Origin of the sequence: Catenulispora rubra (assembly GCF_015356825.1) — a bacterium.
GTDB lineage: Bacteria > Actinomycetota > Actinomycetes > Streptomycetales > Catenulisporaceae > Catenulispora > Catenulispora rubra.
In genome coordinates, this window is sequence record NZ_JAACYW010000054.1 from 1 (window position 1) to 51,284 (window position 51,284).

A 51,284-nucleotide genomic window follows, 5' to 3' on the forward strand; every position below is an offset into this window, starting at 1 on the left:
TCGCGGGGGCGGCAGGACGGGGCGCGGCGACGAGATCCGCGCCGGAACCTGCGAGCGAATCAGGCGAAGCTGCGCCGCCGACATCAGACCTGGAGCCGACTTGCCTGTCGCCAAGACTGCCAGCGATGCCAGGACCTGCCACGCCATCGGCTATACCACCGCCAGCGGCAAAACTGGAACCGGAAACAGCATCGGCACCAAGATCGGCAGCCATGTCCGGCGTAGCTGCCGCGTCATCAACTCCGGCGTCATCAGCGTCATCATCCGCGTGCCCGCCAGCGGTACTTGAAGCCGCGCCACCCCCCACCGCAAAGTGCCGATCCCCGGCCTCGCTCCCCAGTGCCTCCCAAGCGCGCCAGGCCCAGACCGCAAGCGCGATGGCCTCCTTCGTGTCGCGGGCGTCGCTGCGGGCGTAGGCCAGGTCGTGGGGGACCAGGAAGCGGACTGAGCAGTTCGGGAGTTCGACTCGGGGGACCTGTTCGGTGGCGGTTGCGGGGTGGACGCGGGCCAGGTAGCCGGTGGCGTGGCGGCGGCGGGCGGTGGCGAAGTTGCGTTTGCCGAGGAGGGTTTCGAGGTGGTCGTCGGTGAATTCTGATGGCGACCATTGTTCGAACTCTTCTGTGCCGTCCGAGGCTGTGGCCTGGTAGGCCAGTACCACCGCCACCACGTGGCGGCAGGCGCCGGAGGCTCCGCAGGTGCAGGCCGCTGCTTCCAGGCCGCCGGGTGGGAGGGCGCAGATGACGCCGTCGGGGAAGGTGCCGCGGATGGCGTCGGCGTCCTCGGTGATGGTGGGGCCGGTGTCGGCTGCGGCTTCCTTCGCGGCGCGCTTGTACAGGCCGCGGTTGGTCAGGGAGACCAGGGCGTCCTCGGTGAGGGCCAGGAGGTCCGCGCGGGTGGTCATGAGTTCACCGCCTCGGCGACGAAGGCCGCGAGTTCGCCGGGGGTCATGGCGCCGACGAAGGCGCCGAGGTCGGCCAGGCGTTCGCCCATCTCGCGGTTGAAGGCGGGGTTGGCGTCCTCGTCGAGGGCGCACAGGGCGAGGAAGCGGCAGCCCTGCTCGATCAGGGAGCGGGCGCCGCGCAGCAGGCCCGCGTCGCTGCCGCCTTCGTAGAGGTCTGATATCAGGGCCACGATGGTGCGGCGGGGGTTGGCGACCAGCTCGCCGGCGTAGCTCACCGCGCGGGAGATGTCCGTGCCGCCGCCGAGCTGCACCTTCATCAGCAGGTCCACGGGGTCCGTGACGTCGCTGGTCAGATCGACCACCGACGTGTCGAACGCGACCAGGTGCGTGCGCACGCCGGGCAGCCCCCACAGGCAGGCCGCCGTCACCGCGGAGTGGATCACCGACGACACCATCGACCCCGACTGGTCCACCAGCAGGATCACCTGCCAGTTGTCGACGTGCCGGCGGGAGCGCGTGAAGAAGTGCGCGTCCTCGATGTAGAGCTTGCGCTCCTCCGGCTGGTAGTGCCCGAGGTTGCCGCGCAGGGTGCGCTTCACGTCGAAGTTGCGCGCCAGCCGCACCTGCGACGGCCGCCGCAGCCGGGTCCCGGAGAACGCCACGCGCACCTCGGTGGCCAGCTTGCGCATCATCTCCGCGACCACCGCCGCGACCAGCTTGCGCGCCAGCTCCAGCACCTTCGGGTCCATCAGGTGCTTCGTCCGCAGCACCGCTTTCAGCAGCGCCGGGCTCGGCTCGACGCGCTCCAGCACCTTCGGGTCGGTGACGATGTCATGGATCTGATACCGGTCCACCGCGTCCCGGGTCAGCCGCTCGACCGTCTCCTTGGGGAACAGCCGCGTGATCCCGTCCAGCCAGTCGACGGTCGTGAGCACCGAGTCCTCGCTGCCGCCGGGACCCTTCGGGCCGCCCGAACCGGCGCCACCTTTGCGGACGCCACGCTGCGCGAGGTCGTCGTCGCGGCCGTACAGCCAGTCCAGAGCCGCGTCGCGCGAGGCGTTGTCAGGGCTCAGCGATGTGCCGGCCGACGCCGGGGCGCCGAGGATCATCCGCCACCGCTCCAACGCGGCAGCCGAATCAGCAGCCTTCTCGACATCGACATCGGCACCGGCACCGGCACCGGCACCGGCATCAGCCCCGACGCCGGGACCAGGCACCGCGCCAACAACATCAGGCCCCTGCGGAACAACGTTCACCAGACCAGCCCCTCCCGCTCCAGCACCGCCTGCACATGGCTGTCCAGCTCCCGTCCTCGCGCCAGGGCCAACGGATCGTCCAGCTTCCCGCGCACCAACGACCGCGCCGAATCCTCGACCCCGTACAACCGCAGCACCTGCCCGGCGATCGTCTCCCGCTCCCGCGGCGGGAAGTACGCGAACGCCTGCCGCAGCGCCGGCAACGCCACCAGCAAGTCCCGATCCGTCATCGCCGTGACCAGATCGTCCAGCACCGTCAGCACCGACGCCTCCTCCAGGCACTGCTCCCGCGCCAGCGCGAACAGCCCGCCGAGCCAGTCCCCGAGGCTCGCAGGATTCCCGGCGGCCCGGATCGTGCGCTCGGCGTCCGACGGCGGCGTGCCCAGCGACCAGCCGAACCCGAACGCCGCGCCCCGCAAATCCGGCCCGGCCTCCGTGTTGTCCGCGATCCGCGCCATCACCTCCAGCGCACGCACCGCGTCCAGACCGAGCCGGGCCGCCGCGTGCCGCACCGCGTCCCGCACCGACCGAACAGCGGCGATCCGCCGCGGCGCGGCAGGCGCCCCCGGTGAGCCCGGCGCCGATTCCACCAGCCACAACAGCCGGTCCACAGCAGCGCCGATGACGATCCCCAACGTCTCAGACTGCTGAGCATCCAGGAGCTGGTCGTGCCGCCACAGGCCCAGCACGGCGGCCAGCACCTCGCCCAACGGCTCGGGATCGCTGCCGGCGCCCACGGACAGCGCCAGCGAGCCCAGCACCTCCCGCGACCAGTCCTCGATCCCGCACAGCACCGCGTCGAACAGCGCCTTCGCAGCGGCGTCCAGGTTCCCGCCGCCCTGCACGCGCTCCCCCAGCCGCGCCGTCGCCGCCAGCTCGACCGTCGGGCCGTAGCCGCCGGCCTCGATCAGTGCGGCCAGCCGGTCCTGCTCGGCGGTGATCCGCCACTCCTCAGTGAAAGTGCTGTCCTCGGCAGCCGGATCCGGTCCGGAGACCCGCCGGTAGCCCGGAATACCGAGAACCCTGAGTCGGTGCAGCAACCGCGAGGTATCCCGCTCCGCGACGACCGTCAGATCAAGCGTCACAGAGTTCTTATCCGTCAGCCCGTGCCGTTCCAGCTCCGCCTCGGCGTCGTGCACCAGCGGCGGCAGCGGCGTGTCCTTGTGCAGCCGCCCGACCCGGTCCCCGGACAGCGCCGCGACCATCTCCACGACCGCCGGATGCGTCCCCGGCGCCAGCAGCCGGCGCCCAGTCCAGGGCAGCGGCTGGTCCAGCGCCTCCCCGACCAGCGCCGACACCAGACCGTCGAGCAGATCGGCGCGGGCCGGATGCCGGTGGCCGCGCACGGCCGCCAGGCCCTCGCCGTTGACCCGCGCCGCGATGAGGTCGGCGGTCGAGACCCGCTGGCTGCGGCCGCGCAGCCGGTGCACGACCTCCTCGGTCAGCGCCGCGGCTGCCGCGCGCGGTCCCAGCTCCCACAGCCGCTGGTAGTAGCCCGGGGACGGCATGCCGGACTGGTAGCCGTCGAAGGCGTCGAGGCGCTTGAAGGAGTAGGGGACCAGGTAGCTGACGGCGGAATCGACCGGTATCGGGTCAAGCTTGGGCCATCCGGCGTCCTCGCACTCACCCGCGAGCCGCAACAGCGCGGGCCGGTGGAACCCGCCGCACACCACCAGCACCGGCCGATCAGGACTCTTACGCAGCGCGGCCGCGATCCACCGCGCCATGTACTGCTCGCGGATCTCGTCGGACGTCGGCTCGCCCTGGTCGCCCGGGTCCCGGTCAGCCTGGTCGCCCGGCTCCCGATCGGCGTCGGACGCCGAGCGGACCAGATCAAAGTACGTGTTCAGCCGCTCCCCGAGTTCCGCCGACGGCACCTCGGAAGCCTCGATCTCCGCCATGTGGTCCCACAGCGTGTCGATGTTGTCCATCCCGAACTGCCGGCACAGCTCGTCCACAACCTGTGTGTAACGCAGCTCGGCGTCGGCGTACCGGTTGGTCAGCACCGAGAACGCCGGATGCCAGGCCGGCAGGTCGATGAACCGCACCTCGGCCCCGGCCTGCGTGCCCTCGGTCAGCGCGACCCACTCCGGTGAGTACTCACAGAACGGCGACCACGAGCCTCGCGCCAGCGAGCCGTCCCGCACCGAGGTGAACACCGCGACCGGCAGCTCGTGGCCGAGCAGGAACTCCCCGATCCGGTCGTTCATGTCCGACGGGCCCTCGATGAGCACGTGCGCCGGCCGCAGCCGCTCGATCGCCTCGCGGACCAGGCCCGCGCACGCCGGGCTGTGGTGCCGGACGCCGACGATGGTGAGGTTCCCGATGACGTCCACGCTCGCCGTCGAGGCCGGCGGCGGAGCCACCTTCTCAGAGGACGTCATCAGCCGGGCAGCCGGTGCCGCGCGTCGTACAGCTCCTGCCACTGGTCGCCCTTGCGCCGCTGCGCGTGCTGCTCCAGATACGTGCGCAGCTTCGCCAGGTCGTCGGCGTTGTCCTTGGCCGCGGTCCCGGCCAGGCACTCGACGATGTCCGTGGCCGTCCCGGCGTCCCCGCGCAGGAACCAGCCGCGCAGGCCCACGGCGTGCGCCACCGAGACCGCCTCGGCGGTGCTCATCACCGACGACAGCCGCTCCATCCCGTCGCCCCGGTCGGTTTTGCCCTCGCGCAGCTCGCGGAACGCGGTGACCAGCACCTCCAGCACATCGCGGCGCGGCGGCACCGTGACGCCGGAGCCCTGCAACAGATGCGTCGCCTCCTGCTCGACCAGCGCGAGTTCGGTGGCGAAGTCGGTGATCGCGAACACGGTCTCGAAGTTGAAGCGCCGCTTGAGCGCCGCGCTCATCTCGTTCACGCCGCGGTCCCGGGTGTTCGCCGTCGCTATGACGTTGAACCCCTCGCGCGCGAAGACCAGCGCGTCCTCACCGGTCAGCTCCGGCACCGCCATCACCCGGTCCGACAGCGGCGAGAGCAGGCAGTCCTGCACTTCCAGCGGACAGCGCGTGATCTCCTCGAACCGCACCACCCGGCCCTCGGTCATGCCGCGGTACAGCGGCGCCGGGACCAGCGACTTCGTCGAAGGGCCCTCGGCGACCAGCAAGGCGTAGTTCCACGAGTACTTGATCTGGTCCTCGGTGGTGGCCGCGCCGCCCTGCACGGTGAGCGTCGAGTCGCCGCTGACCGCCGCCGCCAGCAGCTCCGACAGCAGCGACTTGGCGGTGCCGGGCTCACCGACCAGCATCAGGCCTCTGCTGGTGGCCAGCGAGACCAGTGCGCGATCGATCAGCGAGGGGTCGCCGACGAACTTGCGGCTGATGCCGACCCGCTCGTCGCCGAGGATGAAGCGCCGCGCGGCGCGCAGGCTCAGCGCCCAGCCCGGCGGCCGCTCGCCGGAGTCGCCGGCGCGCAGCCGCGCCAGCTCGTCGGCGTAGCGGACCTCGGCGGCCGGGCGCTGGACGCGCTTGCCGCCGGCGCCCGAACCGGGACCCGGGCCGGCGCCCGAACCCGAGCCGGAGCCTGATTCGGGGCCCGGGTCCCCGGCCGGGGCCGGCTCTCCGGAGGACTGTGCCGCGGCCGTCCCGGCGGTGTTCTTGGCGGTCACTGTGCGGTCACCTCAGTCAGATCGCGAAGTATTTCGGATGCGGTCACAGGGTCGAGTGTGCCGAACGGGTCCGACCGTTCGGGCACCGGGAGGCAGTAGCCGGACCCGTCGCGGGATATCCACACGCCTTCGAAGGTCTGGTCCTCCGATTCCGCGATATTGCCGACGGCGATCCCGGGGTCGAGGGTGGCGAACAGAACCCTGCCATCGGGCAGCGGCCGGGCGATGTAGACCTCGATGCCGCTGTCCCAGGGCTCGCCGCGCACCCAGCCGCGCCGGGTCAGCCCGGCCACCTTGCCGGCCGGCATCCCGATGTCGTCGAACCGGTTCAGGACCAGCGACGCGCGCTCGGCGTCGGTCAGGACGTGCGGCTGCCGACCGAGCTGCGCGAACGGCTGCAGGATCTGGTAGTCGGCCAGCACATCGGACCAGCGTCCGACCAGGTCGCCGAGGTCCAGCGGATGCGCGACGCCGATCACGGCATCGTCGGGCACCGTGAACAGCTCGTCGTCGAGGTCTGCGAACGTCAGGTCCTCGGCGACGCGGAAGGTCGCGACCAGCACGCCCCGCGCGTCGAACGTCCCCCACACCACCTGCCGCGCGATATGGCGCACCAGCGGATGCCGCACAAAGAAGGCGGAGAACTCCGCCGCGTCCCAGCGCCGCCGCAGGACCATCGCCCGCTCCAGCCGCGCCACCTGGTCCGCGACCACGGTGCGGGCCCGCTTCTTCAGCGCCGAGAAGTCCCGGACGGCCGCCTCGGCCAGCTCGGAGTCGTCGTTCGCGCCGGGCTTCGGCAGGGCCTTGAGATGCTTGCCGGACTCCTCGCGCACGCACGGCTTCAGCTCGGCGTCGAACCCGACGGCGAACCGCCGCGGCCCGAAGTCCAGCGTCATCGCCCCGTTCGCGTCCAGGCCGAGGTCCGGGACCACGCGGTCGGCGAGCTGTTCGGCGGTCAGGCCCAAGCCCTCGGCGATCTCCGCGATCTTCTCCCCGGCCCGGTCCTTCAGGGCCTTGAACTTCAGGCGCTGGGAGATGCCGGACAACGTGGTCAGCGCGAGATCCGTGCCGATCGCGGCGAAGACGTCCAGCGCCTTGACCGCGCGAGCGTGGCCGTTCTCCCCCGGCCAGGCGCGGATCAGCGGATCCAGCCGACGCACGATCTCGTCGTCGCCGAACCAGCACAGCGCGAGCAGGACCCACGCGCACTCGCTCGGATATCCGGCCATCCGCCAGTTCTCCATCAGGGCCCAGGCGTACTCACGCAACGACACGGCGTCGCAGAGTTCTTTGACGGTTGCGATGCCGTCGTACGGATCGCTCGGCTTGGACAGAGCGAGCATCTGTCCGAGGTGGCGGACCGCTTCCGAAGGCAGGCCGGAGGCGCCGTCGGCGAGCGCGATCTGAGGCAGCGAAAAGGATTCCGCCCACCTGGGTGCCTCAGGCAGGGTCTTCGGCAGCTCCTCGCCGCCGTCGGATTCCATCAGGATTCTGATGGCTGCTGCCGCCTCGTCGCCGTAGGTCTCGGCCGCGATCGCGATCACGTGGACACCCGCCTTGTCGCCGAGCCAGCGCACTGTCCGGGCCGCTGCCTGCCGGTCCTTGCCCGGCTTGCCCACGGCCGCCGGGATCAGCTGTTCGGCGGCGTAGTCCGCGTGGCGGGTGAGCCACCGGACGGCGTCGGCGCGGCCGGTCGTGCGCTGCGTGAGGGCCACGGCGAAAGCGGCGGCGATCTCGGGGCTGCGGAACGGCTGGATCAGTCCCAGGCGGTGCGATGCGGCGGCCTTCAGGGCCATGGGCAGTCCCAGGACCTCGAACCGGGCCAGGTACACCCGAGCCCAGCCGTCCCGCTCACGAGCGCGAGGCTGCCCTCCGGCCTCCAGCAGCGGACGGACCAGCTCGTCGGCCGCGCGGCAGAAGAAGCGTGCGTAGTTGATCTGTCGCCAGACGCCGTCGATCTGCCGCCAGTCGCTGCGGTAATCGCCCTGGTCGGCGAGAAAGGCCGCGATGACGGCGTCGTCCGGCTCGGTCGGGTGACGCTGGTCGCGGAACCACGTCGCCAGCCATTCCTCACGCTCGCCGTCGGCCCACGCCGCGAACGCCCCGGCCGGTGCTGTCAGGCCTTTGACGACCACCGGCGCAGCCGCCGTGTCGCGGTTGACCCACGGCGGTGCGACGAGCACCTTCGGCAGCGTCGCCGATGGAGCGTCGGGAAGGGCACGCGGGGGATCGAGCGCCGCCTCGACCCGGGCTCGCGCGTCCGGGCTGAGCGTCGGCAGCTCCTCCCGGGCCAGCTCGGGATAGGCGTTCGCGTGGAGAGCCAGCGCATGTGTCACATGCTTGGCCCAGACGACCTCGCCCGGGCCGAGATCGGTCTCGGCCAGGACGCGGAGAGTGCGGCGCGGGAACAGCTTGCCGCCGGCGAGCAGGGAACCCTGTACCCCCTTCGCTCCGAGGCGAGTTATCAAGGCCCGAATTGACTCCTCACTTCCCAGCTCCGAGAACAAGGCAAGCAGCTCACCATCGACAAGCCACTCCTCGTCGAGCCACGGAACGAGCAACGGTGCCACCGCCGGGCCGACCGACGCCAGCACCGTCGGCAGCGTCTCCTCCGGCTTGGGCCAGTACAGCCACGGCTGACGCGCCACGTACTCCCGGGCCTGATCGCTCGTGGTGAGCGCGGCGGCCAGCAGGCAGCAGGCCAGGTCCACGTCCCTGCGGCCGTCGAGCACCTCGGCGGCCCGGAGGTCGGCGTCGACCCACTCGGTGCGCTCCCGGAACAGGAACGAGGTCAGCGCCCGCTGGTCGCGGCTGCCGTCGCGGTACTCAGTCGCCGCGGCCGCCGCATCGGCGTATTCGGCATCAGTGGCATCGGCCAGCAGCGCGAGCAGACGTGCGGCGACCCTCCAGCGGAAGTCACGTTCATGGGGCTCCGGACCGCGGAGAAACTGCGGGTTCTGAGGTCTACCGTGTAGATAGTCGGGCGATATGGCACACACCCCATGCAACTCGGCCACCGCACAGACCGCGAAGGCGTGGCCGCGGCCCAGGACCCAGCTGTCCACGAAGCGGCGCGGCACCACGGACTTCGCGGCGCCGAAAATGAGCGCCACACGCAGCCCGGCCTGGAGTGGCGAGGCAGTCGTCAGCGTGTCGAAGCCGGGCTGCGTCGCCGCCTCGACCAGATCCCGCTCCGACCCCGGATCGGCGATGGCGTGCTGATAAAACCTGTCGGCCTCTTGGCGGAGACTGTCCATCCATTCGACCAGCGAGCTCAGCGGCTCGTCGATCGGCGTCGGAACGCCCCCGTCGCCCCGGCGCCGAAGCACCTTCGCGCGAAAGCGTTCCGGCAGGACGAACTCCTCGTCCACGGTGACCGTCATCGGTCCTTCCATATCTCTTCCAGGTCGCGCAGGACCACCGACGCGGACAGCGCGTCGAGCCCGGCCAGCGGCAGCGCGTGCCGCTCGATGTCGGGGTCATTGCCGGTCGCGCTCAGCCAGACCGCTGTGATGGCTTGGAGCGGCGACAATGCCACGGCGCCGGCCTCCAGGCCCGGTACCAGGTCCATCACCACCCACTTCCCGTCGCCGACCGGCCGGAGCAGCCGGGCCCACCGCCGGTCGGCGATCGGGCCGCGGTGCCAGCCCCGGGTCGCCAGCAGTTCGAACTTCGTCGGGCCGAAGCGGACCTCGTACCCGGCGGGGGCGCTGGCGACGACGTCGGGCGAGATGTACTGCCGCACAAGGCGATTGCGGGCCCTGTCCTCGGCGTCCAGCACCAAGGGCAGTCGGCCGAGCTGGTTGAACGGCTGTAGGACTTCGTAGTCGCCGAACACCTCGGACCAGCGTCCCAAGGTGAGTCCGAGGTCGACGGGATGCGCGACGCCGATCAAAGCGCCTTCGGGGACCTCGTAGTGCGCGTCGTCGACGTCTGCGAAGCTCAGGTCCTCGGCGATCCGGAACGAGCCGAGCAGCACGCCGTCCTCGCTGTACACGCCCCACACCAGACGCCGCGCGATACGGCCGAGCACGAGGTGGCGCACCACGTACTCGGCGAACTCCGCCGGGATCCAGCGGCGGCGCTGGAATATCGCCCTCTCCATCCGGGCCGCCTGCTCCTGCGCCCCGTCCTGGACCTGCTTCTTGAGCGTGGTGAACCGCTTGTAGGACGCGGCGGCCGGCTCGGCGTCGTCCCGCTTGCCGGGCTTGGGCATTGTCCGCAGCACGGTGCCGGCCTCGTCGGTGACGACGGGTCGCAGGTAGTCGTCGAAGGAGACGTCGAAACAGCGCCTGCCGTAGTCCAGCCGGACGGTGCCCTCGGCGGTCAGCCCCGAGGTCGGGACCAGCCGGTCGGCGAGCCGGTCCGGAGACAGGTCCAGGGATTCGGCGACGTCCTCGAAGGTCGTCCGCGCCTTGCGTTTCAGCTTCATGGTCCACGAGCGGCCGGCGAAGCCGTGCAAGGCCGTCAGCGCGCGGTCGCCGCCGATCATGGCGAGCGCGTCCAGGCCGTCGCACACGTTCTCCGGCTTGGACCGGCGGTGCCAGGCCCGGATCAGCTCCTCCAGCCGCGCGACCGTGGTCTGATCGCCGAAGACGCCGAGCGCGCCGACGACCCAGCGGTCCTCCTCGTCGCCGCCCGCCAGGTCCCAGGTCTGAGCCAGGGACCAGACGAACTCCGCGAGCGAGGTCGCGTCGCAGAGCTCTTTGACGATCTCCAGGCCCCCGTAGGGCGCGTCGGGCTTGGAGAACATCAGCATCTCCAGGACCGCCTGCGCGGCGCTGCGCGGAAGCGGGGTCTTGCCGTCCTTCAAGCGGATCTCGGCCAGCAGCGCCGCGCGGGCCCACATCGGCGACGGCGGAACGGTGCGGGGGCAGGCCTCGATGCCCCGGTCCGCCATGACCTCCTTGGCCGCGGTGGCGGCCTCTTCGCCATAGGTCTGCTGCGTGATGGTCACGACGTCGACCCCGTCGGCTTCGAGCCACCGGAGCGCGGCGACGGTGTTCTGCCGGAGCTTGCCGGGCTTGCCCAGCGCGGTCGGCACGAGGCCCCGCACCGCGTCCTCGGGATGCCGGCGCAGCCAGGAGATGGCGTACGTCCGCACGGAGCGCAGCCGCACCAGTCCGTCGGCCATGATCGCGGCGATCTCCGCGCTCGCGAACGGCTGGAGCAACTGCGCCCGCACCGCCGGGAACCGCGTCAGGGACAGCACCGTCGGCAGCGCCAGGAGTTCGTACTTCGCGACGAACGTCCGGGCCCGGTCCGTGACCTGGCGCATCGGCGGCTGCCAGGCCAGGAGCTGCGGACGTACCAGTTCGTCGGGGGCATACGCGGCGAAGTAAGTGGCGAGGTGTTCGTTGGCGGTGCCGTCCAGGATCTCCGGCAGGACGGCCTTCCAGCCCTGCTCCGGCGTCCAGCCGGCGCCGTGCAAGGTGAGCCGGGTTTCGCGCTCGCCGCGCAGCCAGTCGACGGTGACCTCGGCCGGCGCGGTCAGGCCCTCGATCACGACCGGCTTCGCGCGCTTGCGCTTCTTGTCCCGCCACGGCGGAGCGGCCAGGATCTCGGGCAGATCGAGCGCCTCGACGTCGGGGGTGTCGTCGTCGAGCAGCGCCTCGATCCTTTCCCACGCCTCAGGGCTCACCCGCGCGGCCTCGGCCCTGGCCCGGTCGGGATCGTCGAGCACGACCATGGTCAGCAGGCGGGTGATCTCCTCGGTCGGCGCGGCCTCGGCCAGGATTCGCAGCGCCCGGCGGGGGAACCGCTTGACCGCGGCTTGCAGGCGCTCGCCCACCCCGTCCCGGTCGATCCACTGGACGAGCACGGACATCGCCGCGTCGCCCGGCGTCCGGGCGATCAGGCCGAGCGAGCGCCGGTGGATCGGGCACGGTTGCGGACGTCCCTTGCGCGGGGACGGACACCGGTGGCCGGAATCGCACCACGCGGTGAGCACCGGCAGTGCCTCGGCTCCGGCAACCGTGAGGAAGGTCAGCTCGACATGCGATTCGCCGTCCCACTGCCAGTCCGTCAGCCCCCTGAAACGCTTGGCGAGCGCGGACGCCTGAGCCGCGGTCGACACCGACGGCAGCAGCGCGACGAACGACGGCGCTCCGCGGTCCGCCGCGTCGAGATCGGCCCAGAACCACTCGGGCCGCTCGGGGAACAGGAACGAGGTCAGGGACCGGGTCGCCGGACCGGGCTCGTCCCGGCGCATGTGCTCGGCCGTGGCCAGGAGTTCGGCACGGTCCACCGCCGAGGCCCCGCGCACGCGCTCCAGCAACCGCAGGACCGCCCACCGCGGACGGAAGTGATTGTTTCCCGGCACGTGGGCGAAGAAGTCCCCGTTGACCAGGCCCATGATGGCGCTGTACTCGGCGAAGGCCTCCATCGCGAAGGCCAGGCTTCTGCCCTTCGTCCACAGATCGATCACGGACGCGCTGTAAACGGATTCCGGAAGCAGTATGGAATCGACCAGGGCGGCCTGGAGCGGGGTCTGGGCGTCCAGGTCGGCGACATCGACACCGGCCAGCACCGCCGCCGGGTCCGGGACGTGCCCGAAATGAGTCGCGAACGTGGGTGCCGACGAGGACAGGGCGGCGGCGACCGCCGCCTCGTAGTCCGCCGGGTTCTGGCGGCGCAGGCTCAGGACGTGCTCGGCCTGTACATGGAACTCCAGCGGCTCGTCCAGCGGCTGCCACGTACGGTCCAGCGGTGAGGTGCCGCCATAGAAGCCCGCCAGCTCGAAGACGTCCTCAGGATCCTGCGACACAGTCTCGCCATCGACCGTGACGATGCTCATCGTCCCGTCACCTCCGCCAGGTCCCGCAGGATCTCCGAGGCCCGCACGGGGTCGAGTTCGGACAGCGGCACCGAGTGCTGGTCGATCGAGGCGTGCTGGCCGGCCACGCTGAGCCAGACCCGGTCGATGGTCTGGTAGCCGGAGCCCTCCGCCACGGCGCCCTTCAGCCCCGGCGAGATGTCCACGATCATGTACCGGTCGTCCTCGCCGAGCGGCCGCAGGAACCGCGACCACATCGGCGGATCGCCCATCGGGCCGCTGGACCAGCCGCGGGGCTCCAGGGCGACGATCACGCTCGGGTCCAGAACGATCCCCTGGAAGCGCTTCAGCGTCCGGCCGGCCCGCTCGGCGGCGGTCAGTTCCAACGCCGGGCGGCCCAGCTGGTCCAGCGACTGCAGGATCTCGTAGTCGGCGAACAGATCGCTCCACTCCGCCACGGCCGAGCCGAGCTCCACCGGGTGCGCGACGCCGATGACGGCGCCTTCGGGAATCTCGTAGTGCGCGTCGTGGACGTCGGCGTAGCTGAGGTCTTCGGCGATCCGGAAGGAGCCGATGGTCGCGCCGTCGGAGCCGTAGACGCCCCACACCACACGCCGCGTGATGTGGCGCAGCAGCGGATGCGCGACCATGTGCGCGGCGAAGCCCTCCGGCTCCCAGCGCCGGCGGGTGAACATGCCCTTCTCCAGCCGCTTGATCTGGTCCACGGCAATGATCTGCGCGGCCTTCTTGACCTCCGTGAACTGCAGGTACGCCGCCTTCGCCAGCTCCTGGTCGTCGTTCTTGACCGGCCGCGGCATCCGCGGGAGCACCTTGCCCGCCTCGTCGGTCACCCGGGGCCGCAACAGCTCGTCGAAGCCGACGTGGAAGAAGCGCGGGCCGTAGTCCAGCCGGAGCGTGCCCGAGGGGCCCAGGCCGAGGGTCGGGACGACGCGGTCGGCGAGTTCGTCGGCGTCGAGGTCGAGCGAGGCGGCGACGTCCTGGAACCGCTGCTCGGCCCGGCGCCGGACCGGCTTGCGCCGCCCTTTCTGGACCACGGAGTGCAGGGCCGCCAGGGCCCGGTCGCCGCCGATCATGCCCAGCACGGTCAGCGCGTCGCCGACGAGCCCGTAGTCGCGCTCCGTGGTCCAGGGCCCGATCAGCGGCTCCAGCCGGTCCACGGTGCCGTCGTCGCCGAGCTGTCCCAGGGCGTCGAAGGCCCAGCGCTCGGACGAATCGGAACCGCACTCGTGCCAGTTGTGGAACAGCGCGAAGGCGAACTCGCCGAGCGAGGACTCGTCGCAGAGCTCTTTGACGACTTCCAGGCCGGGATACGGGGCCTCGGGCTTGGAGATCTGAAGCATCTCCACCACGCTCTGGGCCGCGCGCGCCGGGAGCACTCCCGTCCCGTCCTTGAGCCGGATCTCCGGCAACACCGAGGATCTGGCCCACATCGGTGTGTCGGGCATGCTGCGCGGATAGGTGCCGAGTCCGCCGTCGCTGAGCAGTTCCTTGAGAGCCACGCCGACGGCTTCGCCGTACGCACCGGAGGCGACGCCCACGACGTCGGTGCCGTCGGCGGCGAGCCACCGCAGCGCCGCGTCGGCGTTGCGCCGCAGCTGGCCCGCCTTGCCGAGCCCGACCGGCAGCAGGCAGCGGGTGGCGGCTTCGGGATGCCGGCGCAGCCAGCCCAGCGCCGTGCCCCGGGCCACGCTGCGACGCCGTGTCATTCCCGCGACCATGGTGGCGGCGATGTCCGCGCTGACGAACGGCTGGAGCAGCCGGCCCCGGACGGCCGGCAGCCCGCGGATCGCCAGCACCGCGGGCAGCGCCAGCAGTTCGTAGCGGGCGACGAACGACTGCGCCCGATCGTCGACGCGGCGCAACGGCGGCTGCCAGCCGTCCTCAAGCATCGGCCGCACCAGCTCCGGCGGCGCGTAGGCGGCGAAGTAGAGCGCGACGGGCGTCATCGGGTCGTCGGGCTGCGCCGGCTGGGTACGCCACGCCGCGACCTGCTCGGCGATCGCCGGCCAGCCCTGGCTCGGCTCCCAGCCGGCCCCGCGCCCGAGCCAGCGCTCGCGTTCCCCGGGCAGCCAGGCGGCCTCGACGTCGGCCGGCGGCGTCAGGCCCGCGACCTGGACCGGCTTCGGCCGCTTGGTCTTCGGGTCCGACCATGGAGGCTGGGACAGGATGTCAGGAATCTGCGTCTCGGACGCGGCGGTCGGAGCCATTCGGGTGAGAACGGCGATGACGTGGGTCGTGGCCGGGGTCGGTTCCATCGCGGACAGCACCCGCAGTGCGGTGTCCGGGAAACGCAACGCAGCGGCGTGCAGGTAGGCAAGCGACTCGGACCGTCCGTTATACCGCTCGACGAGCGCCTGCATCGCGGCATCGCCCGGGATCCGGGAGATCAGTTCCAAGGCCTGATGCCTGCTCTCGTTCAAGCCCTTGCCCTGGCCCGGCTGGCCGTCGTACCAGGCGAGCAGGAAGGGCAGAGCCTCGGCACCGGCGACCGACAGGAATGTCAGCTCGACGGCGGCGTCGCCGTTCCACGCCCACTTCTCGCCGGCCCGCAGCAGCTCGCCGATCGTGCGCGCCTGCTCGGCGGTGGCGACCGACGGCAGCAGCGAGGCGGCCGGGATCTCGCCGCTGCGCGCCGCCGCCAAGTCCGCCTCAAGCCAGTCCGTGCGTTCGGGGAACAGGAAGGTGGTCAGGGCCCGGGCAAGACCCCGGCCCTGGCGCTCCATCGCGCGCGAGTGCTCGGCGACGGCCATGGCCTCGGCGTGGACGTCGTCCGGCGCCGACCGCACCAGGTCCAGCAGTTGCCGCACCGGGGTCATGAGGTCCAGGAGGGTGGAACGCTCGCGGGGTCCCAGCCGGCAGAAATCGATGAACGCCTCCAGCGCGAAGGGCACGCCCCGCACGTGGCTCCAGACACCGACGACGAAATCGACGCCGAAGTCCTCCAGACGTTCAAGGGTGCCCTCGGCCAGCGCGGCCTGGCGCGGCGTCATCGCCGTCAGGTCGCCGAAGTCCACGCCCCGCATCGCCTCGACGCTGTGCTTGTCGCTGCCGGGATGGTTCAGCGCGGCTTCGATGGTCGACTTGGAGGCCTCGACCACTCCCTGCCGCCGCTCGTACATCCGCTGCACGTCCTCGCGGTCGATCGGCGGCACCTGATCGGGACGGCACCGGCCGCGCGCGATCGCCTTGACCCGCTGGTAGTCCTTCGGCAGTTCCAGGTCGCCGGTCATTGTGCGGTCACCTCGCTCAGGTCGTTCAGGATCTCCGAGGCGGTCACCGGGTCCAGGGACGAGAGCGGATCCGTGTTCCCGTCCTGGCGCCAGTATCTGTAGCGGTCGTGGTCCTTCCCGCCGATCCACACCTTCTTCAGCTCCTGGTCGTCGGCGTCGCCGGCCCAGCCCGCGCCGAACCCGGGCTCCAGCTCGACCACCGCGGTGCGGCCGTCGGGCAGCGCGCGCAGCAGGTAGCCCTGCCAGCCGCCGTCGCCCGGAGCGCTGCGCTGCCAGCCCCGCCGCTCCAGGCCGAGGACCTTGCCGGCGGGCGTCCGGATCCCGGCGAAGCGAGTCAGCAGGCTGTTTTGTTCCTCCTCGGCGGTGAGGGTCAGGACCGGCCGGCCGAGCTGCCGGAACGGTTGCAGGATCTCGTAGTCGGTAAACAGCTCCGACCAGCGTGGAAGATCGTCGCCGAGGTCCACGGGGTGCGCGACGCCGATCAGGGCGTCGTCGGCGACCGTGATGGGGTCGTCGTCGACGTCGGCGTAGGAGTCGTCCTCGGCGACGCGGAACGTGCCGCGCACCCCGGTGCCGTCCGGCCGGAAGTCCGACCACACCAGCCGCCGGACCAGGTGGCGCAGCAGCGGATGGCCGACGAAGTACTCCTCGAAATCGGCCTTCGTCCAGCGGCGGCGCGCCACCATCGCCAGCTCCAGCCGGGTGATCTGGTCCGAGGCCAGGGTCCGCACGTCCTTCTTCAGGCCGCTGAACCGCTGGTGGGCGGCCGGCGCCAGCTCGGCGTCGTCCAACACGGCGGGCTTGGGCAGGGACTTCAGACGCTTGCCGCTCTCGTCGGTGACGCCGGGCTTGAGCTGCTCGTCGAAGAAGACCCGGAAGCGGCGCGGGCCGTAGTCCAGCTCCATCGAGCCGGAGCCGTCCAGGCCGAGGTCCGGGACCAGCCGGTCGCCGAGCTGATCGCGAGTCAGGCGCAGCTCCTTGGCGATGGCCTCGACGCGCTCCTGCGCGCTCTCCTTAAGCCCCCGGAACTTGCCCTTCTGCGAGATCCCGTAGAGGTGGAGCAGCGCGGTGTCGCCGCCGATCACGGTCAGCACGTCCAGACCGGCGACCGCCCGGGCGTGGCCGCCGTCGCCGGGCCAGACGCGGATCAGCGGGGAGAGGCGACGGACGGCTTCGTCGCCGCCGAACCAGCGCAGCGAGTCCATCGCAAAGGACTGTTTCGCCGGGTAGTCGGCGGTCTGCCAGTTCTCGAACAGGCCCCAGACGAAGTCGGCGAGCGAGCGGGCGTCGCAGAGTTCTTTGACGGTCTCCAGGCCGAGGTACGGGTCGTCAGCGGTGGAAATCATGAACATCCGGACCACGTTCCGCACCGCCGACTGCGGCAGCGCCTCCTTGCGGCCGGCCACCAGCAGCTGCGGCAGGCTCTCCGGCTCGGCCCAGCTCGGCGGCTCCGGCATGGTCTTCGGCAGCACAGCGAACAACGGATCCTGAGCAAGCAGTTGGACGACACCGGCCTCGGCTTCGCTGCCGTACGTCGCGGCTTCCGCGCGGACCTCCTCCTGGAACCCCTCGGCGACCAGGAAGCGCAACGCGGTCTCGGCGGCCTGGCGGGCCCGGCCGGCCTTCCCGATCGCCGCGGGTATCAGGGTTCGAGCAGTCAGCACGGGGTGCCGGCGCATCCAGGCCTGGCCCGGGGCGCGCAGCGTCTTCAGCCGCAGGTTCCAGTCCGCGACCAGCGGTGCCGTCTCGGAGCAGGCGAACGGGAGCAGGAGTTCGGCGTTCACCAGCGGGCTGCTTCGTACCGCGCTCATCACGGAGGGAAACGCGTCGAGGCCGAAGCGCGCGGTGGCGGTGCTGCACCAGGCGAGGGCGTCGTAGGAGTAGCCGTCCGAGAGGTTCCGGAGGGCCTGCCGCGCCTCCTTTTCCGGGCCTCGCATGACGATCACCATGAGCTGGTAGGCGTTGCGGTGGCCCAGGGCCTTGGCGAGCCGTTTGCCCCAGTCCTCGTCCTCGCGGTGGTGCACGCCGAGGGTGTCGGCGCGCCAGTCCGCACGCTCTTGATCGTTCAACCAGACGACGTCCGCGCTGGTCGGAGCTGTCAGGCCCTTGATGACGACCGGCTTCACGACCTCGTGCGCCTGCTCCCACGGCGGGGTGGTCAGCAGGTCTGGCAGAACTTCGGCGGCCACGGGGGGCAGCGGCGCGGCGACGGCGTTGACCATCTTCTCCACGCGCGCGCGAGGCTCCTCGGCCAGCTGCGCCGCGACCGCGCGGGCCGCCTCCGGCCGGCTGACGACGGTCAGCCGCAGCACCCGCTCCACCGTGGTGCGCGCCGCCGGCTGGTCCGGCGCGGCCTCGGCGAGCAGCCGGACGCCGCGCTCCGGGAAGCGCTGCGCGGCCTCGGCGAGCACAGCCGCGGTGCCGCGGTATTCGAGCTGGCCGAGCAGCGCCAGGAAGGCCTCGTCGCTGTCGAAGCCGGCGAGCAGACGCTGTACGCGCTGCCGGGCCTCGACCCCGTCCCAGTAGTCCTCGGCCCAGCTCGCGATCGCCGGGATCAGGTCCAGTCCGACGGTGGCGACCATGGTCGCGGTCGCCGCCGAGCACAGGCGCAGCGCGTCGGCGTGGACCCACCTGGTCAGCCGCTCGGCCTGCCGGGCCGTGGTCACCGCGCCGATCAGCAGCCAGGCGGCCACGCCGTCGCGGATCTGCCAGCCGCGGCCGGGCGGCCCGGCGACGTCCTCGTCGACCCAGTCGTCGCGCTCGGGGAACAGGAAGGAGATGAAGGCGTTGCGGACCACGGCCGGACTTCGCAGAGCACTGACCAGAGTGGCCGTGGCGGCGTAGTCGTCGTCGCCCGCCGCCGCGAGGTGGCGACGCATCCGGGCGGCCATCGCGAACCGCTCCTGCGCGTGGGCCGCGTCATGGTCCTTGCGGCACAGGGCCGGGATCTTCTGGCCCTTGCTCTGGAAGAAGACCCCGAAGCCGCCGAGCTCGACCGTCGCGGCGGCGGCGAACGGGACGCCGCGCGCGGCGGCCCAGGCGTCGACCAGAACGTAGGGCTCGTAGTTCTTCGGGGCGTCGTAGAGCACCACGGCAGCGGCGATCGCAGCCTGCTGCGACGTCATCGCGGCCAGATCGCCGAACTCCGGCTCCCGCATCGCCGCGGCGAGGTCGCCGTCGGTGCCGTCGTGGCCGAGCACGAGATCGACGGTCTTCGCGGCCTTGGCGAACACCCGGTCGAAGTCTGCGACGGCGTCCGCGACCGGCTCGAAGACCGCGTCCGGAGCCGCCGACCTGCCGTCACGGCGCGATATCACCAGCGACCGGGGATCAAAGCGCTTGTCGAACAACCCTGCGACAGCGTCCACCGGTTCCAGGACGTTCCCCACTAGCCCTCCCAAGCCAATCGCCCGCCCGAATGGGACGACCCTAGCGAGGCAAACCGACAGGGGTGGCAAGGTCTCGACACCGAAGCCCCGAACAGCACCGGATGGGCGTCATCCGCACGTAGCCCTCAAGTTGCTGACCCGTTCGGGTGCATGATCCCCTCGAACCTATGGCGCTCCGGTTCGCGGCATTCATGGCGCTGTGGACCGTCTTCTACTACTCGGTTCCCAGTTTGCACCTGCTGACCTGGACCGTGATCGGCCTGGGCGGGGTCGGCGCGGTGCTGGTCGGGGTCTGCCGCTACCACCCGAGCAGTCCGCGCGCCTGGTACTTCCTGGCCGGGGCGATGCTGACGCTGGTCAGCGGGGACACCGCGTACAACCTGCTGACCGACGTCTTCGACCGGGTCGAGCCGTTCCCCTCCATCGCCGACGCCATCTACCTGCTGACCTACCCGCTGGCCGCGGCCGGCGTGCTGCTCATGGTGCGGCGCCGCAGCCCGCTGCGCGACCGGGCGGCGCTGATCGACGCCGTCATCCTGACCACGGCCGCGGCGCTGCTGCTGTGGGTCTACATCATCACCCCGACCGTGGACGACCGGGCGCAGTCCTGGACCGGCAGCGCGGTGTCCATCGCCTATCCGCTCGGGGACGTGATGCTGCTGGCGGTGAGCGCGCGGCTGGCCACCGGCGGGGCCCTGCGCGGGCCGGCGGTGCGGCTGCTGCTGCTCGGCGTGCTCGGGCTGACCGGGTCCGACGTGGCCTACGCGCTGGTCCGGCTGTACGGCCAGTGGCGCGTCGGCACCCCCGCCGACCTGGGCTGGGTGATCTTCTACGGCTCCTGGGCGGCGGCCGCGCTCTCGCCGTCGATGACCGAGCTCACCGAGCCGGTGGCCCGCTCCCGGCGCGGCGCGGACCGCGCGCGGGTGCTCCCGCTGGCGGTCGCGGCCCTGGTCGCGCCGAGCGTGCTGATGATCGAGTCGCTGGAGACGGACCTGAGCGACGGCCCGGTCATCGCCGTGACCTCGGCGTTGATGTTCCTGCTCGTTCTGCTGCGGCTCTACCTGGCCGGCCGCCAGACCCGGGAGCTGGACAACCGTGCGCACACCCGGGCCATGCTGCGCGAGCTGAAGCACCGCGCCTACCGGGACTCGCTCACCGGCCTCGGCAACCGGCTGCGTTTCCAGGACCGGGCCGAGCGCGCCCTGGCCCGGGCCCAGGACTGCGGCGGCGTGGCCGCGATGCTGCTCATCGACCTGGACAACTTCAAAGAGGTCAACGACACCCAGGGCCACAAGGTCGGCGACGAGCTGCTGATAGCGGCGGCGTCGCGGATAGCCGGGGCCGTCCGGCCCGGCGACCTGCCGGTGCGCCTCGGCGGCGACGAGTTCGCGGTGCTGCTGTCCGACGGCGCCTCCGAGGCCGCGGCCGTGGCCCTGGCGCAGCGGCTGATCGGGGTGCTGGCCGAGCCGTTCCGACTCTCCGGGGCGCCGGTGCCGGTGCGGGCCAGCATCGGGGTGGCGACCAGCCCCGGCGGCGCCGGCGGCACCGAGGAGGTGCTGTTCCGCAACGCCGATCTGGCGTTGTACGCGGCCAAGGCGGACGGCAAGGGCACCTGGCGGCTGTTCGAGCCCAGCCTGTACGACGCCGCGCTGCAACGCCTGGCGCTGCGCACCGGCCTGGACCGGGCGCTGGCCGTCGGAGAGTTCGAACTGCACTACCAGCCGATCGTGGAGCTGCAGGGCCCGCCGAAGGTGGCCGGCTTCGAGGCGCTGGTGCGCTGGCGGCATCCCAAGCTGGGGCTGCTGGCGCCGGGGAACTTCGTGCCGGTGGCCGAGGAGACCGGGCAGATCACCCCGATCGGGGCCTGGATCCTGCGGCGCGCGACCGCCGACGCCGCCGCGGCCGGGTTCGGGTACGTGGCCGTGAACGTCTCCCCGCACCAGTTCAGCGGCGGCGGGTTCGTCGACACGGTGCGCTCGGCGCTGCGCGCGGCGGACCTGCCGGCGGACCGGCTGACCGTGGAGATCACCGAGAACGTCTTCCTGCACGAGGCCACCGCCGACGCCCTGGTCGACCTGCAGCGGCTGGCGCTGCTCGGGGTGCGCGTGGCCATCGACGACTTCGGGACCGGCTACTCCTCGATCGGGTATCTGCGGGACCTGAAGTTCGACCTAATCAAGGCCGACAAGTCGTTCGTCGACCGGATCGCGGACAAGAAGGATCATGAACGGCTGCTGCGCGGGATCATCCACGTGGCCGGGACCATGGACATCGCCGTGGTCGCCGAGGGGGTCGAGACCATCGCGCAGCGGGACCTGCTGCGCGACATGGGGTGTGCCTACGCACAGGGCTTCTTCTACTCGCCGGCGGTGCCGCTGGCGGAGACGTCCGGTGTGCGGGCCGCCATAGAGATGGGAGAGAACTGATGGCGCGGCACGAAGTGTGGGCCGAGCTGGCCCGGTTGAAGGACACCACGCGGTTCTACGACGCCGTCATCGAGGAGCAGGACCGCGCCGAACCCCGGCGGATCCGCATCGGCGACGAGTGGCTGTCCGACTTCGCCTCCTGCAACTACCTCGGCTTCGACGTCGACCCGGAGATCATGGCCGCCCCGGCGGAGCTGATCGCGAAGTGGGGCACGCACCCGAGCTGGTCGCGGCTGCTGGGCAATCCCAAGCCGTACCTGGAGATCGAGGAGCAGCTCACCGACCTGTTGCAGGCCCCTGACACGCTGGTGCTGCCGACCATCACGCACATCCACATGACGGTGATCCCGGTCCTGGCCGGCAAGGGCACGGTGTTCTGCGAGGCGCAGGCGCACCGCACCATCTACGACGGCAGCTCCGTGGCCCGCGGCAACGGCGCCACCCTGCACCGCTGGCGCGCCACCGACCTCGGCGGCCTGGCCGTGGCGCTGCGCAAGGCGCCGAAGGACCTGCCGCGGCTGGTGTGCATGGACGGCATCAACAGCATGACCGGCAACGAGCCGGGGCTGGCGGCGATCGCGGACATCTGCCGGGCCGAGGGCGCGCTGCTGTACGTGGACGACGCGCACGGCTTCGGCGTGATCGGCGAGCGGTCGTCGGCGGAGACCTCGCCGTACGGGGCGCTGGGGAACAGCATCGTGCGGCACCTCGGGGAGTCGTACGAGGGGCTGGTGCTGGTCGGCGGGTTCTCGAAGGCGTACTCCTCGCTGATGGCGTTCCTGGCGCTGCCCACGCAGATGAAGGAGTACCTGAAGTTCGCGGCGGCGCCGTATCTGTACTCGGGCCCGTCGCCGACGGCATCGCTGGCCACGGTCCTGGCCGGGCTGAAGGTGAACCGGGAGCGCGGCGAGGTGATCCGCGGCGGGCTGTGGCACAAGACGGCGCGGGTCATCGACCACGTCCGCAAGCTCGGGCTCTACACGCCGAACCGCAGCGGGTTCCCCATCATCGAGCTGCCGGCCCGGGAACCCTCCGACATCGACGAGATCGCCTCGATCCTCTGGGAACGGGGCATCTACGTCACACTGGCGGCGTACCCGCTGGTGCCGAGGGACCAGGCCGGCTTCCGGATCCAGGTGACCGCGGCGAACACGGACGAGGAGATCGACCAGTTGAACGCGACACTGACCGAGCTGGCGCCGATGCTGAGCAAGGCCGAGGGGCACGGGCACGGATACGGGTCCGAATACGGGTCCGGGTCCGGGCACGGGCACGGGCACGGGCACAACGGCGGCGCGGCCGGTTCCGCAGGGCACTGACGTGCACCTGCACCTGGACAGCCTGAGCCAGCTGGGGCGCCTGTCGCTGGCGTTCGTGCTGACCTACCTGCTCGGCTTCGAGCGCGACCTGCGCGGCTCGCCGGCCGGCGACCGCACCTTCTCGCTGATCGGCGTGGGCAGCGCGATCATCGCGGTCCTGGCCAAGGACGGCAACGCGCCGAACGCGCTGGCCGGCGTCATCACCGGCGTCGGCTTCATCGGCGCTGGCGTGGTCTTCCGCCCGAACCTGACCATGTCGGCCCGCTGGCACCTGATCGACACGGTCAAGGGCGTGACCACGGCGGCCACCATCTTCGCCGCCGCCGCGATCGGCGCCGCCTGCGGCTTCGGCCGCCTCATCCTGGGCACCGGCGGCACCGCGCTGGTGCTGCTGGCGCTGGAGGTCCGGCACATCCCGATCCTGAAGTTCGCCGACGGCCGCCGGTGGGCTTCGCGGTTCGCGAACGACGAGGTGGCGGTGGATCCGTTGCAGGGGCAGGGGCACGGGCAGGGGAAGGATTCGCCGGAATCGTGAGATGCCGAAGTGAGACAGGACAGCGGCGACGAGCCGGAGCCCGCCGCCGCCTTGAGATTCCGTATCTCTTACTGGTCTTGCTGGTCTTGCTGGTCTCGCTGGTCTCGCTTGTCCCGCTGGAGCCTTAGTTCACGTTCAGGGCGTTGTCGTCGTTGACGAACGACGTCTGCCCGTTGCCCGTCTCGGTGCCGGTGAACTTCAGCGTGATGCTCTGCCCGATGTAGGGGCTCAGGTTGTACGAGAACTGCGAGTAGCCGTTGTTGGCGTCCAGGTTCGAGAACGTGTGCAGCGTGCTCAGCACCGTGCCCGACGAGTTCAGCACCTGGAGCGCCAGCTTGTCCTGGACCGCGCCGGAGGTGTTGGCCGTGTCGATGTGGAGCCAGAAGGAGTAGGTCGCGGTCTTGCAGCTCGCGGGGATCGACGCCTTCTGCGCCAGGGTGTCGGTGTGCCGGGAGCCGTAGCCGTCGAGCCAGGCGTCGTAGTTGCCCGAGTGCGAGGGCTCCGAGCCCAGATCGTTGTTGATGACGCCGGAGGTCGCCGTCCACGGGAACGCCGAGCCGCTCTCGAAGCCGGGGTTGCCGAGGAGCTGCGCCGCGGTGCAGCCGCCGCCGGACGAGGCCACGGTCCACGTGAACTGCGCGCTGCCCGAGGCGGTGCCCGAGGACGCGGTGACCGTCACGTTCGACGTGCCGGCGGTCGTCGGCGTGCCGGTGACGGCACCCGACGAGCTGATCGACAGACCAGCCGGAAGACCCGTCGCCGAATACGTCAGCGCCTTACCGGCCGAGTCCGACGCCGAGACCTGCAACGTCGATATCGCCGTCCCCACCGTGCTCGACTGAGAACCCGGGTTGGTCACCGAAACGGTCTCGGTCGGGGTCGTGCTGAAGACGTCGGTGATCGGCGTGGCCGACGAGGCGTTCCCGGCGTACGGCAGGCCGTACATGTCCTCGATCGTCCGGAGCACGCTGTAGTGGTTGATCGTCTCGCTGTACTGGCCGGCCTTCACGCTCGCGCCGTAGAAGACGGTCGGGATCTGGTTCGACTGCGAGGAGTCGTCCTCGTCCCAGGTGACGATCAGCAGGCTGTTGTGCGTCTTGGCCCACTGCGCGTAGGCGTCGAGGTTGTTGTGCAGGAAGGTGTCGCCCTGGGCGATGGTGCCGTCGTGCATGTCGTCCTGGAGGTTCGGGACGACCCAGGACACCGTCGGCAGCGAGGCGAAGTTCGCCGAGGACGGGAAGTTCGTGAAGGGCTGGTTCGAGCTCGACGGGATGTGGTTGGCCGAGCTGCTCGGGGCCTCCTGGAAGTTCACCCAGGGGTTGTGCTTGCTCGCGTAGTTGCCCGAGGTGCAGGCCGTCGAACCGGTCGAGGGCAGGCCCTCGGAGTAGCTGTCCCAGGTGTCCCCGGCGGCCAGCAGCTGCGCGCCCTCGTTCGGCTTGTCGATCGCCACCGGGCACTGGTCCCCGGTGATGCCCTGGTTCGTGCCGGAGAACAGGTCCAGGTAGTTCGGCTCGGAGGGGTGCTCGATCGCGAAGGACTGGGTGAACAGCGCGCCGCCGGCGGCCAGGGTGTTGTTGATGTACGGGGCGTCGGCGGTGTCGCCGATGATCTCGCCGTACGAGTGGTTCTCCTCCATGACCAGGACGACGTGGTCGTACCTGGGGACGCCGCCGGCGGCGTGGGCCGGTTGGGCCGCCACCGCCAGACCGGCCACCGTGAGCGCGGCGCCGGCCGCGGTGGCGGCCGCCCGGCGCAGGGTGCTGTGACTCGTGATTCTGCTCAGGGGATGATGGTGCTTGCCGGACACGTGATCTCCTCCTAGGCACACAGACTGCGCGGCACCCCGGGTCGGAGTGCCGCGCTGTCATCAATAGTCTGCGATCATGAAGGAGAGAAGTCCCGGCAATGAATCCTTTGCCGGATTCTTGCCTTTCGAGCAGTTACGGCACATCCACCCGGTACGGGTCGTGCTCGCTGAGCAGCTTGTCCAGCCTAGCCTTGTCGACCCGCCCGACGATCTGTTCGTCCTCCTGCTTATCGCGCACCACTTTCGCCAGGGTGATCGCCGAGGTGATCGTGTACAGCAGGCCCAGGCCCAGGAACGCCCGCTCCCAGGCGTTGACCGGGAGGTAGGCGATGCCGACGACGGTCGCGCCGGTGGAGACGATGAACGAGGCGACCGCCTGGAAGTAGTACGCGGCCGTGTTCCGGTTTGCCAGTGGCGTACTCATGCTTCGATGATGCGCCGGGCAGCCGTCATCGATCGTGAGTACGGGTACTCATTCGCGTGCTCATTGATCCCGGCGGAACCCGAGTACCGCGCCGCTGGCCGTCAGGATGTACACCCCGCCGCCGGCGGGGTCGGGCACCAGCAGGTCGGCGCTGTTGGCGTTGGGGCCCGGGGGCATCGGGTAGGAGTGCACGAGCGAGCCGTCCGCGGCGTTCACCACCGCCATTGCCAACGCGGTCTGGTCGGTCGGGGTGTGCACCTCGACCCAGACCTTGTCCCCGACCAGAGCCGGGACGTTCGCGATGCCGTTGAACGTCCTCGGGTTCGCCCACACCTGCGCGCCGGCCTTCCCCTTGCTGCTCACCTGCAGGCCGTACATGCTGTTCGCGTCGGTCGCGAAGGCGGTGTCGCCGGACTCCAGCACCTGGCCGGTGAAGCGCTTGTCGCTGGTCGGCGCCGTCTTCCCCACCGCCGGGTAGGTCCACATCCACTTCCCGGCCGTGTCGTAGGCGTGGACCGAGCCGCTGTGCATGTCGGTGAGGTAGACGTGCTGGGCGTTGCCGCTCACGGTCGGGGTGACGGTCCCGGCGCCGTTGTCGCTGTAGGCCTGGAACGGGATGTGCCAGACCTCCTTGCCCTTCTGCACCTCCATGGCCCGCAGGATCCGCAGCGAGTTCTGGTCGCACAGCGTGATGTAGATGAGGTTCCCGGTCTTCGGCACCGTCAGCGCGACGCTGGTCTGGTCCAGGGCCAGCCCCGTCGGCGGCGACGCCACCGCCTGCATGTCGCTGGCCTTCATGCTCCACAGCGTCGCCCGGTTCGTGAGGTCGAATCCGGCCAGGCAGGGCGGGAAGCTGGGGTCGAAACTGGCGGCGCCGACTATCAGGACGCCGCCGACCAGCCCCAGGACACCGCACTGCGGCATGTTGTTGGTCGACGTCGTGGCCTGCAGGCCGGTCTTGGCGTTCCAGGCCGCCGAGCCGTCCTTCAGGTTCCAGGCGTAAACGGTGCCGTCGCCGTAGGTGTAGACGTAGTTGTCGTCGGCCGCCATGCTCGCCCCGCCGACGTTGCCGACGTCCGGGATCGACACCGGCGCGAAGGCCTTGGCGCCGGTGGTGGTGTCGATGGCGATCAGGTCCTGCGGCGAGTTCGGGTTGACGCTCGTGGCCGTGTAGATGCTGACCAGCTTGCCGCCCCGGACCACCGCTCCCCCGGCGGCGCCTCCCAGGTCGACCGGCGTGCTCCAGTCCTCGCCCCACTTGCCGAGAGTGTGCGACGGGGTCGGGGTGGCGCTCGGGGACGACGACGTGCCGGTGGTGGTCGGACCGGTCGAGGGCGAAGAGGTCGCGCCGTCCTTCGGCGGCGTCCCGGTCGGATACGTCGCCCCGGCGTTCTGCGCGGTCGAGTTCTTGTCGGCGTGCCGCGTCGCGGCGTACCAGGCGCCGCCGCCGGAGGCGGCCACCGCCACGGCGCCGGCGATCCCGGCCAGCACCCGCCGGCGGCCCGGATGCGAAGGCCGGTCCGGGCCGGACGCCGAGGGCGCCGCCGTCGTCCCGATCGCGCCGGCACCCCCGGTGAGGCTGGCGTCGCCGAGCCCGGCGGAGGTGGCATCCGGCTCGCGGGGAGCCGGCGTGGGCACCGGATCGTTGGTGACCCCGGCATGGGTCGGCGTGGCCTCCTCGGCCCCGGCGACCGGCGCGGCGGAGTACTGACGCATATCGCGGTGCACGGACTCCGGCAGCCAGTCGTCGGCCCCGAGGGCTCCGGCCTCCTCCGGCGGCAGCAGGATGTCGAGCAGCTGGTCGGTGGTCGGCCGGTTGGCCGGGTCCTTCTCCAGACACGCCGCGACCACCGGCCGCAGCGCCATCGGCACCCCGGTGAGGTCCGGGGACTCGTGCACCACGAGGTACAGCTGGACGTGGTCCGGCCCGTCGCCGAACGGCGGCACGCCGGTGGTCGCGTAGACCAGGACGCCGCCGAGCGCGAAGACGTCGGAGGCGGGCAACAGCTGCGGGTCGGCGCGGCACTGCTCGGGGCTGGAGTACCGGGGCGAGCCGACGACGATGCCGGTCGTGGTCAGCGAGCTCCCGCCCTCGGAGGCGCTGATGCCGAAGTCGATGACGCGGGGTCCGTCGGGGCCGCAGATGACGTTCGAGGGCTTCAGGTCGCGGTGGATCAGCCCCGCGCCGTGGATCGCGCCCAGCGCCTCGGCGATCCCGGCGCCCAGGATCCGGGCCGAGCGCTCGGGCAGCGGTCCGTGGTCGTGCACGGCGCGCTGGAGCGAGGGGCCGGGTATGTAAGCGGTGGCGAGCCAGGGCTCGGCGTCGTCGGGGCCGGCGTCCAGCAGCGGGGCGGTGTACAGCCCGTCCACGGTCCGCGCCGCCTGCACCTCACGCCGGAACCGGATGCGGAAGCGCTCGTCCTCGGCGTACTCGGCACGGATCACCTTCACCGCCACCGGCCGGCCGCCGCGCGACCGGGCCAGGTACACCCGTCCCATGCCGCCCGCGCCGATCCGCGCCAGCGGTGTGTACGGCCCGACGCGAGCCGGGTCTTCGGGCTTGAGCGCTTCCATGGGGTCCCCCTTCTGAGGGGAAATCGTAACGGTCGACGATCGGGTCGGGTGGCACTGCCGGGGCGTTCGCCGTCTTCACAGCACGTGGGCTCCGGCGGCCGGGCCCAGGGCACGCCGTACCGCGCGCACCGACGGCGCGGCTTCCAGCGCCGCCGCGACCCGGGCTGCGGCAGCCGCGTCGGCGGCGAGGAACGCGCACGTCGGGCCGGATCCGGAGAGCAGAGTGCCGATCGCTCCGGCATCCTGTCCGGCCTGCAGAGTCGCGCGCAGGTCAGGACGCAGGGAGGTGGCCGGCCGGGTCAGATCGTTGCGCAGCGCCGCGCCGAGCAGCGTTGAGTCTCCGGCCCGCAGCGCGCGCAGCAGCTCCTCGTCCACGCCCGGCGCGGCCGCCTGCTCACCGGCTTCCTCGCGCAGCCGGTCCAGCTCGCGGAAGACCGCCGGGGTGGACAAACCCTCATGGGCGAAGGCGAACACCCAGTGGAACTCGCCGCGGGCCAGCACCGGGGTGATCTGCTCGCCCCGACCGGTGCCCATGGCGGTGCCGCCGTAGAGCGCGAAGGGCACGTCGCTGCCGAGCTGGGCGGCGAGCGCGTGGAGGTCGTCGCGGGACAGGCCGGTGCCCCACAGCGCGTCACAGGCCACCAGCGCGCCCGCGGCGTCGGCCGAGCCACCGGCCATCCCGCCGGCGACCGGGATGCCCTTGGTGAGGTGCAGGCGCACGGCCGGGCTGCGGCCCGCGGTCCGCGCCAGGAGCTCGGCGGCGCGCCAGGCCAGGTTGGTGTCGTCCAGCGGCACGTCGACCTGTCCCTCGCCCTCGCAGGTGAGCGCGAGGCCGTCGGCGGTGCTGGCGGTGACCTCGTCGAAGAGGCCGACGGCATGGAAGACGGTGGCCAGGTCGTGGTAGCCGTCGGAGCGCAGCGGACCGACCGAGAGCGCCAGGTTGACCTTCGCCGGCACCCGGACGGTGACCGACTCGGTGGCGCCGGGGCGCGGGGTGTCGTCGTCGGGGGTGAGGGCGGCGGCGGTCACGAGGCTTCCCCGGAACCATCGGCCCCCCGCTTAGGAGGCGGGGGAGGTCTGTGCTCCGCCAGCCGCGCGAACTCCTCGACGGTCAGCGTCTCGCCGCGCGCGCCGGGGTCGATGCCGGCGGCGGTCAGCGCCCCCTCGGCGGCGGCCGGGGAGCCGGCCCAGCCGCTCAGGGCCGAGCGCAGGGTCTTGCGGCGTTGTGCGAAAGCAGCGTCCACAGCAGTGAAGACGTCGCGGCGGTCGGCAACGGTTGTGGGCGGGACCGCGCGCCGGTCCAGGCGCACCAGCCCGGAGTCGACGTTCGGCGCCGGCCAGAAGACGCTGCGGCCGATCGCGCCGGCCCGCTTCACGTCCGCGTACCAGCGGGCCTTGACCGACGGCACGCCGTAGACCCGGCCGCCGGGCTCGGCGGCCAGCCGGTCGGCGACCTCGGACTGGACCATGATCAGGGTGCGTTCGATGCTCGGGAAGCGCTCCAGCATGTGCAGCAACACCGGGACTGCGACGTTGTAGGGCAGGTTCGCGACCAGCGCGGTCGGCGGCGGACCGGGCAGCTCGGTGATCCGCAGCGCGTCGGCGTGCACGAGCTCGAACTCCACGTCCCCTGCGGCGATGCCGGGCGCGAACTCGGCCAGGGTGTCCGGCAGCGCGGCGGCCAGGGTCGCGTCGATCTCGACGGCGACCACCCGGCGGGCGACGTCCAGCAGGCCCAGCGTCAGCGAGCCCAGCCCGGGGCCGACCTCGACCACCACGTCGTCGGCGGTGACGTCGCCGGCCCGCACGATCCGCCGGATGGTGTTGGGGTCGATGACGAAGTTCTGCCCCAGCTTCTTGGTCGGCGAGACGCCGAGCTTGTCGGCGAGCCGGCGGACCTCGGCCGGGCCCAGCAGGCGGGCCGGGAGCCGGGTCGGCAGCTCGGCCGGCAGCTGGGCCGACAGCGGGTCGTCGGCGGCCGGTGGTGGCGGGGAGTGCGGAGTTTCGGACATCGCGAGCCATCGTATGCCGCGGCGGCCCGCAAGCCGTCCACTTCCCTTCGGCCGGAACAGCGGTGCGGCGCGGCACCCCGGCTCTGGCCGGGTACCGCGCCGCATCACGAAGCTTTGTCAGGCCTGCGTCACTTGAACAGGTTGTGCCCGCACACCGGCCACTGGCCTGCGCCGGACTGCACGTACAGCAGCTTGGCGCGATAGGTCTGCTCGGCCGGGGTGGCGTTCGACGGCAGTCCGGAGCCGCCCATCGCGGCCCAGGTCGACACCGAGAACTGGTAGAGCCCGAAGTACAGCCCGCCGCCGCCGACCGACTTGGGATTCCCGCCGGACTCGCACTCCGCGACGCCGGCCCAGTTCAGGCCGTCGGCGCCGGCCACGGTAGTCGGCACGGCCTTGGTGCCGACCTTCACCACCGCGTTCACCGGCTGCTTGGTGATGGTCTTGCTGACGATCTTCGGCGCCTGCTTCACACCGTTGACGGTCAGGTACGCGTACACGACCTGCTGAACGCCCGGCACGCCCTCGGTGATCGTGGTCCGCGAGCCCACGTAGGAGCTCGGGTCCGACTGCTCGGTCGTGGAGAAGTCGATCGGGACCTGCTTGGTCTCCTTCGTCCCGGTGACGCGCTCGACGGTGATGTTCTCGCCGTCGGTGGGGAAGGAGGCCGGGTCCGGGCTCGCGGTGTCCTGCCCGGCGAGCGTCACGTTGGCCTGGGTCAGCGCCTGGGCGACGGTCTGCGCGGTGGTGTCCACGGGGATCGAGCGTCCGTCGACGAGTATGTTGACGTGCCGCTCGGTCCGGACCTGGAAGCTCAGGCCCTGGCGGCCGATCGGCTGGTCGCGGTTGACCGACAGGTACGGGTTCGCGCCGCCGCGCACCCCCACGTCGCCGAGCGCCTCGGCCACGGTGGTCGCGGTGGACCAGATCTGCTGGTCCTTGCCGTCCACGGTGACGTCGAGCTGGCGGCCGTAGCGGACCGAGATCTGCTCGCCGTCCGCCAGCGTCTCGCCGGGGGCCGGGGCCACCTGGTCGTGGGCGTCGGTGACGATGCCCTGCGCCTTGAGGACGTCGGCGACCTTGCCGTCGAACGTGTGGATGGTGCGTTCCTGGCCGTCCACGGTCAAATGGACGGTCTTCTCGAAGCCGACGTAGGCTCCAGCGGCGCCGACGAGCCCCAGCAGGACCGTGCCCTGTACGGCGCGGACCTTGACCTTGGAACCCTCGCTGTGCCGACTAGCGGAACGTCTACTGCTCACGCTGATCCAGACCTCGCCGTGTCCGGCTACGACGCCCGGGCTCCTTCGAAGACCCGTTCTTCACATCGCGTCGATCCGGCTGCCGAGGCGACACTAGCGGCAACCCCGCCGGGCCGCCAGCAGACGTCCGGTGGATGTCCTGCGACATCCCTTTCAGTCCAAGTCGGCTGTCGGTCGACTGATATGACTGGCTATGCCCCGGCGCTATGCCGGGACCTTGAAGGCATCCCGCAGGTTGCTGTCGAGGGCCTGACAGAGTTCAGCCAAAGCGGTGTCACCGTCCATGCCTCGCAGTGCCGCCATCGCACGGACTGTGTAAGGAACGAGGTAGGGCGCGTTGGGCCGTCCTCTATAAGGAAGCGGTGTGAGGAACGGCGCGTCGGTCTCGACCAGGATCCGGTCGATCGGCGCCGCCTGGAATGCCTCCTGCAATGCCTGGTTCGCCTTGTAGGTGAGGTTCCCCGCGAAGGACATGTAGTAGCCGCGCTCGGCGCAAACGCGCGCCATCTCCGCGTCACCCGAATAGCAGTGGAAGACCACTGTTTCGGGGGAACCCTCTTCAAGAAGGATGCGCAGGACGTCCTCGTGCGCGTCGCGGTCGTGGATCACCAGGGCTTTGCCATGGCGCTTGGCGATCGCGATGTGGGCCCGGAAGGAGTCCTGCTGCGCCTGGACGCCCTCGGGGCCGGTGCGGAAGTAGTCCAGGCCGGTCTCGCCGATGCCGAGCACGTGCTCGTCGGCGGCCAGCTTGTCGATCTCGGCCAGGGCCGCCTCCAGGGCCGCCGCGCCGCCGGGGGCGCGGTCCTGGCCGGACCAGCCGTCGGGGTCACCGAGGACGAGGCGCGGGGCCTCGTTCGGGTGCAGGGCTACGGCGGCGTGTACGCGCTCGAACTCCGCCGCCAGCTCGACAGCGGTCTGCGACGAGGGGACGTCCACGCCGACCTGGACCAGGGTCCGGACGTTCACGGCGTCGGCGGCCGCGATGATGTCCGCGGCCGCCGGCTCCTGCATGTCCATATGGGTGTGGCTGTCGCCGACCGGGGCCGGCAGGGGCTCTGGCGCCGGGGGCGGGGTCTCGTCCCGCTCCCGGGACTTCCGCTTGCGTTTGCGCTTCGTCTCGCCGGGTTCCGGTGCGGCGCTGTTCGCTTCGGGCTGACCTGCCTCGCCGTGCTCTGTCACGCGCCTACTCTGTCACGCGGCCGGTGCCTGCGCCGCCTCGCCGTCGGGCCCTACGCCGCCTCGCCGCCGAGCCGCGCCAGCTCCTCGTCGACGATCGAGGGGTCCAGCTTCTTGAAGATCGGCGTCGGCGGCTCCAGCTTGCGCCCGACCTCGATCGGCGTGGACTCCCAGCGGGCCAGCGCCCGGTCGTAGTCGCCGGTGAGCACCGGGTAGCCCGGTCCGCCGTCCAGGTCCTCGACCTCGCGCAGCTCCGGCATCGCCGACCAGGTGCCCTCGCCGCCGAGCAGGTGGAAGACCTTCTCGGAGGAGAACGGCAGGAACGGCGTCAGCAGGGTCTTGGCGTCGTCGACGACCTGCAGGGTGACGTGCAGGACGGTGGCCATGCGCTCGGGGTCGGTCTTGGCCAGCTTCCACGGCTCGTGGTCCGAGACGTACTTGTTGGCCTCGGCCACCACCCGCATCGCCTCGGCCAGCGCGGCCTTGAAGCGGCAGCGGTCCAGCAGGTCGCCGACCGCCGCGAAGGCCCCGCGCGAGGTCGCCAGCAGCGCCTCGTCCTCGGGCGTGAGGTCCTTGCCGGCCGGGATCTCGCCGAGGTTCTTCGCCGCCATCGACACGGCCCGGTTGACCAGGTTGCCCCAGCCGGCGACCAGCTCGTCGTTGTTGCGGCGCAGGAACTCGCTCCAGGTGAAGTCCGTGTCCTGGGTCTCCGGGCCGGCCGCGGTGATGTAGTAGCGCAGGGCGTCGGCGTCGTAGCGGGACAGGAAGTCGCGGACGTAGATGACCACGGCGCGGCTGGAGGAGAACTTGCGGCCCTCCATGGTCAGGAACTCCGAGCTGACCACTTCCTTCGGCAGGGCGAGCGCGCCGAGGCTGCCCGGCTTGCCGTTCTTCTCGCCCTTGCCGTCGTAGCCGAGCAGCATCGCCGGCCAGATCTCGGAGTGGAAGACGATGTTGTCCTTGCCCATGAAGTAGTAGGCACTGGGCGCCTCGCCGTCCGGGCCGACCTGCCAGAAGGCGCGCCAGGCGTCCGGGTCGCCGCTGCGGCGGGCCCACTCGACGCTCGCGCTCAGGTAGCCGACAACCGCGTCGAACCAGACGTACAGCTTCTTGTCGGGGCGGTCGACCCAGCCCTCCAGCGGGACCGGGACGCCCCAGTCCAGGTCGCGGGAGATGGCGCGGGGCTGGAGGTCGTCCAGCAGGTTCAGGGAGAACTTCAGGACGTTGGGACGCCAGGACTTCTGCTCCTGCAGCCAGGACCCGAGGACGCTCGCGAAGGCGGGCAGGTCCAGGAAGAACTGCTCGGTCTCGATGAACTTCGGCGTCTCGCCGTTGATCCGCGAGCGCGGGTTGATCAGCTTCTCCGGGTCCAGCTGGTTGCCGCAGTTGTCGCACTGGTCGCCGCGCGCGCCGTCGTAGCCGCAGATGTAACAGGTGCCCTCGATGTAGCGGTCGGGCAGCGTCCGGCCGGTCGAGGGGCTGATGGCGCCGAGCGTGGTCTTGGGGAAGATGTAGCCGTTGTCGTACAGGCCCTTGAAGATCTCCTGCACGACCGCGTAGTGGTTGCGCGTGGTGGTGCGGGTGAACAGGTCGTAGGCCAGCCCGAGCGACCGCAGGTCCTCGGCGATCACGCGGTTGTACCGGTCGGCCAGCTCGCGGGCGGTGACGCCCTCCTTGTCGGCCTGGACCAGGATCGGCGTCCCGTGCTCGTCGGTCCCGCTGACCATCAGCACCCGGTTGCCCGCCATCCGCTGGTAGCGGCTGAAGACGTCCGAGGGGACGCCGAAGCCGGAGACGTGGCCGATGTGGCGGGGCCCGTTGGCGTAGGGCCACGCCACGGCTGTGAGGATGGTGCGCTGGGTGGACGGCATGAGGCCTAGGGTATCTGGCGCGGCGGCCTCACCTGGTGCGGTTTGGGCGGGGTCCAGATACTGGACGTGGAGGGGTGGTCACGTGAACGCGGATCCGACCGGGGGGCGCGAACCGGGAGCGGCCGACGAGGCGCGGGAACCGGTGTCCGAGCCGACGCCAGAACCGGCACCCGAGGACGACCTGGTCCTGGCCACCGCCCGCCGCATCATCGCCGCCGACGCCGCGATCATCCATCGCCTGGGCACGATATGAGGTACCTGACCACCCGCGACCTGCTCGCGATCACCGACGCCACCCTCGGCCCGGACACCCCGATCCGCGACGCGGGACTGATCGACTCGGCGGCGCACCGGCCACGCACCACCGCCTTCGGCGAGGACGCCTACCCGGACCTGCACACCAAGGCCGCCGCGATCCTGCACTCGATCCTGCGCAACCACCCGCTGGTCGACGGCAACAAGCGCCTGGCGTGGGTCGCCTGCCGCACCTTCCTCGCGGTGAACGGCGCCGACTTCACCCCGGACGAGGACGCGGCGGTCGACTTCGTGATGCGGGCGGCGGCTTCGGAGCTGGACGGCGTCGAGGCGATCGCGGCGGTGCTGCGGGGGTGGACGGGGTGAGGTCGGCGGCCCTCAGCCGGGGTCACTCGTAGTGGTAGCGGCACTGAGAGGCATCGCTGCGCCACGAGCGGGCAGCGGACAAAGCTGCACCCAGCTACTTCGGCGCCTCGGACTTGCTGACGCGAACCGCTTCTCGTCGGATGGGGCGCTATGGCCGGCCATCCGGATCGGTCGACTCGTGGTCCAGGCACCGACCAGCTTCCTTTGCTTCGATCGGTTGCAACAGACGTGGTGCGTTGGCCGGTGACCGAAACAGATGCAGGGTCTCGCACATCGACTCGTAGTCGTCGAGCGCCATGATCACCACAGCTTCACGATTCGCCCGGGTCACGGTGACCGGTTCTCGGTCGTCGACCACTTTGTTCAAGGTCTCCGCGAAGCGGGCACGAGCGAAGGAGAAGGTGAGTGTCCGCATTTCGACCTCCGTCGTACAAGATACTTCTTGCAAAAGTGACATCGGTATCTGCCGGTAGCAAGCTAAATCACTCCAAAGTGGACTCTTTCGCCGCCACCACCGCGTCGAAGACCTCCCGCTTCGGCAGCCCGACCTCGGCAGCGACCTCCGCGATCGCCTCCTTCCGCCGCAGCCCGCCGGCCTCCTCCTTCGCGAACACCAGCTCCGCGAGTTCCGTCGCGCTCAGCTCGCGGCCCGCGCCGGGGGTCGCGCCGCCGACCACGACGGTGATCTCGCCGCGGATCTCGCCCTCGTCGGCCCAGCGGGCCAACTCGCCGAGGGCGCCGCGCTTGATCTCCTCGTAGGTCTTCGTCAGTTCGCGGCAGACCGCCGCCGGGCGTTCGGCGCCGAAGGCTGCGGCCATGTCGGCGAGGGAGGCGGCGAGGCGGTGCGGGGCTTCGAAGAAGACCATCGTGCGTGGTTCGGCTGAAAGTTCCGCCAGGCGGGACGTGCGGCCGCCGCCCTTGCGCGGGAGGAAGCCCTCGAAGCAGAAGCGGTCCACCGGCAGGCCGGAGACCGCCAGGGCGGTCAGGACGGCTGAGGGTCCCGGGACCGCCGTCACCCGGATTCCGGCCTCGACCGCGGCGGCGACCAGGCGGTAGCCGGGGTCGGAGACCGAGGGCATGCCGGCGTCCGTCACCACCACCACGCGGGCCCCGGCGAGCAGGTCGCGGACCAGGTCGGGGGTGCGGGCCGTCTCGTTCGCCTCGAAGTAGGAGACCAGGCGGCCCTTCGGCGTGATGTCCAGCACGCGGAGCAGGCGCTTGAGGCGGCGGGTGTCCTCGGTGGCGATGACGTCCGCCGTCGCCAGCTCCTCCGCCAGCCTCGGCGGCGCATCCTCATCCCGGCCGATCGGGGTGCCGGCGAGGACGAGGAGGCCGGGGGCCGGTTCTGTTCCAGTCACGTGACCATCCTCGCCCAAAAACGGTGATCCCCTGTCCGAACGGCCGGACGACTCCCTACGATGACCGGGTGACGAGCCTCGCCCCGACCCGTTCCTCGCTGCCGGATGACGACAGCGAGGAGGACTACGGCGGCCGCCGTCGCGGCCGTAGCGGTTCGCACCGCGAGCGCGGGCGCGTCTGGTGGCGCCCGAACCTGCGCCCGCGCGACGACGAGCAGGGCGAGCTGACGCTGCGCGAGCGCCTGGTCCCCTCCTTCGCGCGCGAGCCGCGGTGGATCACCTGGGGCTTCCCGATCCTGATCATGCTGGTCGGCGGCTTCATGCGGTTCTGGCACCTGGGGCTGCCCAAGTGGGTCATCTTCGACGAGACCTACTACGCCAAGGACGCCTGGGCCACCGTCCACTTCGGGCACGAGATCGGCTGGCACGACGACCCCCCGGTCGGCATGGCCAAGGACGACGCGGCCATCATCGCCAACCCGCACATCTGGCGGACGCTGATCGCCAACCACCAGGGCAACGCCGTCCACCCGCCGGTCGGCAAGTGGATGATCGGCGCCGGCGAGTGGCTGTTCGGCTTCACCCCGTTCGGGTGGCGCTTCATCCCCGCGGTCTGCGGCACGCTCGCGATCCTGATGACGGCGCGCATCGCCCGGCGCATGTTCCGCTCCACGCTGATCGGCTGCCTGGCCGGTCTGCTCCTGGCCGCGGACGGCCTGGAATTCGTGATGAGCCGCACCGCACTGCTGGACATCTTCGTCATGTTCTGGACGCTGGCCGCCTTCGGCTGCTTCATCGTCGACCGCGACAAAATGCGCTCCAGACTCGTCGACTGGCGCGAAAGCTTCCCACCGACGCCGCTGCCGGACGACGTGAAGGCCCCGCCGCTGGGCTGGCGCCCCTGGCGCCTCGCCGGCGCGGTCTGTCTGGGCTTGGACCTGGGCACCAAATGGAGCGGGCTGTGGATCATCCCCTGCTTCATCGCGATGTCGCTGCTGTGGGACCACGCGGCCCTGCGCGCCGTGGGCATCCGGCGCCACTGGCTCGGCTTCTTCCGCCGCGAGACCTGGCAGACCACCCTGCTCGGCGTGCTGGTCCTGGCCACCTACACGGCCACCTGGACCGGCTGGTTCGTCACCAAGGACGGCAACTACCGGCAGTGGGCGGCGCAGAACAACGCGATCCACGTCCCGGTGCTCTCGGCACTGCGCAGCTGGTGGGAGTACCACTGGCAGACGTACCACTTCCACGTCAACCTGGACTCCCCGCACGCGTACATGTCGAACCCGTGGAGCTGGCTGGTCATGGGCCGCCCCACCGACTACTACTACTGCAACCAGGGCGCGACCGGCTGTCCGCCGCTGAACGCCAACCAGCACCAGCAGGTCCTGGCCCTGGGCACGCCGCCGCTGTGGTGGTTCGCGACCCTCGCACTGGTCTGGTGCTGCTGGCGCTGGATCGCGCGCCGCGACTGGCGCGCCGGCTCGATCCTGTGCGGGATGCTCGCGGCCTGGGCGTTCTGGCTGAACTATCAGCACCGCACGATCTTCACCTTCTACGCGGTCGCCTTCGTCCCGTTCATGTGCTTCGCCGCGGCGTACCTCCTGGGAGTGATCGTCGGCCGCGCCGACGCGCTCCAGTACCGAAGGGTCTGGGGCGCGGTCGTGGCCGGGGCCATCACCGTCTACATCCTGGTGATGTTCATCTACTTCTATCCGATCCTCTCGGCGCAGACGATCACCTACAACCAGTGGCTCGACCGCATGTGGTGGCCGAGCTGGATCTAGACCCTTATCTAGACCCTTTAGAACGAAGGCCCCGGCGATCCGCCGGGGCCTTCGTCCGTTGTTTCGTCCGTTGTGCCGCCTTCCGCAGCGCCCGACCAGGGGCTACCGTCCAGTAACGTGGAACTCTCCTACGCGCGCCGCGGTTCGGGCGACCCCCTGGTCCTGATCCACGGCATCGGCCACCGCTGGCAGGCCTGGGAACCGGTCATGGACCGGCTCGCCGAACACCACGACGTGATCGCGATCGACATCCCCGGCTTCGGCAGGTCCGCGCCGCTCAAGCCGGCCGCGGGCCAGCACCCCACCATCGCGCTGATGGTGGAGCGCATCGCCGAGTCCTTCCCCGGCTTCGGCATCGAGCGGCCGCACGTCGCCGGCAACTCGCTCGGCGGCGCTCTGGCACTGGAGCTGGCCCGCGGCGGGCAGGCCGCCTCGGTCACCGCGTTCTCCCCCGCCGGGTTCTGGCACACGCGCTGGGAAACCGCGTGGGCGCTGGGGAATCTGAGCGTGACGCGCGCCGCCGCCTTCGCTCCGAAGCCGGTGCTGCGCTACGTCACCGACCACGAGACGACCCGGGCCCTGGCCTTCGGCATGATCTTCGGCAAGCCGCGCCGCCTGGATCCGACGCTGGCCCTGGAGGACACCGTCGCGCTGCGCGAGGGCCGCTCGTTCCGGCCGGTCGCCAAGGGGGCCAAGGGTTATCGCTACACCGGTGAGAGCGACGTGCCGACCACCGTGGCCTGGGGCACCAAGGACTGGATCCTGCTGCGCCGGCAGTTCGCACAGGCCAAGCGGGTGCTGCCGAAGGCCCGGTTCGAGGACCTGCCGGGCTGCGGCCACGTGCCGATGAACGACGACCCCGACCTGGTCAGCCGTCTGATCCTGGAGACCACGGGAGCCATTCCCGCCCAAAGGTGACCGGTCGTCCAAAGACCCGACTTGTAGACTCGCGCGAAGGGAGTCATTGCCACCAGGGGGACGGACCGCAGCTGATGACCGAGAACTGGCACCAGGAACCGGCACCGTGGCTGTCCACCCCGCGTGATCGCGGTGAATCGGGGCCGGGTTCGATCCCGGCGCCCTACACAGGGCAACCCCAGCCCTATATTGCACAGCCTTATATAGCGCAGCCCTATACCCAGCAGTCCTATACGCAGCAGCCGTATATCGACACCACCGACGACACCATCGATGTCATGTCGACGATCATGGTCGCGGTCGGCACCGTCCAACGCCGCGCGGCACGTCCTCCGGAAGTCGGCACCGTCGAGGAGGCGGAGCGCATCCTCGGCTACGCCGTCGACTCGCTCGACGCGGACTCCGACCTCTACTCCTTCGGCACGGTCACCGACGGCACCGTCTGCCTCGTCCCCGACGACGGCCGCTGGGCCGTCTTCTTCGCCGACGGCGGCCAGCGCCGCTATGCGGGTGTCTTCGACGACCCCGTCCAGGCTGCCGTCCACTTCGCCGGCGTCCTGCTGCTCGCCGCCGCTGAACGCGGAGCCCTCCCCAAGCACGCCGGCCCGTCGGCCCTCCCCGGCCGCACCAGCGACCCCCTGGCCGAAATGCTCGCCGGCCCTCCGATCACCCCTCTGGCCGGCGATCCGCCGACCACCCTCTACACCGACCAGCGCCTCACGATCCTGACCCCGGGCACCGAGGTGGACCGCTTCGGCGACCAGATGGGCAACACCGTCTACGCGGCCCGCACTAGGTATCCGCACCGGTCTCTGCCTCCGGACTACATAGAGAGGCCGTACCGGGTCTACCGAGTGCGCGACCCTCTGCGTACGCTCACCGGTACCGCGATCCCGTGGTTCGGACAGCCGGGAGGCGGTATGGCGTACCTGTTGCCACGCCCTATACGAGACCTCCTCCATGAGGGCGCTCTAGTAGAAATCCCCTCTGCGACCCTCGCCCCGTCCTGAGGTTCGCACTTGAGGTTCGCCCCGGGCTTCGCTCTGAGATTCGTTGTAAGGCTGTAAGCGTTTCTCGACAGCGCGTCGGGAACGCGCGACACTGGTCACGCGTTCCCAGTTAAAAGACGTAATACGTGTCGAGGTGACGCTGTGTCCTCTTCGCTCTCCGATCGTCGTACCGCCGCCAGGTTCCGGTCCGACCGCAACCTCAGCGCGCGGATGCTGTCGGTGATGGTCCTGCTGGCAGCCGTCTACGGCGGCGCCATCTTCCTGATGATCCGGTTCCTGGGCCGCGCCTGGCCGCTCGGACTCGCCGTGGTCGTCGCCTTCGCCACGTTCCAGGTGCTCACCTCCGGCAAGATCGCGATGCGCACCATGGGCGCCCGGGTCGTGACCGCCGAGGAGGAGCCGGAGCTGCACGCCCTGGTCGACCGCCTCTGCGCGCTGGCCGGTATGAAGAAGCCGGCCGTCGCGGTGGCCGAGTCCCGGGTCCCGAACGCCTGCGCGGTCGGCCGCTCCAAGGGCGACTCGACGCTGTGCGTGACCCGCGGGCTGCTGGAAACGCTGGACCCGCCCGAGCTCGAAGGCGTCATCGCCCACGAGTTGTCGCACGTCCAGCACGGCGACGCCGCGGTGATGACCGTCGCGGCGTTCGTCGGCGTCCTGGCCGGCCTGGTCGCGCGCGTCGGCCTGCGCTTCATCTACATCGGCGGCCGGGCCCGCGGCCTGTGGCACATCATCGTCGCGGCCATCGGCCTGATCGCGCTGGCCGCCGCCACCTGGCTCGTCTCCCTGGTCCTGACCCGCTCGCTGTCCCGCTACCGCGAGTTCGCCGCCGACCGCTCCGCCGCGCAGCTCACCGGCAACCCCTCGGCCCTGGCCTCGGCGCTGTCGAAGGTCGAGGCGAAGGTGCACGGAGGCGGCGGCATCCCGCAGACCGACCTGCGCAAGGCCGGCGCCCTGAACGCCTTCTACTTCGCCCCGGTCACCTCCGCCAAGACCACGGCGCACCACTTGCTGTCGACGCACCCGACCACGCAGGCGCGGCTCGACCGGTTGGTGAGAATGTCCACGGAGATGTCAAAAACGAGTTAAACCTGTGACGCGCAGCGTCTCCATAACGGGCGGTGGTGGGAGACGGGCGGGCAAAGATTCATTTCTCGGTCTGTGACGGCCGGGTCACGCCTCGCGGCGGGCCCGGCCGTCGGTGTTTCAGCTGTCTGCGATACGTACGCGGCCCGCACGAGGCCCGTATGCAGCGCCGGAGGCCGGTCGTCGCAGGGCGCTCATACGCTCACAGACCACTGATTCCGGGCGTTCCAAGGTCACAGACTGATCAAATACGAATGTTCGAGTCTTTTGATAAATGCCTGCTATGCTTCGCGAGTTTTCCGAGCAGCACCATCCCCCGAACTTTGCAGGCATCGGAAGGATCCGCAGCATGAGCGACAGCCAGATCCAGTCCCAGTGGGAGCGTGTCGGCGGGGAGGCGGCCGTCAAGGCCGTCCTGGACCGCTTCTACGAGGGCGTGCTGGAGGAGCCGCAGCTCGCCGGCTTCTTCGACAACGTCGCGGTGGACGACATCAAGCCGCACCTGGCGGAGGTCCTCAAGGTCGTGCTCGGCGGCCCGGACGCGCGCACGGACATCGACCTGGCCGAGTACCTCACCGAGGCGCACTCCGACCTGGGTGTCTCAGAGTCCGACTACTCGCTGACCGGCCAGGTGCTGATGGACACGCTGAAGGAGTTCGACGTCCCGGCGGACATCGTCGAGACCATAGCCGGGGCGCTGGCGACCGTTCAGCCCTTCGTGGTGGCCGTGTAGTCGTGGTGGATCCGCACCTCCTGCGCACCTCCTGGGCGAAGGTCGCCCAGCACGGAGAGCAGGTGCCCTTGTTCTTCTACGGCCACCTGTTCCTCAGCCATCCCGAGGTGCGATCGATGTTCCCGCCCTCGATGGCGGCACAGCGCGACCGGTTGGTCGCCGCCCTCGGAGCCGTCGTGGCCAACGTCGACAACCTCGACGCGGCCGTGCCGTTCCTGCAGGGCCTGGGCCGGGACCACCGCAAGTTCGCGGTGGAGCCCGGCCACTACCCGGCGGTCGGGGCCAGCCTGCTGGCCACCCTGGAGCAGTTCCTGGGCCCGGACTGGACGCCGGCGGTCGCCGAGTCCTGGACCGAGGCCTACGGCATCGTCGCCAAGGTGATGACCGACGCCGCAGCGGTTGCCGCCGAGTCCGCCCCGCCGTGGTGGGAGGCCGAGGTGGTGGCGCACGAGATCCTCGGCGGCCGGCGCGACATCGCGCGGGTCACCATCGCCACCCGCCTGCCGTACCCCTACGCCGCCGGGCAGTCCATGACGCTGGAGACGGCGATGGCCCCGGCGCGCTGGCGCTTCTACACCCCCGCGAACCCGCCGCGCCAGGACGGCCTGATCGAACTGCACATCAAGCTGATCGGCGCGGTCTCCTGGCAGCTGGTCAACGTCATGGGCGTCGGCGACCGGCTGCGCCTGGGCCCGCCGGTGGGCCACCAGCTCACCCTGGCCTCCACCGCGCCGGGCACCGACCTGCTGATGATCGCCGGCAGCACCGGGCTCGCACCGCTGCGCGCGATCGTCGAGGACCTGGCCCGCACGCCCGACCACGGGCGCCGCGTCACCCTCTTCTACGGCGCCCGCATCGCCAGCGACCTGTACGACCTGCCCCGCCTGGAACAGCTCGCCGCACGCCACGCCTGGCTCACCGTGATCCCGGTGGTCTCCGACGACCACGCCTGGGAGGGCCGGCACGGCCTGGTCGGAGACGCCGCGGCGGCCTACGGCAACTGGCCCGGACACGAGGTCTTCATCGTCGGTTCGGCCGGCATGTGCGAACACGCCGCGGCCCGCTTGAAGGAAGCGGGAGTGATCCCGGGGGCCATCCACCTGGAGGAGAGTCAGCCGTGAGCTTCAGCGAGTACGACGGAACGCCCGGCGGCACCGGAGCCCGGCGTCCCGAACGGCTCAGCGCCGAGCAGATCGACGCCTGGGAGTTCACCCGGGCCGGCCTCACGCACCGCGGCTACGACGAGGAGGGCGTGCTCCGCTTCAAGCGGCGCGTGCTCGCCGAACTGCAGGCCGCCGCCCAGATCGAGTCCGAGCTGCGGCAGCGCAACGACGAGCTGACCAGCCAGCTGCGCACCTCCTACGCCGGCAGCGACCCGGCCAACGGCGGCGCCGCGGCGGCACCCGTGACGCCCTCGGCCCCATCGGCCTTCGCCCCGGAGCAGCGGGTCACCGCCGCCGCGGTCAACGCGATCGCGATGGCCCAGCGCCAGGCCGAGGAGCAGATCCGGGCCGCCGAGGAGTACGTCCGCAACGTCACGGAGTACGCCCGCAACCAGTACGCGGTCACGGTGAACGAGGGACACCGGCAGGGACTGCTCGCTGCGGAGTCGGCGTTCCAGCGGCGCAGCGAACAGCTGTCCTCCAGCCTGAAGTCGCTGGAGCAGCAGCTGGAGTTCCTCAAGGCGTTCGGTGTGGCGTTCGGCGTGCAGGTCGAGGGCGCGCTGGAGAAGGCCCGCGAGGAGGTGCACGGCATGATCAAGAATATCCACCAGGCCTTCGACACGCTGAACCGGAACCCGCCGCACGGCGCGGGGGCCCCGCCGACCGACGTGCCCGGCATGGCGGGCGTCGGCGGTCCGTACTACGGATCCGCGCTGCCGGGCGCCGTCTGACACCCGGTCTGACACCCGGCAGTGCGGGTCTACGCCAGGGCTCCGCGCTGCCGGGTACCCCGGACACTGGGCATCGCACGACCAGGCACGATCCCCCGACCCTGCCTAGGCTGGGAACCATGACGACAAGGGTTGCCTTCCTGGGGCTCGGGGCCATGGGCGCCCCGATGGCGGCGCGGCTGGTCCGCGCCGGATACGACGTGGTGGTGTGGAACCGGACCGCCGCCCGGGCCGAGCCGGCGGTCGCGCTCGGTGCGAGCGCCGCCGCCGACCCGGCCGCGGCGGTGGCCGGCGCCGAGTTCGTGGTGACGATGCTGGCCGATCCGGAGGCCGTCGGCACGGTGGTCGCGTCCTTCGCCGGCGCGCTGCGGCCGGACGCGGTGCTGGTCGAGATGTCCACGGCCGGACCGGAGAGCACCGGCCTGGTCAGGGACCTGATCCCGGACTCGGTCGGCATGGTCGACGCCCCGGTGATGGGCAGCGTGGACCGCGCCGAGGCCGGCACGCTGGCGGTGCTGGCCGGCGGCACGCCGGAGGACCTGGCGCGGGCGGCCGAGCTGCTGAAGGTGTTCGGCACCGTCACCGAATGCGGCGGACCCGGGAGCGGTGCGGCGCGCAAGCTGGTGCTGATCAGCGGGATCGTCGCCGGGGTGACGGTGGTCGGCGAGGCGCTGGCGCTGGCCGAGCGGCTGGGGGTGCCGGACCCGCACGCGGTGCTGGAGGCCAGTCCGCTGGGCGGGCTGGTGGCCCGAGCCTTCGCCACTGGCGTCGACTTCTCCGCCGAGATGGCCGGGAAGGACCTGCGGCTGGCCGGGGAACTGCTGGACCTGCCGGTGATGACCGCCGCGCGGCGGGCGCTGGAATCCGCGCCGGACCAGAACGCCGACCTCGGCGAGGCGGTGCGGGCGCTCAACGAGAAGCGCTGAGCCGGCTGGGTCTGTCTGTGAGCACGGACTACCTTGAGCAAGGACTATCTGTGAGCACGGAGCCGAGCCGCCCCGAAACAGCGGCCCGGCTCCGTGCGCTCAAGGTGCGCTCAAGGTGCGCCGTATTTACTCGTGTGCGCCGTATTTACCCGCGCTCACTTGCCCTCGGCCACGGTCCCGACCGCGAGCAGCGCCCGGTACGGCAGCCGCATGACACCGTCCCCGTCGGTCATCTCGGCGGCGATCCTCAGGTAGTTCTCGCGGAACGCGGCGCGGACCTCAGGGGTCTGCGCCTGGTAGGTGCGGCCGGACGGCCCGACGCCGGACCCCACCGAGATCCACCACTCCTCCGCCGTCGTCAGCTGCTCCCAGTCGATGACGCTGGTGGTGACGTCCTCCAGACCCACCTCGCGGAACAACCCGGCGAGCCCTTCCTCGGTCCGCGGGTAGTCGTCGGCGAGGACCAGCGGCGGCATCTGCCGCGGGACCCAGCCCTCGGTCTCCGCCCCGGCCCGGGAGAAGACGCTCCGCCCGGCCGAGCGCTCGGCGGGCCACAACGTGAACGCCACGCGGCCGCCGGGCTTGGCGACGTCCCGCAGCGCCCGCATCGCGACCTTCGGCCGCCCGAAGTGGTCGAGCACGAAGTTGCCGACCACGGCGTCGAACGTCGCCGGCTCGAACGGCAGGTCCGGCACGACCGCCAGCACGAACTCCGCCTCCGGCGCCTTCGCGCGCGCCAGGTCGAGCATCGAGGGCTCGGCGTCGACGGCGGTCACGGTCGCGCCGCGGGCGAGGGCGGCCCGGGCGACGGTGCCGGTCCCGGTGCCGACGTCCAGCAGGGCGATGTCGGAGACCACCGCGGCGCCGTCGAGCAGGGCGCGAATCGTGTTCGCGCACAGGGAGGCGTAGACGGCTTCGTAGCCCGCGCCGGAGTCGGCCCACAGCACGCGCTCGGCCTCGTCGAAGGTGGGAGCCGTGGGATCCGTCGGACCAGTCGAAGCGGTCGCAGCCGCCGGGGACGCTGCGGATGTCGGGGATGGTGTCGCGGACGTCGAGGGATCTTCGGGCATGGACACGCCGGTAGCCTAGCGGGATGCGCGCACACCAACGGGTGGCTTCCCGCAACGCCAGGTTCCAGCAATGGCAAACCCTGCTCATGAACCGCCAGAAGCGGCAGCGCGCGGGCCGCTTCCTCGTGCAGGGCGTCCGCCCCCTCACCCTGGCCGCCGAGCAGGGCTGGCGCATCGAGGAACTGCTGGTCGACGACGACCGCCGCCTGTCCCGCTGGGCCGAGGAGTTCATCACGGCCACCGAGGCCGCCGGCGCCGAGGTGATCGCGCTCCCCGCCGACATGCTGGCCGAACTCGGCGAGAAGGACCAGGACGCGGCACCGGAACTGCTGGCCGTCGTGGCCATGCCCCCGGACGACCTGACCCGCGTCGCAAGCCCCGGCGACTTCCCCGCCGACTTCCTCGGCGTCGCCTTCGACCGCCCCACCCAACCGGGCAACCTCGGCACCCTGATCCGCTCCGCGGACGCCTTCGGCGCCGGCGGCGTCATCGTCACCGGCCACGCCGCCGACGTCTACGACCCGCGCACCGTCCGCGCCAGCACCGGCTCCCTGTTCGGCCTGCCGACCGTGCGCGCGGAATCGCACCGCGACGTACTGGACTGGCTCCGCGGAACCGGCGTGACCCTCGTCGGCACCGACGAGGACGGCGACACCGACATCGAGGACTACGACTTCTGCGCACCGACGCTGATCGTCGTCGGCAACGAGACGGTCGGCATGAGCAGCGGCTGGCGCGAGGCATGCGACCGCGTGCTGAGCATCCCCATGCGCGGAACAGCGAGTTCGCTCAACGCAGCCAACGCCGCCACGGTGGTTCTGTACGAAGCGGCGCGGCAGCGGCGGGCGGCGAAGTAGCTACGCGGGGAAGCCGCGGCGGATTTCGGCGAGCAGCGCGGCGACGTACCGGTCCTCGACCTCCTCGATGTCCCCGATGCCCTCGGCATCCTCGACGAAGTCCGCCTCGGAAACGTAGGCCACCACAGCATCCCCGCCACCGAGCAACCGCAGCGCCGCGATGTTCGGGTGCGGGATGTCCGTGCACGCCTCGCCCGGTTCGGCCATGGCGATCGCCTCCGCGATCGCCGCGGCCGTCAGCGGATACGACCTGCTCCCCTTGCGATGTCCCACCACCGTCGCCACGGCCACAGCCGGCAGGTAGCCGCCGCGCACGTTCGCTCGCACCACGGCGCCGTCCGGCGTCAGCAGTCCCCACGCCACCGGCTGCTCCCAGCCGAGGCGTGCCTCCATCGCGGTGCGCGCGGCGTTGAGCGCCTCGATCGTCTCCCAGCGTTCGGTCACGCGGTCAGGCTACCGGCGCGCTGGTCCCGGCCGCCCTACCCCAGGCCGTAGACCCGGGTCGCGGTCCCGCCGAACACCGCCTCGCGCTCCGTCTCCGACAGCTCCGAGGTCAGCTGCATCGTTGTTTCCACAACCTGTGGGTAACCGGCGCCGAGCGTGCTCACCGGCCAGTCGCTGCCGAACATCACGCGGTCCGGGCCGAACGCCTCCAGCACCAGATCCGAGTACGGCCGCAGGTCCGCGATCGTCCAGCGCTCCACATCGGCCTCGGTGACCATGCCCGACAGCTTGCACGTCACGTTCGGCAGCTCTGCCAGGGCCCTGATGTCCGAGGCCCACGGCTCCCGCTCGCCGGCGGCGATCCGCGGCTTGCCCAGGTGGTCCAGGACGAACCGCAGGTCCGGCACGGCCCGCGCGGCCTCGGCGCAGTCCGGGAGCTGGTCCGCGCGCACGATGAGGTCGAAGGCCAGTCCGGCCGAGGCCAGCTGTCGCAGACCCCTGAGTGTGTCGGCCTCGGTCAGCCACGCGCCGTCCGGCAGCTCCTGCACCTGGTGCCGGATGCCGACCAGCCGCCGGCCGCCGGTCCCCGACAGCAGCTCGCTCAGCCGCTCGCCGAAGTTCGGCACGGTGACGTCGGTCCAGCCCACCACCCCGGCGACGAGGTCCGACGTCTCGGCCAGCGCCAGCATCTCCGGCGTCTCGTCGACCGCGTGGATGGTCTGCACCAGGACCGTCGCCGACACCCCGGCGGCCGCGGCCAGCGGCTCCAGGTCGGACAGCAGGAAGCTGCGCCGCAGCGCGGGCAGGTCCGCGGTCCACGCCTGGTCCCGGACGGTCAGATCCCACAGGTGGTGGTGCGCGTCGACGATCCGCATGCTGAGTCAGGCCTCCGAGGGTTCGGGCCGGTCCGGCCGGCGCGCCGCTTCCGGCAGTTCGAAGATCACCGGCAGCGGCTCGTCCCCGCCGGCCAGCGAGAAGTCCCGGAATACCCCGACGCGCGCCTGCCACGCGTGATCCTCGGCCTTGTCCACCATGAAGGCCTGCAACGCTTCCCAGCCCTCACATTCGACGAGGTGGAACAGGTCCACGCCGTTGCGCCAGATCGTCCACGAGCTGCAGCCGCCGGCCCGCAGCAGCTCCGGGATCTCCGGCGGGATGTCGTCGTGAGCTTGTTCGTACCCTGTGACGCCCTCGGGCTTCAGCCGGGTGTGGATGGCGACCCGCACCTGGACCCCCTCCTTCATCGAGATCATCGTCGTCGAGATTCATCGGATCTTTCCCGGAACGGCCGCCGAGTCTAGTACCTGTTTGCGTTCCGGGAAACGACCACGTCCAATGGCTCAGGTGAAGGACCCGACCGCCGTCAAGGACCACGCCGCGCGCCTCGTCCGCTTCCAGCGCATCGAGGTCGACGCCACGCGCCTGGTCCTGTCCGGCGTCGCGCTGGCGCTGCCGGTGACCGTCGGCGCGGCGACCGGCCACCTCGCCGACGGCCTGACCGCGGTCATGGGCGCGCTGCTGGTCAGCGCGGCCGGACACGAGGGCGGGTGGCGGGCGCGCGGCCTCGACCTCGGCGCCACGGCGGCGGTCGGCGCGCTGGTGGTCTGGCTCGGCGCGCTGCTCGGCCGGCACGGGAGCCTGGCCAGCGTCTGGATCGTGGCGGTCGCCGTCGGCGCGGCGCTGGTCGGCGGCATCGGGACGCTCGAAGCACGGATCGCCGCGAACGCGACGGTGTTCACCGTCATCGGCGCGCACCTGGGTACGGGCCCTGAGTCGCCCGGGCACATCCTGTTGTATGTGGCGCTGGGCATGGCGGCCGCCGCCGCACTCACCCTCGGCACGCACGCGCTCGGCCGCCTCCTGTCACCCCTCTGGCGCAGGGAGCTGGAGGGGCCGCCGGGACCGGAGTGGCCGTTCAAGCGCAGCGTGGAGAAATGGCGGACGGGACTGCGGACGTGGCACGGCTGGCAGCACGCGGTCCGCCTGGGCACGGCGATGGCCGTGGCCGAAGTGGTCTCGCAGTTTCGGCCCGGCACGCACACGTACTGGATCGCGCTGACCGTCTCGCTGGTCGTCCTGCGCGACGAAGCAGCGGCGCCGATGCGCGCCCTGGAGCGCGGGCTCGGCACGACGATCGGCGTGCTGGTCGGCGGCGGACTCATCGGCGTGCTCCCGACCTGGGGCATCGTGGCGCTGATCGGCGTCATCGGGGCGGTGCGGCCGTATCTGAAGCTGGCCAACTACACCGCCTACGCGGCCGTGATGACCCCGCTGATCACCATGCTGAACGAGCTCGGCCACGACATCTCCTGGGCCGTGCTGCGGGAACGCGTCCTCGACACGCTGATCGGCTGCGCGATCGGGCTCTGCGTGGGCTACCTGCCGTGGCGGATGTGGGCAAGCAGACAGCGCTGAAAGATAGGGGAACCTAACTGGCGGGGAATACGATCTCCTCATCGTCGGTTGAGAGGTTTGTTCAACTTTCAACTACAGGAGGGTCCCCTCGTGAGCCAGATGCAGTTCGGCGTCTTCACGGTCGGAGACGTGACGCCCGACCCCGCCACGGGCCGCGCGCCGTCCGAGCACGAGCGCATCAAGGCCATGGCCGCCATCGCGGAGCACGCCGAGCAGGCCGGCCTGGACGTGTTCGCCACCGGTGAGCACCACAACCCGCCGTTCGTGCCCTCCTCGCCGACCACGCTGCTCGGCTGGATCGCCGGGCGCACCTCCAAGCTGCTGCTGAGCACCGCGACCACGCTGATCACCACCAACGACCCGGTGAAGATCGCCGAGGACTACGCGATGCTCCAGCACCTGGCCGAGGGCCGCGTGGACCTGATCCTGGGCCGCGGCAACACCGGCCCGGTCTACCCGTGGTTCGGCAAGGACATCCGCGACGGCATCGACCTGGCGCTGGAGAACTACGCGCTGCTGCGGCAGCTGTGGAACGAGGACGTCGTCGACTGGTCCGGCCGCTTCCGCACGCCGCTGCAGGGCTTCACCGCCACGCCCCGGCCGCTGGACGGCGTCGCGCCCTTCGTCTGGCACGGCTCGATCCGCTCCCCCGAGATCGCCGAGCAGGCCGCGTACTATGGGGACGGTTTCTTCCACAACAACATCTTCTGGCCGAAGGAACACACGCAGCGCATGGTCGCGCTGTACCGTCGGCGCTTCGCACACTACGGGCACGGCACAGAGCAGCAGGCGATCGTCGGTTTGGGCGGCCAGGTGTTCATGCGCGAGAACTCGCAGGACGCGGTGCGCGAATTCCGTCCGTACTTCGACAACGCCCCGGTGTACGGCCACGGTCCATCGCTGGAGGAGTTCATGAGGGAGACCCCGCTCACCGTGGGCACGCCGGAGCAGGTGATCGAGCGCACGCTGTCCTTCCGCGACTACGTCGGCGACTACCAGCGCCAGCTGTTCCTGCTGGACCACGCCGGCCTGCCGCTGAAGACGGTGCTGGAGCAGATCGACCTGCTGGGCGAGAAGGTGGTCCCGGTGCTGCGCAAGGAGTTCGCGATCGGCCGGCCGGCCGACGTCCCGGACGCCCCGACGCACGCGGGCCTGGTGGCCCGGACCGCCGGAGGCACCACGGGGACGGCCGAGACGCGGGATGATGAGCGGTCGGCTTTGTTCGACACGAAGGAGGCCATCGCACCGTGAGTGCTTACGAGGCGGCGAACAACGGGTTCGGCGACGAGGACTTCGCGCCCTCGGGCGGCAGCGCCTGGTTCGACGGGCTGCCCGGCGCGCTGCCGAGCGGGCTGCCGAGCGGGCTGCCGATGAACGGGCACGACTTCGGCGCGGTGCCCGGGAGCTTCGGACCGCGGCCGCCGATGGTGCCGGGCTACGGTCCGGCGAACGGCGAGGGTTTCGCGGCTCCGCGCTTCGCAGAACCCGGATACGCAGAACCCGGATACGCGAACGGCAGCGGGCTCACCGACACCGGCACGTACGGCGTCGCCTACGCCGACCCCGGTTTCGGCGACGACCCGGCCTTCACC

The 51,284-nt window shown here is 71.1% G+C and carries 38 protein-coding genes and 1 pseudogene; 17 read left to right on the plus strand and 22 right to left on the minus strand.

Features of this window, described 5'->3' with window-relative positions; all coding sequences use genetic code 11:
* The 8 genes from GWK61_RS17520 to GWK61_RS59570 all read right to left on the minus strand — a co-directional run.
* Positions 1 to 901, minus strand: a 901-nt coding sequence (locus GWK61_RS17520) for an SWIM zinc finger family protein (RefSeq protein ID WP_194909457.1), incomplete at its 3' end; no start/stop codon positions are given.
* Entirely contained in the window at positions 898 to 2,010 is a 1,113-nt protein-coding gene (locus GWK61_RS17525; RefSeq protein WP_194909486.1) for a VWA domain-containing protein, read from the minus strand. The genes GWK61_RS17525 and GWK61_RS17520, both read right to left, overlap by 4 nt.
* 143 nt (positions 2,011 to 2,153) lie before the next feature.
* On the minus strand, positions 2,154 to 4,541 hold the full coding sequence (locus GWK61_RS17530; protein ID WP_228562476.1) for a DUF5682 family protein: 2,388 nt from the start codon (positions 4,539 to 4,541) through the stop codon (positions 2,154 to 2,156).
* Complete coding sequence (locus GWK61_RS17535) at positions 4,541 to 5,575, minus strand: ATP-binding protein (protein ID WP_194909487.1); 1,035 nt, start codon at positions 5,573 to 5,575, stop codon at positions 4,541 to 4,543. The genes GWK61_RS17530 and GWK61_RS17535 overlap by 1 nt, the downstream gene beginning before the upstream one ends.
* Before the next feature lie 179 nt (positions 5,576 to 5,754).
* Positions 5,755 to 9,141, minus strand: coding sequence for a DUF4132 domain-containing protein (locus tag GWK61_RS17540; RefSeq protein WP_194909458.1), 3,387 nt, complete (start codon positions 9,139 to 9,141; stop codon positions 5,755 to 5,757).
* A complete protein-coding gene (locus GWK61_RS17545) occupies positions 9,138 to 12,554 on the minus strand; it encodes a DUF4132 domain-containing protein (protein ID WP_194909459.1) in 3,417 nt (1,138 codons plus the stop codon). Before GWK61_RS17545 ends, GWK61_RS17540 begins: the two co-directional genes overlap by 4 nt.
* Complete coding sequence (locus GWK61_RS17550) at positions 12,551 to 15,784, minus strand: DUF4132 domain-containing protein (protein ID WP_194909460.1); 3,234 nt, start codon at positions 15,782 to 15,784, stop codon at positions 12,551 to 12,553. The genes GWK61_RS17545 and GWK61_RS17550 overlap by 4 nt, the downstream gene beginning before the upstream one ends.
* Complete coding sequence (locus tag GWK61_RS59570; protein WP_194909461.1) at positions 15,781 to 19,173, minus strand: DUF4132 domain-containing protein; 3,393 nt, start codon at positions 19,171 to 19,173, stop codon at positions 15,781 to 15,783. The genes GWK61_RS17550 and GWK61_RS59570 overlap by 4 nt, the downstream gene beginning before the upstream one ends.
* Before the next feature lie 167 nt (positions 19,174 to 19,340).
* Between GWK61_RS59570 and GWK61_RS17560 the strand changes: the two genes are divergently transcribed.
* The 3 genes from GWK61_RS17560 to GWK61_RS17570 are packed head-to-tail and all read left to right on the plus strand — an operon-like array spanning position 19,341 to position 23,453.
* Positions 19,341 to 21,599 (plus strand): putative bifunctional diguanylate cyclase/phosphodiesterase, encoded by a 2,259-nt coding sequence (locus GWK61_RS17560; protein WP_194909462.1) that lies wholly within the window; start codon positions 19,341 to 19,343, stop codon positions 21,597 to 21,599.
* Complete coding sequence (locus tag GWK61_RS17565) at positions 21,599 to 22,918, plus strand: aminotransferase class I/II-fold pyridoxal phosphate-dependent enzyme (protein ID WP_228562477.1); 1,320 nt, start codon at positions 21,599 to 21,601, stop codon at positions 22,916 to 22,918. Before GWK61_RS17560 ends, GWK61_RS17565 begins: the two co-directional genes overlap by 1 nt.
* Before the next feature lies 1 nt (position 22,919).
* Positions 22,920 to 23,453: an MgtC/SapB family protein gene (locus GWK61_RS17570; RefSeq protein ID WP_194909463.1), complete on the plus strand. Its 534-nt coding sequence runs from the start codon at positions 22,920 to 22,922 to the stop codon at positions 23,451 to 23,453.
* Positions 23,454 to 23,577: 124 nt separating this feature from the next.
* On the opposite strand, the gene GWK61_RS56505 is transcribed toward GWK61_RS17570, so the two are convergent.
* From GWK61_RS56505 to metG, 8 genes are all read right to left on the minus strand, one after another.
* Complete coding sequence (locus GWK61_RS56505; RefSeq protein ID WP_323747619.1) at positions 23,578 to 25,260, minus strand: alkaline phosphatase family protein; 1,683 nt, start codon at positions 25,258 to 25,260, stop codon at positions 23,578 to 23,580.
* Between the two features lie 133 nt (positions 25,261 to 25,393).
* Entirely contained in the window at positions 25,394 to 25,684 is a 291-nt protein-coding gene (locus tag GWK61_RS17580) for a YiaA/YiaB family inner membrane protein (RefSeq protein ID WP_194909464.1), read from the minus strand.
* Between the two features lie 60 nt (positions 25,685 to 25,744).
* Positions 25,745 to 28,258 (minus strand): serine/threonine-protein kinase, encoded by a 2,514-nt coding sequence (locus GWK61_RS17585; RefSeq protein ID WP_194909465.1) that lies wholly within the window; start codon positions 28,256 to 28,258, stop codon positions 25,745 to 25,747.
* Between the two features lie 75 nt (positions 28,259 to 28,333).
* Positions 28,334 to 29,287, minus strand: coding sequence for a 4-(cytidine 5'-diphospho)-2-C-methyl-D-erythritol kinase (locus GWK61_RS17590; protein ID WP_194909466.1), 954 nt, complete (start codon positions 29,285 to 29,287; stop codon positions 28,334 to 28,336).
* Entirely contained in the window at positions 29,284 to 30,270 is a 987-nt protein-coding gene (gene rsmA, locus GWK61_RS17595) for a 16S rRNA (adenine(1518)-N(6)/adenine(1519)-N(6))-dimethyltransferase RsmA (RefSeq protein WP_228562478.1), read from the minus strand. The genes GWK61_RS17590 and rsmA overlap by 4 nt, the downstream gene beginning before the upstream one ends.
* A gap of 128 nt (positions 30,271 to 30,398) precedes the next feature.
* Entirely contained in the window at positions 30,399 to 31,529 is a 1,131-nt protein-coding gene (locus tag GWK61_RS59575; protein WP_194909467.1) for a resuscitation-promoting factor, read from the minus strand.
* A 204-nt stretch (positions 31,530 to 31,733) separates the two neighbouring features.
* Entirely contained in the window at positions 31,734 to 32,579 is an 846-nt protein-coding gene (locus GWK61_RS17605; protein ID WP_194909490.1) for a TatD family hydrolase, read from the minus strand.
* Positions 32,580 to 32,758: 179 nt separating this feature from the next.
* Positions 32,759 to 34,576: a methionine--tRNA ligase gene (gene metG, locus GWK61_RS17610; protein ID WP_194909468.1), complete on the minus strand. Its 1,818-nt coding sequence runs from the start codon at positions 34,574 to 34,576 to the stop codon at positions 32,759 to 32,761.
* Positions 34,577 to 34,658: 82 nt separating this feature from the next.
* Between metG and GWK61_RS17615 the strand changes: the two genes are divergently transcribed.
* Together GWK61_RS17615 and GWK61_RS17620 are read left to right on the plus strand one after the other, a co-directional pair.
* Positions 34,659 to 34,829, plus strand: coding sequence for a hypothetical protein (locus GWK61_RS17615; protein WP_194909469.1), 171 nt, complete (start codon positions 34,659 to 34,661; stop codon positions 34,827 to 34,829).
* Positions 34,826 to 35,197, plus strand: a complete 372-nt coding sequence (locus tag GWK61_RS17620) for a type II toxin-antitoxin system death-on-curing family toxin (RefSeq protein ID WP_194909470.1) — start codon at positions 34,826 to 34,828, stop codon at positions 35,195 to 35,197. The genes GWK61_RS17615 and GWK61_RS17620 overlap by 4 nt, the downstream gene beginning before the upstream one ends.
* A gap of 148 nt (positions 35,198 to 35,345) precedes the next feature.
* On the opposite strand, the gene GWK61_RS17625 is transcribed toward GWK61_RS17620, so the two are convergent.
* Both GWK61_RS17625 and rsmI read right to left on the minus strand, forming a co-directional pair.
* Complete coding sequence (locus GWK61_RS17625) at positions 35,346 to 35,612, minus strand: type II toxin-antitoxin system Phd/YefM family antitoxin (RefSeq protein ID WP_194909471.1); 267 nt, start codon at positions 35,610 to 35,612, stop codon at positions 35,346 to 35,348.
* 67 nt (positions 35,613 to 35,679) lie between these two features.
* A complete protein-coding gene (gene rsmI, locus GWK61_RS17630) occupies positions 35,680 to 36,555 on the minus strand; it encodes a 16S rRNA (cytidine(1402)-2'-O)-methyltransferase (protein ID WP_194909472.1) in 876 nt (291 codons plus the stop codon).
* 68 nt (positions 36,556 to 36,623) lie between these two features.
* Between rsmI and GWK61_RS17635 the strand changes: the two genes are divergently transcribed.
* From GWK61_RS17635 to GWK61_RS17670, 8 genes are all read left to right on the plus strand, one after another.
* Complete coding sequence (locus tag GWK61_RS17635) at positions 36,624 to 38,342, plus strand: dolichyl-phosphate-mannose--protein mannosyltransferase (RefSeq protein WP_194909473.1); 1,719 nt, start codon at positions 36,624 to 36,626, stop codon at positions 38,340 to 38,342.
* A 117-nt stretch (positions 38,343 to 38,459) separates the two neighbouring features.
* Entirely contained in the window at positions 38,460 to 39,260 is an 801-nt protein-coding gene (locus tag GWK61_RS17640; protein WP_194909474.1) for an alpha/beta fold hydrolase, read from the plus strand.
* Positions 39,261 to 39,334: 74 nt separating this feature from the next.
* Positions 39,335 to 40,270: a TNT domain-containing protein gene (locus GWK61_RS17645; RefSeq protein ID WP_194909475.1), complete on the plus strand. Its 936-nt coding sequence runs from the start codon at positions 39,335 to 39,337 to the stop codon at positions 40,268 to 40,270.
* A 141-nt stretch (positions 40,271 to 40,411) separates the two neighbouring features.
* Positions 40,412 to 41,356 carry a M48 family metalloprotease gene (locus tag GWK61_RS17650; protein ID WP_323747621.1) on the plus strand — a complete coding sequence of 315 codons (945 nt, stop codon included), beginning with the start codon at positions 40,412 to 40,414 and terminating at the stop codon, positions 41,354 to 41,356.
* A gap of 346 nt (positions 41,357 to 41,702) precedes the next feature.
* Positions 41,703 to 42,086 (plus strand): group I truncated hemoglobin, encoded by a 384-nt coding sequence (locus GWK61_RS17655; protein ID WP_194909476.1) that lies wholly within the window; start codon positions 41,703 to 41,705, stop codon positions 42,084 to 42,086.
* A gap of 2 nt (positions 42,087 to 42,088) precedes the next feature.
* Positions 42,089 to 43,207, plus strand: coding sequence for a globin domain-containing protein (locus tag GWK61_RS17660; protein WP_194909477.1), 1,119 nt, complete (start codon positions 42,089 to 42,091; stop codon positions 43,205 to 43,207).
* Positions 43,204 to 43,980 (plus strand): hypothetical protein, encoded by a 777-nt coding sequence (locus tag GWK61_RS17665; RefSeq protein ID WP_194909478.1) that lies wholly within the window; start codon positions 43,204 to 43,206, stop codon positions 43,978 to 43,980. The genes GWK61_RS17660 and GWK61_RS17665 overlap by 4 nt, the downstream gene beginning before the upstream one ends.
* A gap of 119 nt (positions 43,981 to 44,099) precedes the next feature.
* Complete coding sequence (locus tag GWK61_RS17670; protein WP_194909479.1) at positions 44,100 to 44,906, plus strand: NAD(P)-dependent oxidoreductase; 807 nt, start codon at positions 44,100 to 44,102, stop codon at positions 44,904 to 44,906.
* A gap of 155 nt (positions 44,907 to 45,061) precedes the next feature.
* On the opposite strand, the gene GWK61_RS17675 is transcribed toward GWK61_RS17670, so the two are convergent.
* Entirely contained in the window at positions 45,062 to 45,976 is a 915-nt protein-coding gene (locus GWK61_RS17675; protein ID WP_194909492.1) for a class I SAM-dependent methyltransferase, read from the minus strand.
* Positions 45,977 to 45,999: 23 nt separating this feature from the next.
* On the opposite strand from GWK61_RS17675, the gene GWK61_RS17680 reads away from it, so the two are divergent.
* The gene (locus GWK61_RS17680) at positions 46,000 to 46,833 is read left to right on the plus strand and encodes a TrmH family RNA methyltransferase (protein ID WP_194909480.1); all 834 of its coding nucleotides are present in this window, start codon (positions 46,000 to 46,002) and stop codon (positions 46,831 to 46,833) included.
* On the opposite strand, the gene GWK61_RS17685 is transcribed toward GWK61_RS17680, so the two are convergent.
* The 3 genes from GWK61_RS17685 to GWK61_RS17695 are packed head-to-tail and all read right to left on the minus strand — an operon-like array spanning position 46,834 to position 48,521.
* Complete coding sequence (locus GWK61_RS17685; RefSeq protein ID WP_194909481.1) at positions 46,834 to 47,277, minus strand: hypothetical protein; 444 nt, start codon at positions 47,275 to 47,277, stop codon at positions 46,834 to 46,836.
* A gap of 35 nt (positions 47,278 to 47,312) precedes the next feature.
* Positions 47,313 to 48,152, minus strand: coding sequence for an amidohydrolase family protein (locus GWK61_RS17690; protein ID WP_194909482.1), 840 nt, complete (start codon positions 48,150 to 48,152; stop codon positions 47,313 to 47,315).
* Positions 48,153 to 48,158: 6 nt separating this feature from the next.
* On the minus strand, positions 48,159 to 48,521 hold the full coding sequence (locus GWK61_RS17695) for an L-rhamnose mutarotase (RefSeq protein WP_194909483.1): 363 nt from the start codon (positions 48,519 to 48,521) through the stop codon (positions 48,159 to 48,161).
* Positions 48,522 to 48,621: 100 nt separating this feature from the next.
* On the opposite strand from GWK61_RS17695, the gene GWK61_RS59580 reads away from it, so the two are divergent.
* The 3 genes and pseudogenes from GWK61_RS59580 to GWK61_RS17710 all read left to right on the plus strand — a co-directional run.
* A complete protein-coding gene (locus GWK61_RS59580; RefSeq protein ID WP_194909484.1) occupies positions 48,622 to 49,692 on the plus strand; it encodes an FUSC family protein in 1,071 nt (356 codons plus the stop codon).
* 99 nt (positions 49,693 to 49,791) lie between these two features.
* Entirely contained in the window at positions 49,792 to 50,943 is a 1,152-nt protein-coding gene (locus tag GWK61_RS17705; RefSeq protein ID WP_228562491.1) for an LLM class flavin-dependent oxidoreductase, read from the plus strand.
* Positions 50,940 to 51,284 (plus strand): annotated as a pseudogene (locus GWK61_RS17710) (hypothetical protein); the annotation flags it as partial. The gene GWK61_RS17705 and the pseudogene GWK61_RS17710, both read left to right, overlap by 4 nt.

Excerpts from the sequence above, each read along its gene's own strand:
- GWK61_RS17545 (WP_194909459.1), bottom strand. The coding sequence starts at position 12,554 with ATGAGCATCGTCACGGTCGATGGCGAGACTGTGTCGCAGGATCCTGAG.
- GWK61_RS17560 (WP_194909462.1), top strand. The coding sequence starts at position 19,341 with ATGGCGCTCCGGTTCGCGGCATTCATGGCGCTGTGGACCGTCTTCTAC.
- GWK61_RS17550 (WP_194909460.1), bottom strand. The coding sequence starts at position 15,784 with ATGACCGGCGACCTGGAACTGCCGAAGGACTACCAGCGGGTCAAGGCG.
- GWK61_RS17540 (WP_194909458.1), bottom strand. The coding sequence starts at position 9,141 with ATGACGGTCACCGTGGACGAGGAGTTCGTCCTGCCGGAACGCTTTCGC.
- rsmA (WP_228562478.1), bottom strand. The coding sequence starts at position 30,270 with ATGTCCGAAACTCCGCACTCCCCGCCACCACCGGCCGCCGACGACCCG.
- GWK61_RS17695 (WP_194909483.1), bottom strand. The coding sequence starts at position 48,521 with ATGAAGGAGGGGGTCCAGGTGCGGGTCGCCATCCACACCCGGCTGAAG.
- GWK61_RS17530 (WP_228562476.1), bottom strand. The coding sequence starts at position 4,541 with ATGACGTCCTCTGAGAAGGTGGCTCCGCCGCCGGCCTCGACGGCGAGC.
- GWK61_RS17565 (WP_228562477.1), top strand. The coding sequence starts at position 21,599 with ATGGCGCGGCACGAAGTGTGGGCCGAGCTGGCCCGGTTGAAGGACACC.
- GWK61_RS17620 (WP_194909470.1), top strand. The coding sequence starts at position 34,826 with ATGAGGTACCTGACCACCCGCGACCTGCTCGCGATCACCGACGCCACC.
- GWK61_RS17705 (WP_228562491.1), top strand. The coding sequence starts at position 49,792 with ATGCAGTTCGGCGTCTTCACGGTCGGAGACGTGACGCCCGACCCCGCC.
- GWK61_RS17675 (WP_194909492.1), bottom strand. The coding sequence starts at position 45,976 with ATGCCCGAAGATCCCTCGACGTCCGCGACACCATCCCCGACATCCGCA.
- GWK61_RS17645 (WP_194909475.1), top strand. The coding sequence starts at position 39,335 with ATGACCGAGAACTGGCACCAGGAACCGGCACCGTGGCTGTCCACCCCG.
- GWK61_RS17580 (WP_194909464.1), bottom strand. The coding sequence starts at position 25,684 with ATGAGTACGCCACTGGCAAACCGGAACACGGCCGCGTACTACTTCCAG.
- GWK61_RS17625 (WP_194909471.1), bottom strand. The coding sequence starts at position 35,612 with ATGCGGACACTCACCTTCTCCTTCGCTCGTGCCCGCTTCGCGGAGACC.
- GWK61_RS17525 (WP_194909486.1), bottom strand. The coding sequence starts at position 2,010 with ATGATCCTCGGCGCCCCGGCGTCGGCCGGCACATCGCTGAGCCCTGAC.
- GWK61_RS17585 (WP_194909465.1), bottom strand. The coding sequence starts at position 28,258 with ATGGAAGCGCTCAAGCCCGAAGACCCGGCTCGCGTCGGGCCGTACACA.
- GWK61_RS17670 (WP_194909479.1), top strand. The coding sequence starts at position 44,100 with ATGACGACAAGGGTTGCCTTCCTGGGGCTCGGGGCCATGGGCGCCCCG.
- metG (WP_194909468.1), bottom strand. The coding sequence starts at position 34,576 with ATGCCGTCCACCCAGCGCACCATCCTCACAGCCGTGGCGTGGCCCTAC.
- GWK61_RS17680 (WP_194909480.1), top strand. The coding sequence starts at position 46,000 with ATGCGCGCACACCAACGGGTGGCTTCCCGCAACGCCAGGTTCCAGCAA.
- GWK61_RS17655 (WP_194909476.1), top strand. The coding sequence starts at position 41,703 with ATGAGCGACAGCCAGATCCAGTCCCAGTGGGAGCGTGTCGGCGGGGAG.
- GWK61_RS17690 (WP_194909482.1), bottom strand. The coding sequence starts at position 48,152 with ATGCGGATCGTCGACGCGCACCACCACCTGTGGGATCTGACCGTCCGG.